At 70.2% G+C, this 54,468-nt stretch carries 56 protein-coding genes and 1 pseudogene (2 of these 57 only partly in view); 25 read left to right on the forward strand and 32 right to left on the reverse strand.

Translation table 11 applies throughout. The annotated features are described in order from the left end of the window. The 6 genes from resB to hemL form a co-directional block, all read right to left on the reverse strand. A protein-coding gene (gene resB / locus ACWDEW_RS26940) for a cytochrome c biogenesis protein ResB (RefSeq protein WP_450515737.1) crosses the window boundary here: on the reverse strand, window positions 1-854 show its 5' end (the start). Its footprint begins 883 nt before the window's first position; only the first 854 of its 1,737 coding nucleotides appear in the window; its start codon is at window positions 852-854; its stop codon lies off the left edge, out of view. A 3-nt stretch (window positions 855-857) separates the two neighbouring features. Continuing rightward, window positions 858-1,619, reverse strand: a complete 762-nt coding sequence (locus tag ACWDEW_RS26945) for a cytochrome c biogenesis CcdA family protein (protein WP_362972949.1) — start codon at window positions 1,617-1,619, stop codon at window positions 858-860. A gap of 6 nt (window positions 1,620-1,625) precedes the next feature. Further along, entirely contained in the window at window positions 1,626-2,228 is a 603-nt protein-coding gene (locus ACWDEW_RS26950; protein WP_450515739.1) for a TlpA family protein disulfide reductase, read from the reverse strand. 77 nt (window positions 2,229-2,305) lie between these two features. Next, window positions 2,306-3,601 (reverse strand): hypothetical protein, encoded by a 1,296-nt coding sequence (locus ACWDEW_RS26955; protein ID WP_450515741.1) that lies wholly within the window; start codon window positions 3,599-3,601, stop codon window positions 2,306-2,308. A gap of 165 nt (window positions 3,602-3,766) precedes the next feature. Then, the gene (locus tag ACWDEW_RS26960) at window positions 3,767-4,465 is read right to left on the reverse strand and encodes a histidine phosphatase family protein (protein WP_450515742.1); all 699 of its coding nucleotides are present in this window, start codon (window positions 4,463-4,465) and stop codon (window positions 3,767-3,769) included. Continuing rightward, the gene (gene hemL, locus ACWDEW_RS26965) at window positions 4,462-5,772 is read right to left on the reverse strand and encodes a glutamate-1-semialdehyde 2,1-aminomutase (protein ID WP_450515848.1); all 1,311 of its coding nucleotides are present in this window, start codon (window positions 5,770-5,772) and stop codon (window positions 4,462-4,464) included. The genes ACWDEW_RS26960 and hemL overlap by 4 nt, the downstream gene beginning before the upstream one ends. Window positions 5,773-6,124: 352 nt before the next feature. Here hemL and ACWDEW_RS26970 point away from each other — a divergent pair, with 352 nt between their 5' ends. After that, on the forward strand, window positions 6,125-6,796 hold the full coding sequence (locus tag ACWDEW_RS26970) for a hypothetical protein (RefSeq protein WP_399118711.1): 672 nt from the start codon (window positions 6,125-6,127) through the stop codon (window positions 6,794-6,796). Window positions 6,797-6,929: 133 nt separating this feature from the next. Here ACWDEW_RS26970 and ACWDEW_RS26975 read toward each other — a convergent pair whose 3' ends face one another. The 4 genes from ACWDEW_RS26975 to ACWDEW_RS26990 form a co-directional block, all read right to left on the reverse strand. Next, window positions 6,930-7,781: an SCO6745 family protein gene (locus ACWDEW_RS26975; protein ID WP_450515744.1), complete on the reverse strand. Its 852-nt coding sequence runs from the start codon at window positions 7,779-7,781 to the stop codon at window positions 6,930-6,932. A 54-nt stretch (window positions 7,782-7,835) separates the two neighbouring features. Beyond that, window positions 7,836-8,009, reverse strand: a complete 174-nt coding sequence (locus tag ACWDEW_RS26980) for a hypothetical protein (RefSeq protein ID WP_450515746.1) — start codon at window positions 8,007-8,009, stop codon at window positions 7,836-7,838. A gap of 77 nt (window positions 8,010-8,086) precedes the next feature. Further along, on the reverse strand, window positions 8,087-8,641 hold the full coding sequence (locus tag ACWDEW_RS26985) for an SWIM zinc finger family protein (protein WP_450515748.1): 555 nt from the start codon (window positions 8,639-8,641) through the stop codon (window positions 8,087-8,089). A 2-nt stretch (window positions 8,642-8,643) separates the two neighbouring features. Continuing rightward, entirely contained in the window at window positions 8,644-10,467 is a 1,824-nt protein-coding gene (locus ACWDEW_RS26990) for a DEAD/DEAH box helicase (RefSeq protein ID WP_450515750.1), read from the reverse strand. Window positions 10,468-10,782: 315 nt separating this feature from the next. On the opposite strand from ACWDEW_RS26990, the gene ACWDEW_RS26995 reads away from it, so the two are divergent. Then, the gene (locus ACWDEW_RS26995) at window positions 10,783-11,601 is read left to right on the forward strand and encodes an SAM-dependent methyltransferase (protein ID WP_450515752.1); all 819 of its coding nucleotides are present in this window, start codon (window positions 10,783-10,785) and stop codon (window positions 11,599-11,601) included. Here the strand turns inward: ACWDEW_RS26995 and ACWDEW_RS27000 are convergent. After that, complete coding sequence (locus ACWDEW_RS27000; protein WP_450515754.1) at window positions 11,598-12,314, reverse strand: GPP34 family phosphoprotein; 717 nt, start codon at window positions 12,312-12,314, stop codon at window positions 11,598-11,600. The genes ACWDEW_RS26995 and ACWDEW_RS27000 overlap by 4 nt on opposite strands. A 120-nt stretch (window positions 12,315-12,434) precedes the next feature. Here ACWDEW_RS27000 and ACWDEW_RS27005 point away from each other — a divergent pair, with 120 nt between their 5' ends. Next, entirely contained in the window at window positions 12,435-13,805 is a 1,371-nt protein-coding gene (locus ACWDEW_RS27005) for a histidine-type phosphatase (protein ID WP_450515755.1), read from the forward strand. Window positions 13,806-13,879: 74 nt separating this feature from the next. On the opposite strand, the gene ACWDEW_RS27010 is transcribed toward ACWDEW_RS27005, so the two are convergent. From ACWDEW_RS27010 to ACWDEW_RS27025, 4 genes are all read right to left on the reverse strand, one after another. Further along, on the reverse strand, window positions 13,880-15,325 hold the full coding sequence (locus ACWDEW_RS27010; protein ID WP_450515757.1) for a HAMP domain-containing sensor histidine kinase: 1,446 nt from the start codon (window positions 15,323-15,325) through the stop codon (window positions 13,880-13,882). Further along, window positions 15,326-16,090: a response regulator transcription factor gene (locus ACWDEW_RS27015; protein ID WP_450515759.1), complete on the reverse strand. Its 765-nt coding sequence runs from the start codon at window positions 16,088-16,090 to the stop codon at window positions 15,326-15,328. Window positions 16,091-16,390: 300 nt separating this feature from the next. Then, the gene (locus ACWDEW_RS27020) at window positions 16,391-16,984 is read right to left on the reverse strand and encodes an FMN reductase (protein ID WP_450515761.1); all 594 of its coding nucleotides are present in this window, start codon (window positions 16,982-16,984) and stop codon (window positions 16,391-16,393) included. After that, window positions 16,981-18,081, reverse strand: coding sequence for an LLM class flavin-dependent oxidoreductase (locus ACWDEW_RS27025; protein WP_450515763.1), 1,101 nt, complete (start codon window positions 18,079-18,081; stop codon window positions 16,981-16,983). The genes ACWDEW_RS27020 and ACWDEW_RS27025 overlap by 4 nt, the downstream gene beginning before the upstream one ends. 104 nt (window positions 18,082-18,185) lie before the next feature. Here ACWDEW_RS27025 and ACWDEW_RS27030 point away from each other — a divergent pair, with 104 nt between their 5' ends. The 3 genes from ACWDEW_RS27030 (at window position 18,186) to ACWDEW_RS27040 (ending at window position 20,946) form a co-directional block, all read left to right on the forward strand. Continuing rightward, the gene (locus tag ACWDEW_RS27030; protein ID WP_450515765.1) at window positions 18,186-19,007 is read left to right on the forward strand and encodes an AraC family transcriptional regulator; all 822 of its coding nucleotides are present in this window, start codon (window positions 18,186-18,188) and stop codon (window positions 19,005-19,007) included. 77 nt (window positions 19,008-19,084) lie between these two features. Continuing rightward, a complete protein-coding gene (locus ACWDEW_RS27035) occupies window positions 19,085-20,251 on the forward strand; it encodes a sensor histidine kinase (RefSeq protein WP_450515767.1) in 1,167 nt (388 codons plus the stop codon). Next, on the forward strand, window positions 20,248-20,946 hold the full coding sequence (locus ACWDEW_RS27040) for a response regulator transcription factor (protein ID WP_450515769.1): 699 nt from the start codon (window positions 20,248-20,250) through the stop codon (window positions 20,944-20,946). Before ACWDEW_RS27035 ends, ACWDEW_RS27040 begins: the two co-directional genes overlap by 4 nt. Here ACWDEW_RS27040 and ACWDEW_RS27045 read toward each other — a convergent pair. Both ACWDEW_RS27045 and ACWDEW_RS27050 read right to left on the reverse strand, forming a co-directional pair. Beyond that, window positions 20,915-21,511 (reverse strand): hypothetical protein, encoded by a 597-nt coding sequence (locus tag ACWDEW_RS27045; RefSeq protein ID WP_450515770.1) that lies wholly within the window; start codon window positions 21,509-21,511, stop codon window positions 20,915-20,917. The genes ACWDEW_RS27040 and ACWDEW_RS27045 overlap by 32 nt on opposite strands. A 190-nt stretch (window positions 21,512-21,701) precedes the next feature. Next, window positions 21,702-22,592: an NADP-dependent oxidoreductase gene (locus ACWDEW_RS27050; protein WP_450515772.1), complete on the reverse strand. Its 891-nt coding sequence runs from the start codon at window positions 22,590-22,592 to the stop codon at window positions 21,702-21,704. A gap of 148 nt (window positions 22,593-22,740) precedes the next feature. Between ACWDEW_RS27050 and ACWDEW_RS27055 the strand changes: the two genes are divergently transcribed. Then, the gene (locus ACWDEW_RS27055; RefSeq protein WP_450515774.1) at window positions 22,741-23,151 is read left to right on the forward strand and encodes a winged helix-turn-helix transcriptional regulator; all 411 of its coding nucleotides are present in this window, start codon (window positions 22,741-22,743) and stop codon (window positions 23,149-23,151) included. A gap of 19 nt (window positions 23,152-23,170) precedes the next feature. Here ACWDEW_RS27055 and ACWDEW_RS27060 read toward each other — a convergent pair whose 3' ends face one another. Together ACWDEW_RS27060 and ACWDEW_RS27065 are read right to left on the reverse strand one after the other, a co-directional pair. Then, window positions 23,171-23,644 (reverse strand): MarR family winged helix-turn-helix transcriptional regulator, encoded by a 474-nt coding sequence (locus tag ACWDEW_RS27060; protein ID WP_450515776.1) that lies wholly within the window; start codon window positions 23,642-23,644, stop codon window positions 23,171-23,173. Window positions 23,645-23,731: 87 nt separating this feature from the next. Next, complete coding sequence (locus tag ACWDEW_RS27065; RefSeq protein WP_450515778.1) at window positions 23,732-24,211, reverse strand: hypothetical protein; 480 nt, start codon at window positions 24,209-24,211, stop codon at window positions 23,732-23,734. 141 nt (window positions 24,212-24,352) lie between these two features. On the opposite strand from ACWDEW_RS27065, the gene ACWDEW_RS27070 reads away from it, so the two are divergent. The 3 genes from ACWDEW_RS27070 to ACWDEW_RS27080 all read left to right on the forward strand — a co-directional run bounded on the left by ACWDEW_RS27070 (window position 24,353) and on the right by ACWDEW_RS27080 (window position 25,714). Beyond that, complete coding sequence (locus ACWDEW_RS27070) at window positions 24,353-24,688, forward strand: YnfA family protein (protein WP_450515779.1); 336 nt, start codon at window positions 24,353-24,355, stop codon at window positions 24,686-24,688. Between the two features lie 73 nt (window positions 24,689-24,761). Further along, the gene (locus ACWDEW_RS27075) at window positions 24,762-25,538 is read left to right on the forward strand and encodes an SDR family NAD(P)-dependent oxidoreductase (protein WP_450515781.1); all 777 of its coding nucleotides are present in this window, start codon (window positions 24,762-24,764) and stop codon (window positions 25,536-25,538) included. Beyond that, entirely contained in the window at window positions 25,538-25,714 is a 177-nt protein-coding gene (locus ACWDEW_RS27080) for a hypothetical protein (RefSeq protein WP_450515783.1), read from the forward strand. The genes ACWDEW_RS27075 and ACWDEW_RS27080 overlap by 1 nt, the downstream gene beginning before the upstream one ends. Before the next feature lie 18 nt (window positions 25,715-25,732). Here ACWDEW_RS27080 and ACWDEW_RS27085 read toward each other — a convergent pair whose 3' ends face one another. After that, window positions 25,733-26,167: a MarR family winged helix-turn-helix transcriptional regulator gene (locus ACWDEW_RS27085; RefSeq protein WP_450515784.1), complete on the reverse strand. Its 435-nt coding sequence runs from the start codon at window positions 26,165-26,167 to the stop codon at window positions 25,733-25,735. 93 nt (window positions 26,168-26,260) lie between these two features. Here ACWDEW_RS27085 and ACWDEW_RS27090 point away from each other — a divergent pair, with 93 nt between their 5' ends. Next, window positions 26,261-27,136: an NAD(P)H-binding protein gene (locus tag ACWDEW_RS27090; RefSeq protein ID WP_450515786.1), complete on the forward strand. Its 876-nt coding sequence runs from the start codon at window positions 26,261-26,263 to the stop codon at window positions 27,134-27,136. Window positions 27,137-27,166: 30 nt separating this feature from the next. Further along, window positions 27,167-28,435 carry a GNAT family N-acetyltransferase gene (locus ACWDEW_RS27095; protein ID WP_450515788.1) on the forward strand — a complete coding sequence of 423 codons (1,269 nt, stop codon included), beginning with the start codon at window positions 27,167-27,169 and terminating at the stop codon, window positions 28,433-28,435. A 22-nt stretch (window positions 28,436-28,457) separates the two neighbouring features. Here the strand turns inward: ACWDEW_RS27095 and ACWDEW_RS27100 are convergent, their stop codons facing one another. Next, the gene (locus tag ACWDEW_RS27100) at window positions 28,458-29,138 is read right to left on the reverse strand and encodes a carboxylesterase family protein (RefSeq protein WP_450515790.1); all 681 of its coding nucleotides are present in this window, start codon (window positions 29,136-29,138) and stop codon (window positions 28,458-28,460) included. A gap of 460 nt (window positions 29,139-29,598) precedes the next feature. Beyond that, window positions 29,599-30,792 carry an RtcB family protein gene (locus ACWDEW_RS27105; RefSeq protein ID WP_450515792.1) on the reverse strand — a complete coding sequence of 398 codons (1,194 nt, stop codon included), beginning with the start codon at window positions 30,790-30,792 and terminating at the stop codon, window positions 29,599-29,601. 219 nt (window positions 30,793-31,011) lie between these two features. Here ACWDEW_RS27105 and ACWDEW_RS27110 point away from each other — a divergent pair, with 219 nt between their 5' ends. From ACWDEW_RS27110 to ACWDEW_RS27120, 3 genes are all read left to right on the forward strand, one after another. Beyond that, window positions 31,012-31,845 (forward strand): DUF3558 domain-containing protein, encoded by an 834-nt coding sequence (locus tag ACWDEW_RS27110; protein WP_450515794.1) that lies wholly within the window; start codon window positions 31,012-31,014, stop codon window positions 31,843-31,845. Window positions 31,846-31,963: 118 nt separating this feature from the next. Further along, the gene (locus ACWDEW_RS27115; RefSeq protein ID WP_450515796.1) at window positions 31,964-32,857 is read left to right on the forward strand and encodes a DUF3558 family protein; all 894 of its coding nucleotides are present in this window, start codon (window positions 31,964-31,966) and stop codon (window positions 32,855-32,857) included. A 194-nt stretch (window positions 32,858-33,051) separates the two neighbouring features. Then, entirely contained in the window at window positions 33,052-34,401 is a 1,350-nt protein-coding gene (locus ACWDEW_RS27120) for a DUF2637 domain-containing protein (protein WP_450515849.1), read from the forward strand. 71 nt (window positions 34,402-34,472) lie between these two features. Here the strand turns inward: ACWDEW_RS27120 and lysS are convergent, their stop codons facing one another. Beyond that, a complete protein-coding gene (gene lysS / locus ACWDEW_RS27125) occupies window positions 34,473-36,215 on the reverse strand; it encodes a lysine--tRNA ligase (RefSeq protein WP_450515798.1) in 1,743 nt (580 codons plus the stop codon). A gap of 411 nt (window positions 36,216-36,626) precedes the next feature. On the opposite strand from lysS, the gene argS reads away from it, so the two are divergent. Further along, window positions 36,627-38,393, forward strand: a complete 1,767-nt coding sequence (gene argS, locus ACWDEW_RS27130) for an arginine--tRNA ligase (protein ID WP_450515800.1) — start codon at window positions 36,627-36,629, stop codon at window positions 38,391-38,393. A gap of 138 nt (window positions 38,394-38,531) precedes the next feature. On the opposite strand, the gene ACWDEW_RS27135 is transcribed toward argS, so the two are convergent. Beyond that, on the reverse strand, window positions 38,532-38,969 hold the full coding sequence (locus ACWDEW_RS27135) for a peptidoglycan-binding domain-containing protein (RefSeq protein WP_450515802.1): 438 nt from the start codon (window positions 38,967-38,969) through the stop codon (window positions 38,532-38,534). 294 nt (window positions 38,970-39,263) lie between these two features. On the opposite strand from ACWDEW_RS27135, the gene ACWDEW_RS27140 reads away from it, so the two are divergent. Genes ACWDEW_RS27140 through ACWDEW_RS27150 form a run of 3 tightly spaced genes read left to right on the forward strand, consistent with a single transcriptional unit; the run spans window position 39,264 to window position 42,858 of the window. Next, complete coding sequence (locus ACWDEW_RS27140) at window positions 39,264-40,049, forward strand: peptidoglycan-binding protein (RefSeq protein ID WP_450515804.1); 786 nt, start codon at window positions 39,264-39,266, stop codon at window positions 40,047-40,049. Continuing rightward, the gene (locus ACWDEW_RS27145; protein WP_450515806.1) at window positions 40,046-40,906 is read left to right on the forward strand and encodes a helix-turn-helix domain-containing protein; all 861 of its coding nucleotides are present in this window, start codon (window positions 40,046-40,048) and stop codon (window positions 40,904-40,906) included. Before ACWDEW_RS27140 ends, ACWDEW_RS27145 begins: the two co-directional genes overlap by 4 nt. 17 nt (window positions 40,907-40,923) lie before the next feature. Then, complete coding sequence (locus tag ACWDEW_RS27150; RefSeq protein WP_450515808.1) at window positions 40,924-42,858, forward strand: glycosyltransferase family 2 protein; 1,935 nt, start codon at window positions 40,924-40,926, stop codon at window positions 42,856-42,858. 98 nt (window positions 42,859-42,956) lie between these two features. Here ACWDEW_RS27150 and ACWDEW_RS27155 read toward each other — a convergent pair whose 3' ends face one another. Next, on the reverse strand, window positions 42,957-43,442 hold the full coding sequence (locus tag ACWDEW_RS27155) for an ATP-binding protein (protein ID WP_450515809.1): 486 nt from the start codon (window positions 43,440-43,442) through the stop codon (window positions 42,957-42,959). A gap of 122 nt (window positions 43,443-43,564) precedes the next feature. Here ACWDEW_RS27155 and ACWDEW_RS27160 point away from each other — a divergent pair. Continuing rightward, window positions 43,565-44,377 (forward strand): annotated as a pseudogene (locus ACWDEW_RS27160) (helix-turn-helix domain-containing protein). Next, the gene (locus ACWDEW_RS27165; RefSeq protein WP_450515811.1) at window positions 44,374-44,622 is read left to right on the forward strand and encodes a DUF397 domain-containing protein; all 249 of its coding nucleotides are present in this window, start codon (window positions 44,374-44,376) and stop codon (window positions 44,620-44,622) included. Before ACWDEW_RS27160 ends, ACWDEW_RS27165 begins: the two are co-directional and overlap by 4 nt. On the opposite strand, the gene ACWDEW_RS27170 is transcribed toward ACWDEW_RS27165, so the two are convergent. Then, a complete protein-coding gene (locus ACWDEW_RS27170; RefSeq protein ID WP_450515813.1) occupies window positions 44,619-45,458 on the reverse strand; it encodes a helix-turn-helix domain-containing protein in 840 nt (279 codons plus the stop codon). The genes ACWDEW_RS27165 and ACWDEW_RS27170 overlap by 4 nt on opposite strands. Window positions 45,459-45,571: 113 nt before the next feature. On the opposite strand from ACWDEW_RS27170, the gene ACWDEW_RS27175 reads away from it, so the two are divergent. From ACWDEW_RS27175 to ACWDEW_RS27185, 3 genes are all read left to right on the forward strand, one after another. Further along, window positions 45,572-46,186, forward strand: coding sequence for an NADPH-dependent FMN reductase (locus ACWDEW_RS27175; protein WP_450515815.1), 615 nt, complete (start codon window positions 45,572-45,574; stop codon window positions 46,184-46,186). Window positions 46,187-46,239: 53 nt separating this feature from the next. Next, window positions 46,240-47,007, forward strand: a complete 768-nt coding sequence (locus ACWDEW_RS27180; protein WP_450515816.1) for a DUF4253 domain-containing protein — start codon at window positions 46,240-46,242, stop codon at window positions 47,005-47,007. A 91-nt stretch (window positions 47,008-47,098) separates the two neighbouring features. Then, on the forward strand, window positions 47,099-47,848 hold the full coding sequence (locus ACWDEW_RS27185) for an SDR family oxidoreductase (RefSeq protein ID WP_450515818.1): 750 nt from the start codon (window positions 47,099-47,101) through the stop codon (window positions 47,846-47,848). Window positions 47,849-47,855: 7 nt separating this feature from the next. On the opposite strand, the gene ACWDEW_RS27190 is transcribed toward ACWDEW_RS27185, so the two are convergent. From ACWDEW_RS27190 to ACWDEW_RS27200, 3 genes are all read right to left on the reverse strand, one after another. Further along, a complete protein-coding gene (locus ACWDEW_RS27190) occupies window positions 47,856-49,757 on the reverse strand; it encodes an FHA domain-containing protein (RefSeq protein WP_450515820.1) in 1,902 nt (633 codons plus the stop codon). Window positions 49,758-49,891: 134 nt separating this feature from the next. Then, entirely contained in the window at window positions 49,892-51,109 is a 1,218-nt protein-coding gene (locus tag ACWDEW_RS27195) for an aminotransferase-like domain-containing protein (protein ID WP_450515821.1), read from the reverse strand. Window positions 51,110-51,191: 82 nt separating this feature from the next. Beyond that, window positions 51,192-52,094, reverse strand: coding sequence for an SAM-dependent methyltransferase (locus ACWDEW_RS27200; RefSeq protein ID WP_450515823.1), 903 nt, complete (start codon window positions 52,092-52,094; stop codon window positions 51,192-51,194). A gap of 282 nt (window positions 52,095-52,376) precedes the next feature. On the opposite strand from ACWDEW_RS27200, the gene ACWDEW_RS27205 reads away from it, so the two are divergent. Next, window positions 52,377-52,529: a hypothetical protein gene (locus tag ACWDEW_RS27205; RefSeq protein WP_362973083.1), complete on the forward strand. Its 153-nt coding sequence runs from the start codon at window positions 52,377-52,379 to the stop codon at window positions 52,527-52,529. An 8-nt stretch (window positions 52,530-52,537) separates the two neighbouring features. On the opposite strand, the gene ACWDEW_RS27210 is transcribed toward ACWDEW_RS27205, so the two are convergent. From ACWDEW_RS27210 to ACWDEW_RS27220, 3 genes are all read right to left on the reverse strand, one after another. Then, a complete protein-coding gene (locus tag ACWDEW_RS27210) occupies window positions 52,538-52,903 on the reverse strand; it encodes a DUF805 domain-containing protein (protein ID WP_450515825.1) in 366 nt (121 codons plus the stop codon). Between the two features lie 44 nt (window positions 52,904-52,947). Next, complete coding sequence (hemB, locus tag ACWDEW_RS27215) at window positions 52,948-53,943, reverse strand: porphobilinogen synthase (RefSeq protein ID WP_406458673.1); 996 nt, start codon at window positions 53,941-53,943, stop codon at window positions 52,948-52,950. A 250-nt stretch (window positions 53,944-54,193) separates the two neighbouring features. Then, a protein-coding gene (locus ACWDEW_RS27220; protein WP_359609112.1) for a bifunctional uroporphyrinogen-III C-methyltransferase/uroporphyrinogen-III synthase crosses the window boundary here: on the reverse strand, window positions 54,194-54,468 show its end. 1,432 nt of this gene lie beyond the right edge of the window; only the last 275 of its 1,707 coding nucleotides appear in the window; the start codon falls outside the window, past its right edge — the gene reads right to left on this strand; the stop codon is at window positions 54,194-54,196.

Below are 54,468 nucleotides of genomic sequence, written 5' to 3' on the forward strand. Positions count from 1 at the left end.
TAGGTGCCGACGAAGTTCTTCAGGTTGAAGCTGAAGGGGACGAGGTCGTCGTCGCTGAAGAGGTTGCCGGACTTGAAGTCGTCGTACTGGGTGAGGGTGTTGGAGAAGCCGTCGCCCTCGACGATCAGTTTGTCGCCCTCGGACTTGAAGAGCTGGCCCCAGGCGAAGGCGATCAGCATCACGATCAGCGCGAGGTGGAAGAGCAGGTTGCCGGTCTCCCGCAGATAGCCCTTCTCGGCGGCCACGGCGTCCCCGGCGACGTGGGCGCGGAAGCGGCGCTTCTTCAACACGGCGAGGGCGACTTCGCGGACCTGGTCCGGTTCGGCGGCGGTGCGCCAGGTGGTGTAGGCGGGAAGGCGGTTGAGGCGTTTGGGGGCGCCCGGCGGACGGCCGCGGAGCTGGCCGACGAACTGCCAGGTGCGCGGGATGATGCAGCCGATGAGGGAGACGAACAGGAGGATGTAGATCGCGCCGAACCAGGCGGAGCCGTAGACGTGGAAGAGGCCGAGTTTCTGGTAGATCGGGCCGAGCGTCTTGTGCGCGGCCTGGAACTCGGACACCTTCAGCGCGTCGGTGCCGGACTGCGGGATCAGCGAGCCGGGGACCGCGCCGAGCGACAGCAGGAACAGCAGCATCAGCGCGACCCGCATCGAGGTCAGCTGCCGCCACATCCAGCGGGCCCAGCCGAGCGCCTCACGGCCGGTCCAGGCGAGCCAGCCGGTCAGGCCGGGCTTCCGGTTGCCGCCGAAGGAACCGGGCATGGCGGTCTCGACGGGGGCGGTGGAGAGCTGGGAGCCGGCGGCGCCGAGGTCCTGCTCCTCGGCGGCGGACGAGTCGGTGGTCGTCTTGCTCATCGATCAGATCCCTACAGTGAAGCCGTCGGACCAGCTCTGCATGTCCTGCACCAGCACGTCCCACGCGCCGGTGAGCAGCAGCACGCCGGTCACGATCATCATGGTGCCGCCGACGCGCATCACCCAGACGTAGTGGCGCTTGACCCAGCCGAAGGCACCGAGGGCCTTGCGGAACGCGACCGCGGTGAGGACGAAGGGGACACCCAGGCCGAGACAGTACGCGACGGTCAGTATGGCGCCGCGACCGGCACTCGACTGGTCCATCGAGAGGGCCTGCACGGACGCCAGGGTCGGTCCGATGCACGGGGTCCAGCCGATGCCGAACAGGGCTCCCAGCAGCGGAGCCCCTATCAACCCGGTCGTCGGCCGCTTGTGGAAGCGGAACTCGCGCTGGGTGAGCCAGGGCATCATCCCCATGAAGAACACGCCCATGAGGATCATGAGCACGCCGAGGATCTTGCTGAGGACGTCCTTGTTCTCCTGGAGCGTCTGCCCGAAGAAGCCGAACAGGGCCCCGCCGGACACGAACACGACGGTGAAGCCGAGGACGAAGAGAGAGGCACCCGCGACCATCCGCCCGCGCCGGGCGTCACCGAGGTCGGTGCCGGTGACTCCCGTGACGTAGGAGAGGTAGCCGGGGACGAGCGGCAGGACGCACGGCGAGAAGAAGGAGACGAGTCCGCCGAGGACGGCGATCGGCAGCGCGAGCAGCAAGGCCCCGTGGCTGACCGTGGTGTTGGGCTCGGTAACGGCGGCGAGCAGCACGTCGGCTCACTTCTCCGCGATGACCGGGTCGAGCATCTCGCGCAGCTTCTCCTCGCTGAGCGCCTGGAGTGCGCGCGCCGCGATCTTCCCGTCCCGGTCGATGACGATCGTGGAGGGGATGGCCTGCGGGTTGAGGGTGCCCTTCTTGAACCGGAGCATCAGCTTGCCCGTCGGGTCGTACAGGCTGGGGTAGGGGACCGCGTACTTCTTCTCGAAGGCCACGGCCGGTTCGGTGCTGGTGTCGCGGGTGTTGAGGCCGACGAACTGGACGCCCTTGCCCGCGGTGGCCTTGGCGACCTGGACGAGGTTGTCCGCCTCGGCGCGGCACGGGGAGCACCAGGAGCCCCACACGTTGACGACGACGACCTTGCCCTTGTAGGCGGCGGTGTCGAGCGTCTTGCCGTCGATGGTCTTGCCGGACAGGTCGGGGGCGGCCTGGCGGTCGCCCTTCTTGACGGTCGCGATGCCGTCGGAGCCGGTGATGAAGTTGGTGTTGCCGGAGCCTCCGGAGGTTCCTCCGGAGCTGCACGCGGAAAGCACCAACGCGGCGACGGCTACGCCGGCGGTCGACAGGACGGCGCGGCTACGGGCGCGACTGGCGGCACTCATGTGAAAAGTTTCGCATGCCCGTTCTGGGGATCTTGCGCGCCCCCCTCAAGGGCGCCCGGCGGGCGGAAAACCGCATTTCAGGCGGCGTCTCCGGTGGCCGTGGAAGAGGCGGTGGGGCTCGCCGCCAGGTAGGACTTCCAGCCGCCGGCCGGTGCCTGGCCGACGTCGAGGCCGCGCAGCTTGGCGAGCACCTCGGGCTTCTGCACGTCGATCCAGTCGGTGAACTGCTTGAAGGAGACCATGCGGACGTCGGCGCCCTTCTCCTTCTCCGCGGCGATGTGCTTGAAGGCCTGCTCGACGGCGTCCATGTAGATGCCGCCGTTCCAGTGCTCGAAGTGGTTGCCGATGAAGAAGGGGGCGCGGTTGGTCTCGTAGGCGCGCTGGAAGCCGGAGATGTAGGCCTGTGCGGCCTGGGTACGCCAGCCCGGGTAGTTGTAGGCGGGCGCCTTGGTGGTGTTGACCGACTGGTTGGCCAGCATGTTGTAGTCCATCGAGAGGACCTCGAAGCTGTGCCCGGGGAAGGGGACGGCCTGGAGGGGGTAGTCCCACACGCCGTTCTTCTTGTCGGGCCAGACCTGCCGGCCGCCGGGCGAGGAGGCGTCGTAGCGCCAGCCGAGCGAACGGGCGGTGGGCAGCAGCTGGTTCTGGCCCAGGAGACAGGGCGTACGGCCGCCGACGAGCTCCTTGTCGTAGTCGAAGGGCAGCGACGGCAGGTCGTGCCAGCCGGTGTTGGTGCGCCACTCCTTGACGAAGGACTTGGCCTGGTCGATCTCGCTGCGCCACTGCTGGGGCGTCCAGTTGGCGACGGTGCCGTAGCCGGAGCAGAAGTGGCCGTTGAAGTGGGTGCCTATCTCGTGGCCTTCGAGCCACGCGCGCCGGACGTTGGTGAGGGTCGCCTTGACGTGTTCGTCGGTGAGGTAGCCGATGTCGGAGGCGCCGCGCGGGTTGTTCGGCGGGTTGTACAGGCGCTTCTTCGACTCGGGCAGCAGATAGAGGCCGGAGAGGAAGAAGGTCATGCTCGCGCCGTGCTGCTTGGCGAGGTCGAGGAAGCGCGGGAACAGTCCGTTGCCGACCTCGCCCGCGCCGTCCCAGGAGAAGATCACGAACTGCGGCGGGGTCTGCCCTGCCTCCAGCGGGACGGGCTTCGCGGGCTGCTTGGGCTGGGTGCCGGTGAAGGACGTGGAGCCGTCACCGATGGGCTTCGCGCGGGGCTCCATGGACTTGGTGGGGCCGCCGGAGTGGCCGCCCTTCCCGGAGTTGCCGGAGGAGCCGGACCCGCCGCCCGAGCCGAGCGTGCCGCACCCCGCGAGCCCTACCGCTGCTGCGGCGCCGGCACCGGCTCCGAGCACTCCTCGTCGCGTGAGACTCCGCATTGCTTCCCCATCCGTCGCATCCTCTGTGGTCTACCTGTGAGAGGACGCGACGGACGGGAAAGTTCGCCGGGAACCATGTGGGTTCCGAAACAAATGTCACAGGCCTGTCTCGACAACTGGCCCTGACGGGTGACCGGATCGCGATATCCGCGACATCCGCGCCACTCAGGCGCCGAACGCCTTGGACTTCCCCTTCACCGGCTTCGCGCCCGCGAGGAGATGCGCCGGGACGAGATCACGGGCCGGCTCGGTGTAGCCGACGGACACGATCTTGTCGCCGCGGTAGGTGAAGCTCGTCAGGGACGCGAGCGTGCACTGCCGCTTGCGCGGGTCGTGCCACAGCCGCCGCCGCTCGACGTAGGACCGCACGATCCAGATCGGCAGCTGATGGCTGACCAGCACGGCTTCGTGCCCGCGCGCCACGTCCTTGGCGGCGTCCAGCGCGGCCACCATCCGTACCACCTGGTCGACGTAGGGCTCGCCCCAGGACGGCTTGAACGGATTGACGAGGTACTTCCAGTTCCCCGGCTTCTTCAGCGCGCCGTCGCCGACCCCGAAGGTCTTGCCCTGGAAGACGTTGTCGGCCTCGATGAGCCGCCCGTCGGTCGCGAGGTCGAGCCCGTGCGCCTTGGCGATCGGCGTGGCGGTCTCCTGCGCCCGCTCCAGCGGGGAGGCGACGACATGCGTGACATCGCGGGAGGAGAGGTGTTCGGCGACCCGGTCGGCCATCTGCCGCCCCAGCTCGGAGAGGTGGTAGCCGGGCAGCCGCCCGTACAACACCCCGTCGGGATTGGCGACTTCGCCGTGCCGCATCACATGCACGACGGTGATGTCACCGGTGTTGTCAGTGGGGTTGTCGCTCATGCTGCTGTGGCCTCCGCCGCCGCTCTGGCCGCCGCCGGAAGGGCGTCGGCGATCCGCTGGATGGCCCGTTCGTCGTGGGCCGTGGACACGAACCAGGACTCGAAGGACGAGGGCGGCAGATAGACACCCTGCGCCAGCATCGAGTGGAAGAAGGCGGTGAAGCGGTACGACTCCTGCGCCTTGGCGTCCTCGTAGTTGCGCACGCTCCGGTCGGTGAAGAACACGGAGAACATGTTGGAGGCGTTCTGCAGCCGGTGCGCGACACCCTCCTTGCTGAGCGCCTCGGTGACGAGCGCCTGGATCTGCGCGGACACGGCGTCGACCGTCTCGTAGGCCGCGTCGTCGAGGAGTCGCAGCTGGGCGAGGCCGGCGGCGGTGGCGACGGGGTTACCGGAGAGGGTGCCGGCCTGGTAGACGGGCCCGGCGGGAGCGAGGTGCCCCATGATGTCGGCGCGCCCGCCGAACGCGGCGGCGGGGAAACCGCCGCCCATCACCTTCCCGAAGGTCATGAGGTCGGGCGTGACGCCATCGATCCCGAACCACCCGGCCCGGCTGGTCCGGAACCCGGTCATGACCTCGTCGGAGATGAAGAGGGCACCGTTCTTCGAGCAGGCGTCCTTGAGCCCCTGGTTGAACCCGGGGGCGGGCGGCACGACGCCCATGTTCCCCGGCGAGGCCTCCGTAATGACGCACGCGATCTCACCGGGGTGCCGGTGGAAGGCCTCGTTCACGGCTTCGAGGTCGTTGTACGGCAGGACGATCGTGTCGCCGGCCTGGGCGCCGGTGACACCGGGGGTGTCGGGCAGCGCGAAGGTGGCGACGCCACTGCCCGCGGCGGCGAGGAGCGCGTCGACGTGACCGTGGTAACACCCGGCGAACTTGATGACCTTGGGCCGCCCGGTGAACCCGCGGGCGAGCCGGATCGCGGACATGGTCGCCTCGGTCCCGCTGCTGACGAGCCGCACCTGCTGCACGGGGCCGACCCGGGCGACGATCTCCTCGGCGAGCGCGACCTCGCCCTCACCGGGGGTCCCGAAGGAGGTCCCGCGCGAGACGGCGTCCTGGACGGCGGCGATCACGTCGGGCTGGGAGTGCCCGAGGATCATCGGCCCCCAGGAACAGACGAGGTCGACGTACTCGCGCCCGTCCGCGTCCGTCAGATAGGGACCGTTGCCGGACACCATGAACCGGGGCGTGCCGCCGACCGCGCGGAAGGCGCGCACCGGGGAGTTCACGCCGCCCGGTGTGACGACCGACGCACGGTCGAAAAGAGCCTGCGAGACGGGTGCTTCGTAGGGATAGGGCAGTGCGCCGGGCAGTACACCTGCCGGTTCGCTTGCCGGTTCGCTGGGCGTTTCGCTTGGCGTTTGGCTCATGACCTGCGACTTCTCCGACTTCTCGGACTCCGGGACCTCAGTTACCTCCTCAGGGTAGGCGGCGGGAGCGCGGGCACGGGCCCCCACCCATCTGCGAGACTGGGAGGTGATACACACAGATACACACAGCTCATGCGGGCGCCGGTGTACAGGGCTTGCGCAGATCCTGCGGACAGGTGTTTCAGCGCACGTTTCGGCGGGCGGCCGTGGGGGAGGTCACTGACACGATGATCGGGTTGCGCGGCTGGGGCCACGCGTCCTAGAAAAGCAGTCGGGTGGAGATATGCATCGCGGTGGCGGACTGGGCGAGGGGACTGACGATCTGGGTCCTCGGCGTGCCCGGCGGGGGAAGCACCGACGCGACGCGGAGGAGGCCGCCGAGGCGGCACGGCAGAGCGGTCCCGGATCCAGCGGATCCGCTGGATCCGGTGTGGGTTCGAATGAGTCGGATCGCGACGAACGACGTATCGAACGTCGGATCGATCAGTTGCGGGCGGGGAGCAGGAATGGTGGTCGGGTGGGGGTGACGTACAAATACTTCGGCGCGCCCGACGGCGCGACCGCGGCCCGCGTCCCGATCTCGATGCGCCCCGAGGAACTCGGCGGCGACGAGCTCGGGATGAACGGCATGTTCACCAAGATCAAGCCGGAGACGATGGCCGCGATGGTCCTCACCGGCATCGAGGGCGTCCCCCTCAACAAGGTGCCCCCGCTGGAACTGGTCGTCCTCCACCCCGACTACGCCGTCGTCAAACTCCCGATGACGGTCGTCGACCCGCTCCGCGGAATCGGCGAGGAGGCGGTGGGCGCGGCAGCGTTCATCTGGTCGACGGTCCCGGACCGGGGCGGACCTCGGGACGCGTTCAATGTGTACCAACTCCTGCACGAATGGCAGGACTTCAGCCACCGGTTGCACGAGGCGGGGCATCAGCCCTATTGCCTTGTCTGGCCTTGAGTGGACTGAGGGTTCGTGGGTGAGGGGCGGGGTCTTCGGACCTCGCCTTTTGCTTGTTGATGAGACGGCTGTCGAAACCGGCGCCCAGGAGGCGCCGGTAGGCGCCGTCCTGCGCTGGGCGACCAGTTCTGTGTCACTGCGAGCCGGTGGCCACCAGGGTCGCGGTGATGGGTTCGAGCTCGGTGATCAGTTCGTCGAGCTCGGCGGGGGACAGGGCGTCGTAGGGCGGAGCGGCGAGTTCGTCGGTGAGGGTTTCGATGTGTTGTTTCGTCGCGCGGCCGGTGTCGGTGAAGTGGCCGTCGGCGTCGACGAGTCCGCGTTCGCGCAGACCGTCCATGATCGCGGCGAGGTGCTCCTTGGGCAGGTGATGGATGCGTCCGAAGGACTCCGGAGGGTGGATGCCCATGTCCAGCGCGCTGAGCACGTGGGCTTCCGTGCCGCCGATGCGCGCTCCGACGAGCGCGGCGATGTGACCGTCGCCGCGGTGCTCGCGCAGCATGGTCGCGGAATGCCACAGTCGGGCGACGGGGTCGCCGGGTACCTCAAGGGTGCGCATGCCGGCGTACATCACCCGGCCTTCGGTGGGGGCGCTCGTCGCGGCCTTGGTGGTCAGGTCCGCGGCGCGCACCAGGCCCGGGGAGTCGGCCAGTTCGTCGCCGAGGATGCGCCGCAGGGAGGCCGCACTGCCCCGCTCCCGCGCGGCGACGGAGGCCTCGGGCGGGATCGTCTCCCAGGCACTGGGGATGTGCCGTGCGGCTTCCCCGTCGGCGAAGTTGTAGAAGGCCGCGTGCACGACGTGAGCCGGCACCCGTCCCAGTGGCGCGGCGCGGCTGGCGAAGTAGCCGTCCCAGTAGGTGCGGTGGCCGAGTGCGGCGAGTTCCTCGTTGCACTCGTCGGCGAAGAAGGTGACCAGGCAGATCGGCTCCAGGAGCTCGAACATGCGGCGGGCGAGGTGAGTTGTCGGCTGCGAGCGCGTCGTGTCCATCGGGTTCTCCCTTGTGTCAGGTGTGCAGACTTTGACCGCTCGGCCCACCGAAACTCATCGGCGGCCAGGAGGAAGCAGTGGAGACTCAAACGTCTCGCACACCTGCCGCATGGCCCGCTCCAGCCGGGAGAAAGCCTGCTCGTCCCAGCGCTGGTCACGGATCACGATCGTGAGAAACGCGTCGTCGTCCTCCGAGAACTCACGACGCAGCGAAGCGAGATCATCCACCGCTTCATCATCGCGGTTCCCACTGACAATCACTCGGCCAACCACTCGGCGTTCACGGATGACATCAGCCGTCGGCCTCAGAAGTAGTCGTCCGGTTCAAGGGCGTTGAGCGCGACCCACCGCTGCGGTGTCGCGGCGGCGGCCGTGTCCGCGTCCGCCCCGTGCGACGACGCGCGGAAGTAGTCCTGCGCGTCGAGGGCGACCCGCGGATCGTCGTCGACGCGGCGGGCCATCTCGTAGTAGACGGCCAGGACGTGGACGCATCGGAGAGAGTCGGCCGGGCAGGTGCAGGCGATGGCGGCGACGTGCGGTGCGGGCCGGTGGCCGTCGGCGGTCAGGGTGCGGTACAGGTCGTCGGTGAGGACGGGGCGGGCGCCGGACAGGCGGCGGGAGACGGCGGCCAGCACCTCCGGGGGCATCGCCGCGAGCTCGATGGTCACCGCGTGGGAGTCGCGGCCGTGATGGACGACGGCCCGTACGGTCCGGCCGTCGATCGTGATCTCGACCTTGCCGTCGCGGGCGAGTCTGCGGGCGCGCGGGAGTTGTGGGTCGGGGCGGGTCTGGCGCAGTGGCTCGGCGAGGCGGACCCAGTCCTTGCCCCACGCCGTGTAGCCGAAATCGCTGTCGGGCATGGTCAGTTGGCCCGCTTCCGGCGCAGGACCTCGATGAGGCGGGCGTCGTCAAGGAGCGCCAGTTGCGCGACGCCGGACATGTCGGCGGTGTCGGCAGTGTTGGTTATGCCGGTCAGTGTGGACTTACGTGCGTGCATGGCCGCGATGTGCTCCTCGACCGTCGTCCCGGTGGTGAGTGTGGTGATCGTGACGGTGCGGGTCTGCCCGATCCGGTGGACCCGGTCGGAGGCCTGTGCCTCGACGGCCGGGTTCCACCAGCGGTCGAAGTGGATGACGTCGGCCGCGCGAGTGAGCGTGAGCCCGGTGCCGCCGGCCTTCAGGCTGAGCACCATCACCTGCGGGCCGTCGGGGGACTGGAAGCGGCGGACGAGGTCGGAGCGCTGGTCCTGTCGCAAACCGCCGTGGAACAACGGCACTTCGATCCCGAACTGTTCCGCGCAGTGCCGTACCAGCAGTTCACCGGTCCGCACGTACTGCGTGAAGATCAGGGTGGGCGAGCCGGTTTCGAGGTTGTTGGCCACGATGTCGGTGCAGAGGTCGAGCTTTCCCGACCTGCCCGCCAGTTCGCCCCGACCGACCCGACCGTCCAAGCCGTCCAAGCCGTCCAAGCCGTCCAAGCCGTCGGTGAGCAACGCCGGATGGTTGCAGACCTGTTTGAGCGCGGTGAGGGCCGCCAGCACCTTGGTGCGGCGCCCCGGCCCGCTGCCGAAGCCGTCGTCGACGGCCTGGTCCAGGACGCGGTCGTACGACCGCTGCTGTTCCTCGGTGAGGTCGCAGATCAGGTCGGCGTGGATCTTGGCCGGGAGCGAGCCGGCGACCTGGGTCTTCTTCCGTGCCAGGACGACCGGTTCGGTCACCCCGCGCAGCCGGGCCGCGGCGGCGACGGAGCCTTCCGCGATCGGCCGGACGAAACGGCGGCGGAATTGCGTCCTGTTCCCGAACTGGTGCGGTGCGACCAGGTTGAGCAGTGCCCAGAGTTCTTCGAGGTGGTTTTCCACGGGTGTTCCGGTCAGGGCGATCCGGGTGTCGGCGGCAAGGGTCCGCGCGGCTTTCGACACCTGCGTGCGGGGGTTCTTCAGGACCTGCGCCTCGTCGAATACGGCGGTGATCCACCGCTGTTCCGCCAGGGCGGGGCCGTGGAGGCGGAGGGTCGGATAGCCGGTGAGGACGACCGTGCCGGCGTCCACCGTCTCCAGCGGGCCGCCGCGCCAGGTCGTCGTCCGGAGGGCGGGGGCGAACCGCTCGATCTCGTGGGCCCAGTTCCCTACCAACGACGTGGGACACACGACCAGTTGGGGGCCTTCCGCGGCCCGTCCGGTGAGGTAGCCGATCGCCTGCAGCGTCTTGCCGAGCCCCATCTCGTCGGCGAGGACCGCGCCGCCGTGCGCGTCGGCGGTCTCCCGCAGCCAGCTCACCCCGCGCACCTGGTACGGCCGCAGCGCGGCGGTGAGCGCGGCGCGCAGTTCGCTGGCGACTGCGCGGGTGTGGCGGAAGACGGCCACGGCGTGGGCCGCGGACGTGACGGCGACACCGGTGGCGTCGGGGACTGCGTGTGCCGCGATCGGGAGGGCCGCGTCGCCGCCCGCGAGCAGATGCCGCCAGGCGGCCACCGAACGGCCGGGGGCGTCGAGGGGCACGTCGGCGAGCCGGTCCGGTTCGATGAGCGCGCAGTCGACGTCGGCGACCTCGAACCCGCCGAGATCCGAGGTCGGGACGACCAGGGCGATGGCCTCGACGGCATCGGCGGGCGGGGCGGCGGACGCGGTCCGCCCCGGCCAGTTCCACAGGGCGAACATGTGCCGGTCGGGCAGATAAGTGGCCTGCACGAAGAAACAACCTCGGGTGCGCTCGAATATAGAACTGACGCCTGGAAGGTAGGGAACGAAAAGCCCCCTGTCAATTCCCTCTCCTCTCCATGAACCAGCGCATTCTCAGAAGGAGTTGCCGGAGTTCCCTGGGACACATCAATCCCTCCCCTGTCAACTGATTCAAGAGAAATAACAGCCGGTTCCAGAAATGCACCGAGGACATGTCCCAAGCCGTTTTGTCAATTCCCGATCCGGTGGAGTCGTCTCCCGGACGACAGCGGGCGTGTCAGGATGATGATCTGACAGCCACTCACCAAGACGGAGCCTGGCCTCATGACCTCTCCCAGCGGGGACGGCAGTGGCGCCCAGCCACTGATCATCGACACAAGCAAGCCCCACCCGGCGCGGATGTACGACTACTTCCTCGGGGGGAAGGACAACTACCCGGTCGACCGGGACGCCGCCGAGCAGTTCATCAAGGCCGCGCCCGAGGTGCGGGAGGGCGTGCGGGCCAACCGGCGCTTCATGCACCGGGCCGTCCGGCATGTGGTGGAGGAAGGCGGGGTGCGGCAGATCCTCGACATCGGGACCGGGCTGCCGACCGAACCCAACGTGCATCAGATCGCGCACGCCATCGCCCCGGAGACCCGGATCGTCTACGTCGACAACGACCCGATCGTCAGCACCCACTCGATGGCCCTGATGGAGGGCACCGACACCTCCGCCATCCTGGCCGACCTGCGCGATCCCCGTGCCGTCCTCGACCACCCCGAGGTCCGCAAGGCGATCGACTTCGACCAGCCGGTGGCCGTACTGCTGGTGGCGGTCGTGCACTTCCTCGCCGACGACGGGGACCCGTACGACATCGTCGCGACCCTGCGCGACGCGCTGCCGGCCGGTTCCTATCTCGTCCTCTCCCACGCGACCGGTGACGTACACAAGGACCAGCGCGAGGAGGCGGCGTCCGTCTACAACCGCGCCACCGCCACCCTGAACCTCCGCACCCACGCCCAAGTCCTGGACTTCTTCGGCGACTTCACCCTCGTGGACCCGGGCCTGGTCCGCGTCACCCACTGGCGCCCGGAGCAGACACCGGACCCGGACGCGCCGCCGATCGGCATCTACGGCGGGGTGGCCCGCAAGGACGGTTAGTCGCCGACCGTGATCGTCCGGCCCTCCCGGGCCGGCAGTGAGAAGCCCAGCACGGTGCTCGTGTCGCGCAGGGTTTCCGGGAGGGCTCCGGCCGCGCCGGTGCCCCGGGCGCGTTCGAGACGTTGGGGTCGGGTCATGGTGAGGCCGAAGTCCTTCGTCAGGTCGGCGCCGTCCAGCAAGTCGCAGAGGAACAGCATGTGTTCGTCCAGCGGCACCTGCTCGGCGCGGACGGCGCGGACGCCGTCGATCAGGGCGGTACGGAGGACCGTGTCCGGGTGGTGGCGTGTTCTGGTGAGGAGGGTGCCGGGCCGGTGGCGTAGTACGCCTCGCTCGACGAGTGCGCTCGTGTGCAGCGCGAGTGCCTCCCGGCCGCGTTCCCTGAGCCAACGGCTCACCGTGAGGGGGCGAGGGGTGAGGGCGGTGGTACGGGCCCACAGGGCGGACAGCAGGTCGTCCGCCCACGTCAGGCCCGTGTGGGGCGTGTTGGGGGACAGTTCGATCTCGCCGCGGAGTCGGTAGATCTCGACGCCCAGTTTCCTGGTCTTCCTCGGCCTGACCAGCAGCCTTCTCCGCAGGGCCAGTTCACCGAGTTCCGCCGCCGCGCAACCGGCCGCGGTCTGACGGGAGTTGGGCACCCTGCCGTTCTCCCCGTACGACAGCAGGGCGAACTCCTCGGGCAGAGACAGGCGTTGGAGCGGCGCGGGTCCGAACATGCGGTGCATTCTGCACGGCGAGGCGTCCGTGCGCGTGGTCCTTCTCCTCTCCCGCGGGCGTGACGGTGGAGCCACCTCCAGTGCACCCGGCGTTCACGTCCCCCGCGAAACATGCGGCTCATGAGACGTGTCACCCTCGCCGCGGTGCTCGGCACGGCCGCGCTGCTGGCCACCCCGTTCGCCGCTCAGGCCGCTCCCGGCGGCAGCTCCCACACCGACAGTTACGGCACGAAGGCCGTGTACGCGCCGGAGCAGAACTCCCGCTCGTACCAGAAGGCCCCGGCCGGCTTCACCCCCGTCTTCACCGAGAACGTGTCCCGGCACGGCTCGCGCTCCGCGACCGACAGCTCGGACGGCGATCTGATCCTCGCGCTCTGGAACAAGGCCGAGGCGGAGGGACAACTCACCGCGAAGGGGCGGGAGTTCGGGCCGAAGACGCAGGCTCTCGAAGCCGCGATGAGCTCGATCGGCTACGGCAACCTCAGCGCGCGCGGCAAGGCGGAGATCCAGGCCACCGCGACCCGCATGGCAAAGCGGCTGCCGACCCTCTTCGCCTCGATCGCGAAGAACAAGGAGCCCATCGACGTCGTCAGTTCGGGCCAGGGGCGCGCCGTCGACAGCGCCAACCTCTACGGCGCCGCCCTCGCCCAGACCGACCCCGGCCTCATCTCCCTCATCGGCGCGACCCGTACCGACAAGGACCTCCTCTACTTCCACAAGGCCGCGGGCGGTGCCGCCTACCGCGACTACATCGCCAACGACCAGCGGCTGGCCACCACCCTGACCGCCGTCACGGACCAGCCGAAGACCCACCGTGCCGCCCGTGGCGTACTGAGGAAGCTGTTCAAGCCCGCGTTCGTGGACCGGATCACGGCGGGCGAGTTCGCGTCGATCGGCACGGACGTCGAGGCGGCCACCGCCGTCTACAACCTCTACGCCATCGCCCCCGCGATGAGCGGGGAGAGCCCGGGCGGCAAGGGCTGGGGCATGGACCGGTACATCTCGGCGCGCGACGCCGACTGGTTCGGGTACCTCTCCGACGCCGAGGACTTCTACGAGAAGGGGCCGGGCTTCGCGGACAGCGACATCACGTACAAGATGGCCGGCGTCCTGCTCGACGACTTCTTCGAGAAGGCCGAGGCCAAGCGCGACGGCACGAGCGTCCTGGGCGCCGAGCTCCGGTTCACCCACGCCGAGGAGATCATCCCGCTGGCCGCGCTGATGGGCCTGCCGGGGAGTACGAAGGCCGTCACGGTCGAGCAGCCGTACACCTATGCCGGCAACCCCTGGCGGGGCGCCGCCGTGGCATCCCTCGGCTCGAACATCCAGTGGGACGTCTACCGCAAGGGCAGCACCTACCTCGTGCGCATGCTCTACAACGAGAAGGAGACCGCGTTCAGGGCGGGCTGCCGTCCCGTCTCGAAGGGCAGCAAGTTCTACGACCTGAACGAGCTGGAGCGCTGCTTCGGGCGTACGAACTCGGCGGGCTGAGCTGCCGTACGCGGCACGGACGGATGCCCCTTCGCCGGCCCCGGCCCCGGGACCCTCTCGCCGCCGTGAGCCCGTCAGCCCCGGCCGCGTGGCCCGGTTCCGGGAACGGTTACCCCGCCCACCGTGAAGCCGATCACCGACCCGCCGCCCTCCCGCCGTAGCGCGAACGGCGCTCCCCCGTGCGCCAGGGCCACCTCGCGGACGATGGAGAGGCCGAGGCCGGAGCCGGGGAGGGAGCGGGCGTCGGCGGCGCGGTAGAAGCGGTCGAAGATGCGGAAGAGGTCGGTTTCGGAGACTCCGGGGCCTCGGTCGAGGACTTCGACGCGGACCGTGCCCGGGCGGGCGGGGCCGGAGACCGCGATCTCGATCGGGGTCCGGCCCGCGCGGTCGAACTTGGCCGCGTTCTCGACCAGGTTGGAGATCGCGCGCTGGAGCATGCCGGGGCGGCCGTCGGTCGTCGTGTCGCCGCTCGCGCGGACGGTGATGTCGCGGCCGGTGCGGCGGCGGGCCAGGACCGCGACGTCCTCGGCGATGTCGGCGAGGTCGACCTGCTGGGGCGGTTCGGTGTCGGACTGGCCGGCCGCGAGGTCCACCAACTCGTTGACCAGGTCGGTGAGTTCGCGGGCCTCCTGGGAGAGGTCCGCGACCAGTTCCTCGCGGGTGTCGGGCGGCAGTTCGTCCATGCGGCGGAGCAGGGAGATGTTCGTGCGCAGGGACGTGAGGGGGGTGCGGAGTTCGTGGCCCGCGTCCTGGATCAGGCGGCGCTGGTCCTCCTCCGACTGCGCGAGCCGGCCGAGCATCCGGTCGAAGGCGCGGCCGAGGCGGCCGACCTCGTCGTAGCCGGTGACGGGGACCTGCACGCCGAGGCGGCGGGTGCGGGCCACGTCCTCGGCCGCCGCGGTCAGGATGATCAGCCGCCGGGTGATGCGCCGGGCCAGCCACCAGCCGCACAGCCCGGCCAGCACCACGACCACCGCCATCAGCACGAACGTCCGCTGCTGCAACGCCCGCAGCAGATCCTCGGTGTCGCTGAACTCCTGCGCCACCTGCACCGCGCCCTGCCCGCGGCCGAGCGAGACGGTCGCGATGCGGTACACGTCCTCGGCGACGGCGACGTCCTTGTGCTCGACCGTCTTCCCGGCCACCTTCTCGCCCGCGACCTCCCGGTCGTCACCGGTGACGGGCAGCGCCGGGCTGCCGCTGTCGAGGACGCCGCCGGCCGGCCCCAGCACCTGCACATCCGTACGGGCCGGGCGCACGATGTCGTGGCCGGGCGCGGAGGAGGAGAAGTCGTCTGGCGTCATCTGGTGCGTGCGCACCTCGTCCTGCAGATCCTGGACGACCTGGTCGAACACGGACTCCTGGTCGACCCGGACCAGCCGGGCCGCCGCGCTGTAGGAGAGCACGCCGACGAGGAGGGTGACGGCGGCGGTCACCGCCGCGAAGGACAGCACGAAGGTCGTACGGAGCGAGACAAGTCTCGGCCGCCGGGCAGCGACCAGCCGCCGCAGGCGGCCCACTCAGTCCTCCCGCAGCACGTAACCCACGCCACGCACCGTGTGGATCAGCTGCGGTGCGCCGGGCTCGTCGAGCTTGCGGCGCAGATAGCCGACGTAGACGGCGAGGTTCTTGGAGCCGGGGCCGAAGTCGTAGCCCCAGATGCGGTCGTAGATGGTGGAGTGGTCGAGGACGATGCCCGCGTTGCGGACCAGCAGTTCGAGGAGTTCGAACTCGGTCCGGGTCAGCTCCAGTTCGCGGGTTCCGCGCCAGACGCGGCGGGCCTGGAGGTCCATGCGCAGACCGGCCGCCGAGATCTGCTTGTCGGAGGAGGAGGCGGAGGAGTACGGCGACGACTGCGACTGCGGCTCGTCCCGCAGTGCGTCGGCGGAGGTGCCGGGGACACCGTTCGCCGGAACGGGGCTGGTGCGGCGGAGCAGGGCGCGCAGCCTGGCGAAGACCTCCTCGACGTCGAAGGGCTTCACCACGTAGTCGTCGGCGCCCGCGTCCAGGCCCGCGATGCGGTCGGCGGTCTCCACGAGGGCGGTCAGCATGAGGATCGGGGTGCGGTCGCCCTCGGCGCGCAGCACCCGGCAGACCTGGAGCCCGTCGATGCCGGGCATCATCACGTCGAGAAGCAGCACGTCCGGTGGCGTGCGGTGGGCCTGCGCGAGCGCCTCGACACCGTCGGCGACCGCGGTCACCTGGTAGCCCTCCAGGGTCAGGGCCCGCTCCAGGGCATGACGGATGGCGCGGTCGTCTTCGGCGAGCAGCACAGTCTGGGGCACGTCCCCCAGTGTGCCAAGGCCTCCGGCGGTAGGGCGGTGGGGGCAGGTCTACGATCACCCTTTTTACCTGCCTCTCACCGTGGTGGACGCAACCCGGGCCGACCTCCTACCGTCTTCTCACGGTCGGCTGGACCTGACCGCCGTCCCTGGGCTCTGTCCCTGGGGGCTGCGCCCCCAGACCCCCGTCGGCCCTGAAGGGGCCTCGTCCTCAGACGCCGGACGGGCTGGATCTTGCTGGCCGGAGTTGAGAAGCGCGCCCCCACCGGGTGAGTGGGGGTTCGGGACGGTGGAGTCTCGGCCTCACGCGCCCGGCGAGACCGACAGCGCCGCCAGCTGTTCCGCGAACGGTACGACCGTCGGCTTCTTCTCCGGGCGGGTTGTCGACAGGCCCGTCATCAGGGCGCCCAGCTCCCCCGCCGCCCGGTCGATCCGCTCCGGCAGGCCCTCCGCGCCCCAGTCCTCGGAGGCGGCGTAGACACCGGTCGGGACGACCACGGCCCGGAGGTGGGCGAAGAGCGGGCGGAGGGCGTGTTCCAGCACGAGCGAGTGGCGCGCGCTGCCGCCCGTCGCCGCGATCAGCACCGGCTTTCCGGTCAGCGCGTCCTTGTCCAGGACGTCGAAGAAGGACTTGAACAGTCCGCTGTACGACGCCGAGAACACCGGGGTGACGACGATCAGCCCGTCCGCCTCCGTCACCGCGTCCAGCGCGGCGGAGAGGGAACGGCCGGGGAAGCCGTTGGTGAAGTTGTGCGCTATCTCCACGGCGAGGTCGCGCAGCTCCACGACCTGGATGTCGACGGGGGTACGGCGGTCCACCGCCGCTGCCAGCCGGTCGGCCAGCAGACGGGTGGACGAGGGCACGCTCAGCCCCGCCGAGACGACTACGAGCTTCATGCGACGGTCACCCCTTCCGATGCGGCGGCCTTGGCGGACTTCAGGGACTCGTGGGTCGGTGCCTCCGGCACGTCCGCCGGGCGGTTCGCCGCGAACTCCTTGCGCAGGACGGGAACGACCTCCTCGCCCAGCAGGTCGAGCTGCTCCAGGACGGTCTTCAGCGGCAGGCCCGCGTGGTCGAGCAGGAACAGCTGGCGCTGGTAGTCACCGGCGTAGTCGCGGAAGGCGAGGGTCTTCTCGATGACCTCCTGCGGGGAGCCGACGGTCAGCGGGGTCTGGTCGGTGAAGTCCTCCAGGGAGGGGCCGTGGCCGTAGACCGGGGCGTTGTCGAAGTACGGGCGGAACTCGTTCACCGCGTCCTGCGAGTTCTTCCGCATGAAGACCTGGCCGCCGAGGCCGACGATCGCCTGCTCGGGCGTGCCGTGGCCGTAGTGCGCGTACCGCTCCCGGTACAGCTCGACCATCCGCTTGGTGTGGTCGGCGGGCCAGAAGATGTTGTTGTGGAAGAAGCCGTCGCCGTAGAAGGCGGCCTGCTCGGCGATCTCGGGGCTGCGGATCGAGCCGTGCCAGACGAACGGCGGTACGTCGTCCAGCGGGCGGGGCGTGGAGGTGAAGCCCTGGAGCGGGGAGCGGAACTTGCCCTCCCAGTTCACGACGTCCTCGCGCCACAGGCGGCGCAGCAGCGCGTAGTTCTCGATGGCGAGGTTGATGCCCTGCCGGATGTCCTGCCCGAACCAGGGGTAGACCGGGCCGGTGTTGCCGCGGCCCATCATCAGGTCGACCCGGCCGTCGGCCAGGTGCTGGAGCATCGCGAAGTCCTCCGCGATCTTCACCGGGTCGTTGGTGGTGATGAGGGTGGTGGAGGTGGAGAGGATCAGCTTCTCGGTCTGCGCGGCGATGAAACCGAGCATCGTCGTCGGGGACGAGGGCACGAACGGCGGGTTGTGGTGCTCGCCGGTCGCGAAGACGTCGAGCCCGACCTCCTCGGCCTTCAGCGCGATGGCGACCATGGCCTTGATGCGCTCACGCTCGGTCGGCGTCCGTCCGGTGGTCGGGTCCGGTGTGACGTCGCCGACGCTGAAGATCCCGAACTGCATGGTCGTTCACCCTCCAGGTTGTTGATTATTCAACTATACCCCCCAACGGTCACCCCGCCGCACATATTCCGGCCACTGTCAGTGCCTCGTCCTACGATCCCGACATGGCCGCCGCACGCCGTGACACCCGAGGAATCGTCGACCCCGCCGAACTCCTCGCCCGCGTCCACTTCCGCCGCCCCGAACCGGCCCCGCCCCTGCGCCCGTACATCGAGCACTACTGGCTGATCGACTGGGACCTCACCGAGCCCTACGTCTCCCATGTCGTCCCGCACCCGGCCGTGCACATCGTCTTCCAGCGGCTGGCCGGCGAGGACGCCTTCGTCGAGGTCGCGGGCATCCCGCACGGCCTCTTCGCCCAGAAACTGGAGGGGCGGGGGCGGGTGTGCGGGATCAAGTTCCGGCCGGGTGCCTTCCGGACCGTCGCCCCGGACCGCCCGGTGTCCGAGTGGACGGCAGCGCGGGTGCGGCAGCCCGAGGTGTTCCCGGACACCGACCCGGCCGTCGTCCTCGACCCGGCCGACGAGAACGACCGCGTCGCCGCCCTCGACGCCTTCCTGCTGGCCCTCGACCCGCGCCCGGACCCACAGGCCGAACTCGCCACCGCCCTCGTCGACCGCATCCGCACCGACCGCACGATCCGCCGCGTCACCGACTTCGCCCACGCCGAAGGCCTGTCCGTACGACTGCTGCAGCGCCTCTTCGCCGCGTACGTCGGCGTCGGCCCCAAGTGGGTCATCCTCCGCTACCGCATCCACGAGGCCCTGGAGCGCGCCGGCGCCGGCGAACCCGTGGACTGGGCGGGCCTCGCCGCCGACCTGGGCTACGCCGACCAGGCCCATCTGGTCCGGGACTTCACGACCACGGTCGGGGTCTCCCCCACGGCGTACACGCAGAGCGCACAGGCTGCGCCGGGCGGGCGCTGACCGACACCTGCGGGACCGGGTCCACCGCACGCTGATAGTTTTCGCAGCGGTCGGACAACAGCGGGGAGGGAGACCTGATGAACCGAGCTCAGGCCCTGGTCCGCTGGTCCACCGTGGACAACAACCCCATCCAGATCTTCGGCACCGCGGTCGCCGTCGCCATCGGCGCGGTCACCGTACGCCCGACCGGGACGTCCGGTACCGGGCTCGCCGTGCTGTGTCTGCTCGTCCTGGTGTCGCTGCTGCTGTGCACCCGGCTCGTCCCCGAAGACCACTTCTCGCCGGGTGGGCAGCTCGCGGTGCTGTGCGCCTGGTCGGCGGGGGCCGCCGCGCTGATGAGCCTGGACCGCTCCGGGGCCTCGGCCCTCTTCGCGTACTTCGCCACCGGCCACGCCGGATACCGCCTCGACAGCCGCCGCTCACTGCCCTTCGCGGCGGCCACCAGCGCCCTGTGCGCGGGTGCGCTGCTGGCGCCGTGGGGCGGCCACGGCGCCTCGTGGATCGTGGGCGCCTTCACCGGTGTCAGTGTGCTGGTCGGTATCTCCAACCGGGCCCACACCGCCGCGCTGCGCTCCGCGCGGGCCGCCGCCGAGCAGGCCGAGCTGGCCGCGCGGGCCGTGGCGCGAGCGGAGGCGCTGGCCGAGCGGGCCCGGATCGCCCGGGACGTGCACGACGTACTGGCCCACTCGCTGGCCGGGGTGAACATGCAACTGGAGGTCACGGACGCCCTGTTGGAGTCCGGTGACATCGACCGGGCCCGGCAGGCGGCCCAGCGGGCGCAGAGCCTGGTGCGCTCGGGGCTGACCGAGGTGCAGCGCACGGTCGGGGACCTGCGGGAGGACGCGCTGCCGCTGGTGGAGACGCTGCGCTCGCTGCTCGCGTCCGCCTCCGACGCCGGTACGCTGACCGTCGACGGGCCGCAGCGTGAACTGCCCGTCCGCCTCGCCCAGGTGATCGTGCGCTGCGCCCAGGAGGCGCTGACCAACGCGCACAAGTACGCGCCCGGCGCCCCGGTCCGCATGCGCCTGGAGTACGCGGGACAGCCGGCCGAGGCGACCGTCTTCGAGGTGGTGAACTCCGCGCCGCCGGAGGGCTCGCGGCCGTTGGCCGGTGCGGGGAGCGGGATGGGTCTTGTCGGGATGCGTGAGCGGCTCGACCTGGTGGGCGGCACGGTCACGGCCGGGCCGATCGTGGACGGCGACGACGCAGGAGGCTGGCAGGTGCGCGTGGTGATCCCGGGATGAGCGACGAGCGGCAGGGGCCGGGCGAACATCCGCCTGTTGTCAGGGTGGTTGTGGCCGACGACCAGACCGCGGTGCGCGAGGCGCTGGCGACCGTACTGGATCTGCAGTCCGGTGTGGAGGTCGTGGCGACCGCGAAGGACGGCGGGGAGGCCGTGCGGGCGGCGGAGGAGCACGCGCCCGATGTGATCCTGATGGATCTCAACATGCCCCGGGTGGACGGGGTGGAGGCCACCCGGCTGATCGGCGAACGCTTCCCCGGGGTCGCCGTCGTGGTGCTCACCACCTTCGCCGACGAGGAGTACATCCTCGCCGCGCTCGGCGCCGGCGCCCGCGGCTACCTGACCAAGGAGTCCGGCCGGGAGGACATCACCCGCGCGGTGCGGGCAGCGGCTGCCGGCCAGTCCGTGCTCGACCCCGCCGTACGGGACCGGCTCGTCGCCGCCGCCGCGCGGGGCGGCGCCCCCGTCCAGCGGCCGGGCACCGGACTCGCCCCGGACCTCACCCCGCGGGAGGTGGAGGTGCTCACGCTGATCGGCGAGGGGCTCACCAACCGGGGCATCGCCGAGCGGCTGGTGGTGAGCGAGGCCACGGTGAAGACCCATATCAACAACCTCTTCTCCAAGGCCCATCTGCGGGACCGGGCGCATGCCGTGCAGTACGCGTTCATCCACGGACTGGTGAAGACTCCCGGGTGAGGGCCTGCCCCTGGACCCCGGCCGGCGCCAGGAGGCGCACGCGGGCCAGCAGCAGGAACACCCTGGTGAGGACCATGGCCAGCGCCATGATGACGAAGAACGGTGCGATGGCGTCCTCGACTATGTGGTGCTGCGCCATGAACGTGCCGAGGTGGTCGCGGAACCAGGTGTTGTGCTCGGCGAGGTAGATGAACGCGATGCGCAGCCCGACCACCGCCGTCCAGATCGCCACGAAGCCGGCGCCGCAGCGGGTGTGGACCTTGCCCGAGGCCGGGTCGCGCTCCAACCCGGTGGTGAGGGTGGCGACGACACCGCAGGCCAGCCCGATCGCGGCGCCCACCAGATAGACCACGATGTCGACGGTCTGGGTGGGCGTCCCCTTCAAGTAGAAGTAGGCCACCGCGGACACCGTGCCGATCGGCATCAGCACCTTGTGCAGGTCGTACTTCCGGCGTCCGTACTGCGTCAGCATCATCACCGCGAAGATGCCGCCGCTGATCGTCAGCGCCTGCTCCATGTCCGTCATGACGTCCCACTCCTCGGTCTCCGGCGGTCGTCCCGCCACGCGTTTTCCTGAGATCGACTCTCCCGCCGATACCGGAAAAGCTCCCGGACCCACGGGTGGAAATCCGGGTGGAGACGCAGGGTGGAGCCCTCCCCCAGGGGCGGCTCGGGGGTGGGTGCGGAGGGGGCTGGGTGCGGAGGGGAGCGAATGCTCAGGCGACCGCGGGGCCGGGGCAAGGGGACCGAATCCCCTACGGCACCAGCACCAGTCGCCCCCGCACCCCGCCCTCCGCGAGTCGCGCGTGCGCTGCGGTCGCGTCCGCCAGGGGGTACGTGTCCGCCACCCGCAGCGTCAGTACGCCCTTCTCCACCAGGGCGACCAGTTCGGCGAGCCGGGCGCCGTCCGGGCTCACCTCCACCGCCCCGGTCCGCACCCCGCGCTCCGGGGCCGGCGCGGCCTGTGGAATCACCCCGGTGAACGCGCCCCCGTCCCGCACCCACGCCAGCGCCCGCTCCCCGAGGACCGCCGCGTCCAGCACCGCGTCGACGCTCCCCGCCGGCACCCCCTCGCTCGTGAACTCGGCGGCGCCCAGGGCCCGTACGAACTCCTCGTCGCCGGCGCGGGCGAGCCCGGTCACCAACACTCCGTGCTGCGCGGCGAGTTGGACGGCGAAGCCGCCTACGGCCCCTGCCGCGCCCGTCACCAACAGCGTCTGACCCGACGTCAACTCCAGGAGATCCAGGGCCTGTACGGCGGTCAGCGCGTTCAGCGGCAGGGTGCCGGCGTCCACCGCGTCCACGCCCTCCGGTGCCTTCGCGACCGCGTCCGCGTCGACGACGACGTACTCGGCGTGCGTGCCCAGCGGCTTGACCGCGCCGTAGTGCAGGGCGACCACCTCGTCGCCGACCTGCCACGCCGTCGCGACGCCGGTCGCGTCCACCGTCCCGGCTACGTCCCAGCCGAGGCCGAGCCGCTTGCCCGCGCCCCCGAACGCTCCCGCGCGCACTCCGGCGTCCACCGGGTTCAGCGAGGCCGCCGCGACCTTGATCCGCACCTGCCGGGCGCCCGGCTCGGGAATTTCCGTCTCCACGACCCGAACCGCCTCGGGCCCGCCGAACGTCGTCACCACTGCAGCACGCATGCCGGACAGCTCCTCGTATGGGGTGTTCGCTTCGGTATCTCCTCAGCTGTCGGCAACCCTAGGAAGAGCTACTATCCATCGGGAAGTAGTTACCCGAAGGTGCGTACCTACCCCGCAAGTGAGTGGAAGTGAACGGAGGCCACGGCCCATGGCGACCATGACAGCGGCCCAGAAGCGCGAACAGGCACGTGTCGAGTACGACGCGTTCATCCGCGAGTGCCCCACCAACCAGCTCCTCGACCGCATCAGCGACAAGTGGGTCAGCCTCGTCGTCGCCGCCCTGTCCCGCGGCCCGATGCGCTACAGCGACCTCGCCCGCAAGATCGCCGGCGTCAGCCCCAAGATGCTGACGCAGACGCTCCGTTCACTGGAACGCGACGGCATCCTCTCCCGCACGGTCACCCCGTCCGTCCCGGTCCGCGTCGACTACGAACTCACCCCGCTCGGCGCCAGTCTGAGCATGCTGCTGCTCGCCGTGAAGGACTGGGCGGAGACCCACATCGAGGAAGTCCACGAGGCACGGGGGCGCTACGACGGGGACGACGGGACGCCCTCCTAGCCGTCCCCTGGGCCCCCGCTCAGACCTCCCCCGCCCGCAACCGCGCGATCTGCCGCCCGCTGAACTCCACCGTCCGCCTCATGTGCCCGACGATCACGGCGAGTTCGGCGTCGGCGAGGTCGTCGAAGAGGGTGAACCAGCCGCCGCCCAGCCGGTTCCACATCCGGCCGAACTCGGTGATCTTCTCCGGGACCGTCGCCACCAGCACCCGCCGCCGGTCCTCCGCGTCCCGCTCCCGGACGACGTACCCCGCCCGCTCCAGCCGGTCCACGAGCCGTGTCGCCGACCCGGTCGTCAGCCCGGTCAGCTCGGCGATCCGGCCCGTGGTCACCGGCCCCGCCTCCGGCGTGAGCAGGTTCAGGCACTGCAGATCGGTGGGGTGCAGCCCGAGGCGGTCGGCGACGGCCTGGTTGAACAGGGCGTACGACGCCATGTACCGGCGCGAGACGGTGGACAACTCGTCCAGCAGCCGCGCCCGCGCGTTCCCGGACATGTCGTACCCCTCGTCGCCTGTGCCGTGCGGAGATCGAGATCGTACGACGTGGTCGGCGGCGTGGCTCAGGGGTACTACGGGCGTGGCTCAGAAGTAGTAGGTGTCACCGGTGTCGAGGACGAGCACCCGCTGCTGGTCGTTGGCCCGGTTCCCGTCCACCGCGCCGCCGCCCCACACCGTGTCGAGCTCCAGCAGCACCTCGGAGGACGCGTCCCGCAGCCGTACCCGCAGCTCGATCCGCTCGCCCACCTCGTCCGCCGCGAGCGCCCCCGTCCGGCACACCACCGCCCGCTCCCCCGACCGGGCACACCCCTCGGGCAGCGTCTGCCGGTCCGCGAGCGGCTTCGACCAGCGCAGCCGTACGGTCGCGTCGGGGACGGCGGAGGGGCCGTGGTTGCGCGGGGTGAACCGCACGTCGATCCGGCCCTCGGTCATGGCGACGGAGCCGTGATAGGAGAGGTCCGCCTCAGGAGCCGGCACACCGGGGGCCGCTCCCATCACCGCGAACGCGGCACCCACTACGGCACCGACCCGCAGTACCCGCAGCACTCGTACGACTTCCCGCATGCCATCCACTCCTCAGTACGTCCGCACATCCGCAGGCCATCGTGGTCGTACGGATGTATCCCACGCGGAGCGCCCGACAGGCGCCGTCCATCAGGTGACACCCGGGTGATCGGGTGACACCCGTGTGATGGGGTGGCGGTCATGCTCGTACTTCGTTCCGCGGCCCTTTTCGTCCTCGCCGCCGTCTTCGAGATCGGCGGCGCCTGGCTGGTCTGGCAGGGGGTGCGCGAACACCGCGGCTGGCTCTGGATCGGCGGCGGGGTGATGGCCCTCGGCGTGTACGGCTTCGTCGCCACCTTCCAGCCCGACGCCCACTTCGGCCGCATCCTCGCGGCGTACGGCGGGATCTTCGTCGCCGGTTCGCTGGCCTGGGGCGCGGTCGCGGACGGCTACCGGCCCGACCGCTGGGACCTCACCGGCGCCCTGATCTGCCTGGCCGGAATGGCCGTGATCATGTGGGCGCCGCGCGGAAACTGAGCCGCCGCCGGGCCCGCCTATCCTGGACGCAGTCGTACGCACGAACCAGTGGATCCCTCCCGAGGAGCAGCCCATGGCCACCGCCGCACCGTCCGCCGCCTCCCGTATCGCGGTCGTCACCGGGGCGAGCGGCGGAATCGGCGCCGCCACGGCCCGCCGGCTCGCCGCGGCCGGCTACCGCGTCGTCCTCACCGCCCGCCGCAAGGACCGCATCGAGGCGCTGGCCGAGGAGATCAACAAGGCGGGCCACAAGGCGACGGCGTACGAGCTCGACGTCACCGACCGGGCCGCGGTCGACGAGTTCGCGACCGCCTTCAAGACGATCGGCGTGCTGATCAACAACGCGGGCGGCGCGCTCGGCGCCGACCCGGTCGCGACCGGCGACCCCGCCGACTGGCGCACGATGTACGAGACCAACGTCCTCGGCACGCTGAACGTCACCCAGGCCCTGCTGCCCGCCCTCACCGCGAGCGGCGACGGCACGGTCGTGGTCGTCTCCTCCACTGCGGGCCACGGCACGTACGAGGGCGGCGCGGGCTATGTCGCCGCCAAGCACGGCGCCCATGTCCTCGCCGAGACGCTGCGGCTGGAGATCGTCGGCACCCCGGTCCGGGTCATCGAGATCGCGCCCGGCATGGTCAAGACGGACGAGTTCGCGCTGACCCGGTTCGGCGGGGACACGGAGAAGGCGGCGAAGGTCTACGCGGGCGTCGCCGAGCCGCTCACGGCGGACGACGTGGCCGACACGATCTCCTGGGCGGTCACCCGCCCCAGCCACGTCAACATCGACCTCCTCGTCGTCCGCCCGCGCGCCCAGGCCTCGAACACCAAGGTCCACCGGGAGCTGTGATGCCGGACGAGGAGGGACGCCCCGACAACTCCCAAGAGGCCATGGACAAGCGCCGACTGGCCGAGGAGACCAGGAACGAGCGCAAGGTCTGGTACTTCCTCGCCTATTTCCTCTTCGGCATCCACATCGTCGCCTTCGTGATGATCTACGCGGTGACGCACGCGCCGAACAAGTGAGGAAGCGGCGAGCGACGGTCAGGCCTGATCGCCGTTCAGGATATCGCTCGCCGAGCGGTGGACCTTCCTCAAGGCGCTGAGCAGAGCCGCGCGTTCGGCCTCGGTGAGGTCCGCGGTGACCCGCTCCTCGATCAACCGCCGTTCCGCCTCGACCGGTTCGCGCAGCGCGCGCCCCGCGTCGGTGAGCCAGAGCCGGACGAGCCGGTTGTCCCGGTCGTCGCGGCGCCGGGTGAGCAGCCCGGACGCGGTCATCCGGTCGGCCATCTTGACGACGGTGGGCGTAGTGACGTGCAGCGCGGCGGCGACCTCGCCGGGTGTGGCGCCGTCGTGTTCCCAGAGCACGGCGAGCAGGTGGTTCTGGCCGACGTGCAGCCCGTGGCGCCGCATGGCCGCGTCGGCCAGGGAGCGGAGCACCTTCGACGTCCTGCCGTGCAGGTCCAGGAACTCGGACATGGCGGCCTTTCGAGCAAGTCGATTGACGGCTAATCATTCACCGGCTAGCGTTCTCGCGAACTCATTAGACGGCAAACGACTTTGGGAGCCGCAATGATACTGGTCACCGGCGCCACCGGAAACATCGGCCGGGCCCTCGCCCGCGAACTCGACGACAGGGGCGAGAAGTCACGGCTCCTCGTCCGCGACCCCGCCCGAGCCCGAGCCACCGGACTGCCCCCGTCCGACCACGCCGAACTCGTCGTAGGAGACCTCGGAGACCCGGACACACTCGCCCCCGCCCTCACCGGCGTGGACAGACTGTTCCTGCTCACCCAGGGCATCGGCACAGACCACACCACCACGGCGGTGGCCGCCGCCCGCGCGGCCGGAGTGCGCCACCTCGTGCACCTGTCCTCCGCCCACGTCCTGCTCGACCCGGTCCCCGCCATGGGTCGCTGGCACCACGAGCGCGAGCGGATCATCCGCGCCTCCGGCATCCCCGCCACCTTCCTCCGGCCCGGCGGCTTCATGACCAACGCCCTCGACTGGCTGCCCACCATCCACGACGGCGGCTACGTCCTCGACCCGGTCGGCCCCGGCCGCTACGCGCCGATCGACCCCGCCGACATCGCCGCGGTCGCCGCCCACGTCCTGACCGGCCACGAGGAGGAGGGCGAGGAGTACGCCCTCACCGGCGACGAGACGTTCACCGTCGCCGAGCAGGTCCGGATCATCTCCGAGACCGTCGGCCGCACCATCGAGGTCAGGGCCACCACCACACCGGACGAGATCGTACGGTTCCGCTTCCCCCACGGCGCGCCCCCGGCGCTCGCCGCCGCCGTCACCGAGGGCTTCGCACTCATGCGCGCCGACACCGTCGGCTTCCGGACGGACACCGTGGAGCGCCTGCTCGGCCGCAGGCCTCGCACGTTCGCCGACTGGTGCGCCCGCCATGCCGACGCGTTCCGCCGACCGGCCACCGTATGAAGTCCCGGCCACCGCATAAAGTCACCGCCCGTGGACAGACACCTCCCCTTCGACGATCTCCCCAACTTCCGTGACCTGGGCGGCTACCCGACCCCGGACGGCCGCCGCGTCCGCCCCGGACTCCTCTACCGGGCCGACTCCCTGGGCAAGTTGAGGGAGAACACGGACGACTGGACCCGCTTCCTCGGCCTCGGCATCGGTACGGTGATCGACCTCCGCTACCCCTGGGAGATCGAGCGCAGGGGCCGTGTCCCGGAGCACGCGTCGTTCACCTACCACAACCTCAGTATCGAGCACCGCCCTTACGACCAGGCGGTGTTGACCCCCGACACCGACCCGGGACCGTACCTGGCGGAGCGGTACGCGGAGGTCGCCGAGGACGGCACCGAGGAGATCGGGCAGGCGCTGGAACTGATCGCGGCGGCGGCCGGGACGGGCACCCCCCTCGTCTTCCACTGCGCCTCCGGCAAGGACCGCACCGGCCTGCTCGCGGCACTGGTCCTCGGCCTGCTCGGCGTCCCCGAGGAGACGGTCGTCGAGGACTTCACCCTCACCGAACTGGCCACCCCCGCCCTCCTGTCGGCCTGGCAGGCCCGCAACGGCGGCCGCGCCCCGGCCTGGCCGGCCTGGGGCCACGCCCCGGCAGCGGTCATGCGCCTGTTCCTTGCCGGACTGACCAGCCGCTACGGCTCGGTCGAGGGCTATGTGACCAAGGCCCTGTCCCTGGACGCGACGGCTCTCTCAACCACCCTGCGCGACAGGCTGCTTGAGGAACAGCCCACCGCCTGGCCCGAGTTGACCTACCGCAGAGCCGCCGAAGCGGACGCCGTCGTACTCGTCCGCCTCCGGGACAGCGCGGCCCTGTGGCAACTCGCCCGGGGCATCGACCAGTGGAAGCCGGGCGAGAAGGACGAGGACCACTTCCTGCGGCGCGTGCGGGAGGGCGAGGTGTGGCTGGCGTACGACGGCCAGAGCCTGGCCGGCGCCTGCGAACTCTGGTGGGACGACCCGGCGGCCTGGGGACCGCGCCCGCCCGACGCGGGCTACGTCCACCGCCTGATGACGACCCCGCACACCGCCCCGCCGGGCACGGGACGCCGGCTGCTCGCGCAGGCGGAATCCCGTATCACCGCGACCGGCCGCCCGTACGCCCGCCTGGACTGCCTCTCCGCCAACCCCCGCCTGCGCGCCTACTACGAGTCGGCGGGCTACACGGTCGTAGGCGAACAGCGGGCGAAGGACGGCGGGTTGGGGAGCCCGTACGCGGTGACGCTGATGGAGAAGCGCCTCGGCGGCTGAGCCGAAACCCGGCCGATGGGGCCTACTTCCGCTGCTGGAAGATCCACTCCCGGATGCCTTCGATGGTGTAGGCGATCGGCCAGGTGGAGTTGTGCTCGACGCCGTGCGCGTCGGCCAGGCCTCCAGCCAGGGTCGAACCCTTCTTGAACGTCGCGCAGTTGACCGTGGTGCCCTTGGCCGTCATGGCCTTGACGTCCGCGGCGGACTCCGCCGCCGTGGACTGGCCGTCCCAGACCGCACGGCCGGCCTTCGTCCCGGCCTTCTCGACGACGGCCATGATGGCGTTCTCCCCGGGACAGGCCTTGGTGTCGCCCTGCGAGACCGTGACCCAGAGGTTCTTCTTCGCCAGCGGTGCGGCCCGGGCGGCGGGCCACTGGCCGGCGACGACCCACGACGCCGCGAACAGGTCGGGGTACTTGATGTTCAGGCCGAGGGTCATCATCGCCCCCATGGACTGGCAGGTGGAGTACAGCCGGTCGGTGTCGATGCTGTACGTGCCGGTCAGCTCCCGGGCCAGGTCGGCGGTGGTGTCGAAGAGCGACGTCGGCTTGTAGTCGTCGCCGACGACCACCTCCGGGTACTGCGGCGCCAGCACGAACGCCGGCCGCTTGTCCTGCTTCTCGGGAGCGGCCCAGCACACCGCGCCCAACCCCTGCACCAGCGTCGCCCGCACGGTCGTGGTGATCAGGCTCGCGTCGTGCATGAAGAGGACCAGCGGATAGGACTTGGTCTTGTCGCAGCCCTTCGGGACGTAGAGGTTGTACGGCAGTGACCTGCCCGTCTTCGGGTCCTTGTACGTGAACTGCCGGCCGTCGCACCGGCCGCGGTGCCGGTGGCGGCCCGGGCGGAGGTGGCACCGCCGACCACGGTCGCCGCGAGCGCGGTCGCCGCACCGGCGGCCACGACGGCCCGCCGGCTCAACTCGCTCTGATTCTGGTACCGCTCGGACATGTGCTGACCTCCGTGACGCCGCGGGCGGGTTTGGCGAAACACCCAGGCAGCATCACAGCGATATTCGAGGCCAGCAATAAGGAACGCGCGCAATCAATGCTTTCACAAACGGCACACCAATTGAAATGCGCCAGCCGCCGGAATTCACAGGAATAGGGCGTGAATTCACAGAGATCCCAGAAGGACCTCGGAGCGACCGGCGCATTGACTTCTCAGCCCTTCACGCAGACGACCTGCTTCAGCTTCGCCACGACCTCCACAAGGTCCCGCTGCTGATCGATGACCTGCTCGATCGGCTTGTACGCCCCCGGGATCTCGTCCACGACACCGGAGTCCTTGCGGCACTCCACACCCCGCGTCTGCTCCTCCAGGTCCTTGGTCGAGAAGCGGCGCTTGGCCGCGTTGCGGCTCATGCGCCGGCCCGCGCCGTGCGAGGCCGAGTTGAAGGCCTTCTCGTTGCCGAGGCCCTTCACGATGTACGAACCCGTGCCCATCGAGCCCGGGATGATCCCGTACTCCCCGGAGCCGGCACGGATCGCTCCCTTACGGGTGACGAGCAGGTCCACGCCCTCGTACCGCTCCTCGCTCACGTAGTTGTGGTGGCACGAGATCTCCGGCTCGAAGGCCGGCTTCGCCTTCTTGAACTCCTTGCGGATCACGTCCTTCAGGAGCGCCATCATGATGGTGCGGTTGTACTTCGCGTACTCCTGCGCCCAGAAGAGGTCGTTGCGGTACGCCGCCATCTGCGGGGTGTCCGCGATGAAGACGGCGAGGTCACGGTCGACCAGCCCCTGGTTGTGCGGGAGCTTCTGCGCCGTGCCGATGTGGTGCTCGGCCAGTTCCTTGCCGATGTTGCGGGATCCGGAGTGGAGCATGAGCCACACCGAACCGGACACATCAACACAAACTTCACAAAAGTGATTTCCGCCGCCGAGCGTCCCCATCTGCTTCGCAGCCCGCTCCTCCCGGAACCTCACCGCATCCGCAACCCCCTCGAACCGCCCCCAGAAGTCGTCCCACCCCGCGGTCGCGAACCCGTGCATGCGCCCGGGATCGACCGGACTGTCATGCATCCCCCGCCCCACCGGAATCGCCTGCTCGATCTTCGAGCGCAGGCGGGACAGGTCGCCGGGGAGGTCGTTGGCCGTGAGGGAGGTCTTGACCGCGGACATTCCGCAGCCGATGTCGACGCCGACCGCGGCCGGGCAGACCGCGCCCCGCATGGCGATGACGGAACCGACCGTCGCGCCCTTGCCGTAGTGGACGTCGGGCATGACGGCGAGACCCTTGATCCAGGGGAGGGTGGCGACGTTGCGGAGCTGCTGGAGTGCACCCTCCTCGACCGACGCCGGGTCGGTCCACATGCGGATCGGGACCTTCGCGCCCGGTATCTCTACATACGACATTTCATCCTCATTCCCCCGAAAAACAACAGAAGTCTAAAATCGCAAAACCGGCGCCAAGGTCAACGAAAGGGACACCGGACCGGCGTTCACGGCTGTGCGTGCGATACACATTGTCTCCAGGGGGTCCCCCGGTGCGGCAAGCGATTAACCAGCGGGGACACTGGCAGGACCCTTGATCATCGTCCAGAGCCCTTGATCGTCGTCGAGAGGAGCCCGACCGTGCAGCGGAAGGCATACGTACCGGGCGCCGCCGCGCTCCTCGTGGCGCTGCTGGCCGGCTGTACGAGCGGTTCGGGCACCGGGGGTACCACGGACGACGCCAACCCGGGCGACGCCGGTACCGCGACCGCGGCGGCCCAGCCGGGCAAGTACCGCACGCTTCCGGAGCCCTGCGGAGCCGTCGGCCAGAGCACGCTGGACTCCCTGCTGCCGGGCATCAAGCAGATCACCGACGCGGACCAGCGCGCGGCCGCCTACGCGGGCGAGGCGACGCTGACGTACGACACGGACCGCAAGGTGGGCTGCCGTTGGAAGGTGGAGTCCACGGACGCGACCGACCATCTGCTGGTCGACTTCGAGCGGGTGGTGTCCTACGACAACGCGGTGAGCGACGACAGCCAGGCGAAGACGATCTTCGCGACGAAGGAGACTGCGGCGGATCTCCCGGAGCCCGCCGCGAGCACCGGCGCCGCGTCGGACTCGGCGACCCCTTCGGCCTCCGGCTCCGCGACTCCCTCGGCCACCCCCACCGCTTCCTCCTCCGCGTCCGCGTCCTCGTCCGTCTCCCCCTCCGACTCCACCACGCCGTCCGCCCTCCAGCCCCGCACGCTCTCCGATCTCGGTGACGAGGCGTTCCTCGACGACGCGTTGAGCAGCTCCGGTTCGACGGCCAAGCAGCGGACGGTGACTGTGGTGTTTCGCACGTCCAACGTCATTGTGACCATCGAGTACGAGGAGCAGCCGGCGACGGTCGGTGTGATCCCGGACAGCCAGAAGATGCAGGACAGGGCGCGGAAACTGGCCGCACAGCTGGCCGACTCGCTCAACGGTTAGCGGCTCGTACGGCCGCTTCCAAGCCCCCGTTCAAAGCCCGTGAACGGAGACCGCACAGCCGACTCACCGCGTACCGTGGCCCCTCGGACCCGATCCGACGGCAGGAACCACGAGCGTCATGAGTGAAGGAACCATGCATCAACCAGCACAGCGTGACCAGCGGACCCACCAGCGAGCGAAGCGTCTTCACCGCGTCCTTGTCTGCGCGGCAGCGGTCCCGGTGATGCTGATCGCGGCCGGCTGCTCCTCGGACTCCGGCTCCGGCGACAACGCGGGCAAGGACACCACGGGCGTCGGTGCGACGACCTCCGCCAACGCCACGGCCGCTCCGCCGGTGCGGGCGGCGGCGTACAAGAAGTTGCCGGAGCCGTGCGCGGTGCTGTCGAAGAAGACGTTGACCGACCTGGTCCCGGAGGGGGCCAAGTCGGGCAAGGAGGGGACGTCGACCGACACGGCGTCGCGTGGCAGCTGCTCCTGGACGAGCCTGGACAACAACGGGGTCAAGGGTTCGCAGTTCCGCTGGCTGAACGTGTCGTTGCTGCGGTTCGACTCCTCGCAGACGCAGGGCGAGGGCGACAAGCTGGCGGCGTCGTACTACGCCAAACAGGTGCAGGGGGCGCAGGCGGTCACCGGGGCGAAGAACGTCAAGTCGGAGCCGGTCGCGGGCGCGGGCGACGAGGCCACGGCGGTGCGCTACGACCTGAAGAAGAAGGAAGGCGCCTTCAAGCAGCAGACGGTGGTGGCGCGGGTCGAGAACGTGGTCGTCACGGTCGACTACAACGGCGCGGGTCTGGCGGGCGACAAGACGCCGAGCGCGGACACGTTGACGAAGGCGGCGGAGAAGGCCGTGAAGGAGGCCGTGGCGGCGGTCACGACGGCCAACGGCAGCGGGGGCGGCAGCAGCACCGGCTCGCCCTCCGCGGCCCCCTCCAAGACCGCGTCCCCCTCCGCCTCGCCCTCCAAGTCGGCGTCGAAGGCCTCTCCTTCCGCCTCCGCGAGCAAGAAGAGCTGACCGTCACATCCACACCGTTTTCCACCCTCAACTCGCAGGTCAGCCAAGCCTTTTGACGGAGCCCGGCACCTCCTCGGCGCCGGGCTCCTGTCGGCCGGGCGCCCAGGACGCCGCACACATGTGCCACCCTGTTCCGCGCAAGACCATGCAAGGGGAGGGGAGTACGGGTGTCCGCGCCCATTCAGCTCACACGTATGCACCGGGTGCTCATCGGCGTGGTGGTCTCCGGTGCGATGGTCATCGCCGGTATCGGCTTCGCCGGTTCGTACGCCGCCGTACGCGAACTCGCCCTGAAGAAGGGCTTCGGCAACTTCGCGTACGTGTTCCCGGTCGGTATCGACGCGGGGATCTGCGTCCTGCTCGCCCTGGACCTGCTCCTGACCTGGATCAGGATTCCCTTCCCGCTGCTGCGCCAGACGGCGTGGCTGCTGACGGTCGCGACGATCGCGTTCAACGGCGCGGCGGCCTGGCCCGACCCGCTCGGTGTCGGTATGCACGCGGTGATCCCGATCCTGTTCGTGGTCTCCGTGGAGGCGGCCCGGCACGCGATCGGCCGGATCGCCGACATCACGGCCGACAAGCACATGGAGGGCGTCCGCCTCACCCGCTGGCTGCTCTCCCCGCTCCCGACGTTCCTTCTCTGGCGCCGGATGAAGCTGTGGGAGCTGCGTTCCTACGAGCAGGTCATCAAGCTGGAGCAGGATCGTCTCGTCTACCAGGCGCGGCTCCACTCCCGCTTCGGCCGCGCGTGGCGCCGCAAGGCCCCGGTGGAGTCCCTGATGCCCCTGCGCCTGGCGCGCTACGGCGTCCCGCTCGCGGAGACGGCTCCCTCGGGTCTGGCGGCGGCGGGTATCGAGCCCGTACTGCTGCCTCCCGCCCCGCAGTTGGAGCCGGCCCGCGAGCCGGAGCAGGCACCGGCCGCCGTGCAGAACAACCCGGCTCCGGTCCGGGAGCAGTTGCCGCCCGCCGCGGCGAACGAGCAGCGGCAACAGCAGACGCAGCAGGAGCAGGAGTACGCCGAGCTGCAGAGCCAGTGGCTCCAGGCGCGCGACCCCCAGTCCGTGGCGTACCAGGGCGGCTACGACCCGACGTACGACCCGGATGCCGCGTATCAGGAGTGGTACGCGGAGCAGCAGCAGGCGGAGCAGTTCCAGCAGTACGAGGAGGAGCAGCAGCAGTTCGAGCGGCAACGGCGGTTCGAGCAGCAGCAGTTCCCGCAGCAACAGCAGCCGTTCCCGCAGCAGCAGTACGAGGAGCAGCCGGAGCCCGAGCCCTCGCCCGAGGACACCGGTACGTTCCCGATCCCGGCGGGGCCGGGCCGTACCCGTGAACTGGGTGCGGGCGGCGGCACCGAGCCGTCCGAGGACGACTACTACCTCATCTTCAAGAAGTCGATAGACGGCAGCTACCCGACCGGGGGCCAGTTCCGGGGTGACGTGGAGGCCACATACGGCATCACGCTCCCGCAGCGCGAGGCCGACCGCATGGTCAACCGTTTCACCAACCGTCACACGGCGGAACTCCAGGAAGACCACATCGCGTAGGCGCTTCTCGTACGACGACGGGGGCGCCCGGTGCTCGATGGCACCGGGCGCCCCCGTCGTCGTGGAACGGTCTACTCGCCGAGCAGACTCCGCACCCGCTCCTGTCCCACCGCCAGCAGCAGCGTGGGCAGGCGCGGGCCGGTGTCACGGCTGACGAGCAGGTGGTAGAGGAGGGCGAAGAAAGTCCGCTGGGCGGTCTTGATCTCCGGCGGGAGTTCCTTCGCGGTCGCGTCGGCGGAGAAGCCGGCCTGGACCTTCGGGACGCCGTAGACGAGGTGGCTCAGGCCGTCCAGGGACCAGTGGTCGGCGAGTCCGTCGGTGAGCAGGCGCAGGGACTGCCGGGCCGGCTCGTCGAGGGACTTGAGGAGGTCGATGTCGGGTTCGTCGCGCACGATGGTCCGCTGGTCGGCGGGGACGTGCGTGTTGATCCAGGCCTCGGCCTTGTCGAGCCGGGGGCGGACCTCGTCGAGGGTGGAGAGGGGGTTGGCGGGGTCGAGTTCGCCGAGGATGCGCAGCGTCTGGTCCTCGGCCCCGGCGGTGATGTCGGCGACGGACGCGAGGGTCCGGTACGGCAACGGGCGGGGTGTGCGCGGGAGTTCACCGGCGGCGGTGCGTACGGCACGGGAGTGCGCGGCGACGTCGGCGGGCAGGGCGGAACCGTCCGCGACCTTCCCGTCCAGCTTGTCCCACTCGTCGTAGAGCCGCTGGATCTCCTGGTCGAAGGCGATCTTGAAGGACTGGTTGGGGCGGCGGCGGGCGTAGAGCCAGCGCAGGAGCTGCGGTTCCATGATCTGGAGCGCGTCGGCCGGGGTGGGGACCCCGCCCTTGCTGCTGGACATCTTGGCCATGCCGCTGATGCCGACGAAGGCGTACATCGGCCCGATGGGCCGCTCCCCGCCGAAAATCCCGACGATCTGCCCGCCGACCTGGAAGGAGGACCCCGGAGACGAGTGATCGACACCGCTCGGCTCGAAAATGACCCCCTCGTAGGCCCAGCGCATCGGCCAGTCGACCTTCCAGACCAGCTTGCCGCGGTTGAACTCACTCAGCAGGACGGTCTCGGTGAAGCCGTCCTCGGTGCAGACGTAGGTCAGCTCGGTGGTGTCGTCGTCGTAGGCCGTGACAGTGGTGAGGTCCTTGCCGCAGCTGCCGCAGAAGGGCTTGTACGGGAAGTACCCGGCGGACCCGGAGCTGCCGTCGTCCTCCTCGGCGGCCCCCGACCCCTCCTCGGCCTCCAGCTCGGCGGCGTCGACGGCCTTCTGCTGCTGCTTCTTGGCCGGGGCCTTCTTGGTGCGGTACTGCTCCAGGATGGCGTCGATGTCACCGCGGTGCTTCATGGCGTGCAGGATCTGCTCGCGGTACACGCCGGAGGTGTACTGCGCGGTCTGGCTGATCCCGTCGAACTCCACGCCCAGCTCGGCGAGCGAGGCGACCATGGCGGCCTTGAAGTGCTCGGCCCAGTTGGGATACGCCGACCCGGCCGGGGCAGGCACGGAGGTCAACGGCTTGCCGATGTGCTCGGCCCAGCTGCCGTCGATCCCCTCGACCCCGTTCGGCACCTTGCGGTAGCGGTCGTAGTCGTCCCAGGAGATGAGGTGCCGGACCTCGTGGCCCCGGCGGCGGATCTCGTCGGCGACGAGGTGCGGGGTCATGACCTCGCGCAGATTGCCGAGGTGGATGGGCCCTGACGGGGACAGCCCGGACGCGACGACGACCGGTTTGCCCGGGGCCCGACGCTCCGACTCCTCGATGACCTCATCCGCGAAACGGGAGACCCAGTCGGTGGTCTCGGTGCTCTGAGCCACGATCGGCACGTCCTTCTTTCTGGCACGGGGCAGCCGGTACGGTCGCACGACTGACCCTGCCATTGTCCCAGGCGACCCGACATCCACGAAAACGGCTTTTCCAAGGCCGTGACTCTGAAGCGGGCGCTGGGGGGTGGCGGGTTTTTGCCTGCGGGCCCGGTGGGGGCTGGTCGCGCAGTTCCCCGCGCCCCTGAGAGGCGGCTGCGCCGCCATCCAGGCCTCACCCACCTCCCACGGCCGTGGGAGGTGGGTGAGGCCCAACAACAGGGGCTGAGCCTTGGACGGCGGCGCAGCCGCCTTCAAGGGGCGCGGGGAACTGCGCGACCAGCCCCCACCGGGCCCGCGGCCAAAAAATCGCTTCACCCCCCGTGGGATACTGACCGTGTCTACCAAACCCACGAGGAGAACGGCTCCCACCCCATGGCTCCGGTCACGTCGCTCACCGACCTAGTCCACCAGCGCCTCGCGAACGCCCTCTCGGCCACCCTGCCGGAGGCGGACGCGGACCCGTTGCTGCGACGTAGTGACCGGGCCGACTTCCAGGCGAACGGCATCCTCGCCCTCGCCAAGAAGGCCAAGGCCAACCCCCGGGAGCTGGCGACGCAGGTCGTCGCGCGGATCACGACCGGTGAGGTGATCCAGGACGTCGAGGTCTCCGGCCCCGGCTTCCTGAACATCACGATCACCGACAGGGCGATCACCGAGAACCTGGCCGCGCGCTACGCGGACGAGGCCCGCCTCGGCGTGCCCGTGGCCGAGCACCCGGGCACCACCGTCATCGACTACGCCCAGCCGAACGTGGCGAAGGAGATGCACGTCGGCCACCTCCGCTCCGCGGTGATCGGTGACGCGCTGGTCCAACTCCTGGAGTTCACCGGCGAGTCGGTGGTCCGGCGGCACCACATCGGCGACTGGGGCACCCAGTTCGGCATGCTGATCCAGTATCTGGACGAGCACCCGGGCGAGTTGGACCACGGCGACGCGCAGGTGACCGGCGAGGAGGCGATGTCGAACCTCGACCGGCTCTACAAGGCGGCCCGCAAACTCTTCGACTCCGACGAGGAGTTCAAGACGCGGGCCCGGCGCCGGGTGGTGGATCTCCAGGCGGGCGAGCCGAAGACGCTGGCCGCGTGGCAGAAGTTCGTCGACGAGTCGAAGATCTACTTCTTCTCCGTCTTCGAGAAGCTGGACATGGAGATCCGGGACCCGGACATCGTCGGCGAGTCGGGCTACAACGACATGCTGGACGAGACCTGCCGGCTCCTTGAGGAGTCCGGGGTCGCGGAGATCTCGGACGGCGCGCTGTGCGTGTTCTTCGACGACATCAAGGGCCCGGACGGCAACCGGACCCCGCTGATCGTCCGCAAGTCCGACGGCGGCTACGGCTACGCGGCCACCGACCTGTCCGCGATCAGGGACCGTGTCTTCAACCTGAAGGCGAACTCGCTCCTGTACGTGGTCGACGTCCGGCAGTCCCTGCACTTCAAGATGGTCTTCGAGACCGCGCGGCGGGCCGGCTGGCTGAACGACGACGTCACGGCGTTCCAGCTGGCCTTCGGCACGATCCTCGGCAAGGACGGCAAGCCGTTCAAGACGCGTGCGGGTGTGTCGGTGAAGCTGGAGGACCTCCTCGACGAGGCGGTGCAGCGGGCGACCGCGGTCGTCCGGGAGAAGGCCGAGAAGGTGGGCCTGACGGAGGAGGAGATCGTCGAGAACGGGCGGTACGTCGGGATCGGCGCCGTGAAGTACGCCGACCTGTCGACGTCCGCCGTGCGGGACTACAAGTTCGACCTGGACCAGATGGTGTCGCTGAGCGGTGACACGTCGGTGTACCTGCAGTACGCGTACGCCCGTATCCAGTCGATCCTGCGCAAGGCGGGCGAGGCCCGGCCGCTGGCTCACCCGGAGCTCGAACTGGCCCCGGCGGAGCGGGCGTTGGGCCTGCACCTGGACCAGTTCAGCGAGGTGGTCACGGACGCGGCGAAGGAGTACGCCCCGCACAAGCTCACGGCGTACCTGTACCAACTGGCGTCCGTGCTCACGACGTTCTACGACCAGTGCCATGTGCTGTCGCCGGACAACGCGCCGGAGGTCGTGGAGAACCGCCTGTTCCTGGTGGACTTGACGGCCCGCACCCTGCACCGGGGCATGGCGCTGCTGGGCATCAGGACGCCCGAGAAGCTCTAGGGCCTGTCCGGCGGATCATGCCGCAGACGCGGGGTCTGGCACGCCCACCTGCGGCGTTGTCGTCGGTCGCCGACGCTCCGCGCCGCGGCCCGTCCTCTCCTGCGAGAGGACGGGCCGCGGTCGTAGACGCCGGTGACCTCAGCCGTTGGCGAAGCGCTTGAACGCGGCCCTGGTGCCCGAGCCCGCGTCGCCGTCGATCGCACCGGTGTAGCCCCAGCTGTTGGCCAGCAGCCGCTGGAGCGCCTTGATGGTGTTGACGCCGGGGTCGCCGTCGATGGCGCCGGTGTAACCCCAGTAGGTCGCCAGGCAGCGCTGGAAGGCCTTCCAGCTGTTCGGGCCGAGCTGCCCGTCGATCGAGTCGGTGTAACCCCAGTACGTCTTCAGCCAGTTCTGCACCTTCTCCGCCTCGGCGGTGGTGAGGCCGAAGTTCTGGACCGCCTGGATCGAGACGGACGAGGCCTGTACGGAGGCGGCCGGCGCGGCGAAGCTGGGGGCGGCGAACGCGACGCCTCCGACCGCGATACCGGCGACGGCGGTGAGGCTGACGAGGGTCCTGGCCACGACATTCGGTCGCATGGGTTCCTCTTTCGGGTAGTCGGTCGTCGTGCTGGAACGAGATTGCGGGCCGCGCCGGGCAGCTCGCCACGGCCTGGGCCCAAGTGACGTCCACATGGGACGGCACCCCGTCTGACCTGCGGGGACGATGACAGCGGGGACGGTGGGGCGGGACGCCCGGCGGACCGTTGTGGACCTTGGCCGATTCCCTTCGCGCTGCGGAACCGAATAGCCGTGCGAGGAGTGATCCGTGATGCAGAATGCGACGCGGCAGGGACCGCTGACCCCGGTCCCCGAACGCGAACTGGGGGGCACATGTCGCGTTGGAAGGCGCTGCCTGCGGAACTGGACCCGCGGGTCCGGCAGTTGGTGGTGCGGCTTCGTCGGCTGAAGGACCACAGCGGGCTGAGCGTGCGGCAGTTGGCGGTGCGCACGGAGTACAGCCCGAAGTCCTGGGAGCGGTATTTCGGCGCCCGTGCCCTGCCTCCCGTAGCGGCCGTGGCGGCGCTGGCCCGGGTCTGCGGCGAGGACCCGACCCGGCTGCTGGCGCTGCGCGAGGTGGCGGCCGAGGCGTGGCCCGCGGCCGTACCGGGCCCGGAGTCGGCGACGACCCCGGAGCCGGAGACGGAGCCGGAGATCGTGCTGACGGCTCGGCCCCCGCTCTCGCCCGAGCGGCGGGTGCTGCGTATCGCGCTGGTGGCGGGTTCGGTGACTCTGGTGCTGGCGGTGGCGTCGGCGGTGCTGGTGACCGTGCGGCTGATGGACGACGGCGGTGGCGGTACGGCACGGTCGTCGACGGCGCCGCTGGCCGCGCCCGCGCCGGCCTCGCCGTCGCCGTACGCCTGCCGGATGGAGCGGGCCGGCGGGCACTGGTACGCGGGCAACAGCCGTACCCAGCAGGAGAATCTGGCCGTGGGGAGCAATGGTCCCGCGGTGGCCGAGGCGCAGTGTCTGCTGCGGCGGGCGGGGATCTCGCCAGGCGGTATCGACGGGATGTTCGGTCCGCTGACGGAGCACGCGGTGAAGGCGTTCCAGAAGCAGGCCGGGCTCGCCGTGGACGGCATGGTCGGACCGCACACCTGGAAGGCGCTGCGCGGATGAGTCAACTGGCCGCCGCACTGCGGGAGTTGCGGGCCGCGACCGGACTGAGTATGGCGGGGCTCGCCGCGAAGACGACGTACAGCAAGTCGTCGTGGGAGAGATATCTCAACGGCAGAACGCTGCCACCGCGCGAGGCGGTCGAGGACCTGTGCCGCCTGGCCGGGGAACCGATGGGCCGGTGCCTGGCCCTGTGGGAGATCGCGGAGTCGGAGGCGAGCGGACGGACGGCGTCGGTACAGGTGCCAGTGCCAGTGCCAGTGCCGGCACCGGTGCCGGCGCCTGTGCCCGATGGGCCCGCTGCTGCTCCGCCGGCCACCGCCCCTCACTCCGCCCCCGAGCAGCGCGGTATCGCCGCGCTGGCCGTGCTTGCCTCCGTGTGTGCGGTGGCCGTGAGTGCCGTGGTGCTCGCGCTGGTGCTGCTTCCGGGGCCCTCCAAGTCGACTCCGCTGTCGCCGACCGCCGCGAGCAGTACGGCGACGGTGGTGTCCGGGCCGGGCTGTCGGGGCGCGGACTGCGAGGGCCGCAGCCCGCTGGCGATGCGCTGTGCGCCGCAGCCGGACACCATCACCCAGCGCGAGACGGCCACCGGCGCGTGGGTGGAGCTGCGGCACAGCAGGATCTGCGGGACGACCTGGGCGCGGATGTGGGGCGGCCGGATCGGCGACCGGATCGAGTTCGTCGTGCCCGGCCGGGCGGAATCCGGGCACGCGGCCGAGGTGGGCAACGCGGTGGAGGCGGACACGTACGTGTACACGCTGATGGCGATGACCACGCCGGGAACCGTGGTGCGGGCCTGCTTCCTGCCCGCGGGGACTGATACGGGGAAAAGGGAGTGCTTTGACGGACGTGTGACTTAGCTGTGTAGTGTCCGGGGATGCCCAGAGTCAAGGTCAGTGTGATCGTTCCCGTCTACAACACCGGGAAGTACGTCGACGAGTGCGCCCCCTCGCTGCTGGGGCAGAGTCTGCCCGCCGACGAGTACGAGATCGTCTACGTCGACGACGGCTCGACCGACGACACCCTGAGCCGCCTGGAGAAGATCGCCGCCGGGCACCCCAACGTCCAGGTGCACACGCAGCCGAACTCGGGCTGGCCGGGCGCCCCGCGCAACCTCGGCATGCGGCACGCGAAGGGCGAGTACATCCAGTTCGTCGACCACGACGACAAGCTGGGGCCCGAGGCGCTGGAGCGGCTGTACGAGCACGCGAAGCGCAATGAGGCGGACGTCGTCCTCGGCAAGATGTCCAGCACGATGGTGCGGCCGAGGCGGCTGTTCCGGCACACGGTGGACGCCTGCACGATCGAGAACGACGAGCTGATGCAGAGCATGTCGCCGCACAAGATGTTCCGGCGGGCGTTCGTCGAGGAGCACGGGCTGCGCTTCCCCGAGGGCCCGTGGATCCTGGAGGACCTGGCGTTCGTCAGCGCCGCGTACCTCAAGGCGGAGCGGATCGCGATCCTCGCCGACTATCCCGTCTACTACTGGATGAAGCGCGACGACGGCGGCAACAACACCCAGCACCGTTTCGACCCCCGGCACGGTTTCTGGGCCAACACCCGCACGATCGCCCGCCAGATCAAGGACGGCACCCCCGCCTCCGACGACATCGACGCCCTCCAGAACCGCCTCCTCCACCGCCTCTACCACGTCGAGGTCCTCTCCCGGACCCGTGAGCCCGAGATCCTGCGCGAGGACCCGGCCGAGCAGCGCCGGCGGTTCGAGGCGGCACGGGAAGTGGCGGTGGAGGAGTTCCCGGCGGCGGTCCGCGAGGGCCTGCCCGCCGTGTCCCGGCTGCGCGCCACCCTCCTGGAGGCGGGTGACTTCGACGGCGCGACGGCGCTCGCCGAGCGCGTCCGCGAGATCAAGCCCCGCACCACGGTGGGCGAACCCCGCTGGGAGAACGGCCACTTGGTCGCCGACATCACGCTGGAACTCCTGCGCGGCGACGGCGAACCGCTGACCCTGGTCGAGCGGGACGGCAAGCGGTGGCTGGACCCCGACCTCCTGGACGGCGTTGCGGGCACGGCCGACGGCTGGGAGGTCCCGGACCCCTTCCGCCTGGCGTACGCGGAGTTGATCGTCAAGGACCGCGACCGCGAGGACTGGTGGTACCCCGAGGGCGACCTCGACCTTCGCCTACGACCGCTCGGCGAGGGCCGCTCCCAGGTGGTCGCCTCCGGCCGGCTGTCCCTCGACCCGGAGCGCCTGGCGGGCGGGCGCCCGCTGGAGCGCGGGGTGCACGACGTGTGGGCCTACGTCCAACTCCTGGGCGTGGACCGGATGGTTCGCGTGACGGGCGACGCCACACCGGGCACCCCGGCGGCGGACCCGGCGCTGACCGGCGGCCGGCTGTCCCTCCCGTACTGGACCGGCAGCGGCCAGCTCGCCCTCGACGTGGACCAGCGCCAGCGCAAGCTGAACCAGGACACGTCGACGGTGGCGGCGACCAACGCCGGCCGGGGCGAGGGCAGTTCACTCCAGCTCCCGTACGTCGCGGCGGCGCAAGACAGCGCCCCCGCCCGCCTGAAGGTCACCGTGGGCACGCTGGGAGTACAGGCGGAACTCCTCCCGGCCCCCGGCACGGAAACGGCCCAACTCCGCCTCCCCGCCCGCCTGAAGCTCCCCGCCGGCCGCCACCCGGTCAACCTCCCCAAGACGGCCAAGCCCCTCGCGTACGCGGTCGTCCGCGACGGCACGGTGCTGCGCGTGGAGGGCCCGGCGTACGAGTCCGGGGGCGGGCGCCGCTTCCTCGACGCGGTGGCGGACAACCGTCAAGTACGCCGCGTGCGGCGGCTGTTGGGGCGCTAGCTAGGCCTTGTCCGGGTCATCCAGGACATCCCGGTCATCCAGGTACGGGGCGAACTGCTCGGCCACAGCGGCCGCGTCGAGCGTGCCGTCGACCTCGATCACGCGGATGCCGAGGCGGCGGGCTGCGGTGCAGGCTGCCGTGCGGATCCCAGATGCGGGGTGGTGTGCCGCTGGGGGTCAACGTCGTCCTCCAGGTGCTGTCCGGTGGCGAACTCGGCCCACACCACCTTGCCCAAGTCCCTTTCCCCCACGCCCCACTTGTCGGCGAGGGCGGCGACCAGCAGCAGTCCGCGCCCGCCCTCGTCGCCGTCGCCGGCCTCGTCCACGTGCGGTACGCCGCCCCCGCTGTCGTGCACCTCGACCCGCACCGCGTGACCGTCGTAGCGCAGGAACACCCGGAACTGGCGTCCCGGCGGCACCCCGTGCACCAGCGCGTTGGTCGCCAACTCGCTCACACACAGCAGCACATCGCCGCCGCGCTCGGCCTCCGCGAGTCCCCACTCGGCGAGGAACGCGTGCGCGAAGCGCCTGGCAGCGGGCACGGACCGGCGTTCCCGCCGGAAGAACTTCTCACTCGGGTTCACGGGACAAGAGTTGCTGAGCGTCACTACTGTTGACAGGGCGTGAGGCCTGGATCCGTTTTTGTACGGGCGGAGTACGGGTCCGTGCGGGGTCCGTAACGGGTGGATGTGGGGAGCACCACAGCATGAACTCGAAGAAGAACCGCTCGACGATGCGGCTGCTGGGCTCACAGGTCAAAGCGGCCCGCATGGCCGCCGGACTGACGCAACGTCAGCTCGCCGAACGGGCCATGGTCGACGAGGAGACCATCGCGTCGATCGAACAGGGCAGGCGGCGGCTGATGCTGTCGCTCGCCAAGACGTTGGATCTGATCCTCGACACGAAGGGGACGTTGGCGGCGGGGGTCGACAACCTGCCGGAGATCGACCAATTCCCGCTCTATGCCGAGGAGTACATGCTGCACGAGGGCGAGGCCATCGCTCTGTCGTGGTAGGACAACGCCGTCATCCCCGGTCTGCTCCAGACCACCGAGTACGCCCGCGCGGTCCTGGCGGAACGCATTCCGGCGTACGACGAGGACGAGATCGCGGCGAAGCTCGCGGGACGTATCGAGCGGCAGGAGATCCTGCAGCGCAAGAACCCGCCGACGATGAGCTTCGTGATCTGGGAGCCGGTGCTGCATCTCGGCATCGGGACACCGAAGGCCCGTCGCGAGCAACTCCGTTTCCTGCGCGAGTGTGCCGAACTCCCGGGCCTCTCACTCCAGTTCCTGCCGATGAACACGTCTGCACACGCAGGATTGGACGGCCCGTTCATCCTCCTTGAGACACCAGACCACCAGCACCTCGCCTATGCCGAAGGTCAGCGCGGCAGCCAGTGGGTTTCCGACCCGGACGAAGTGTCCGTCATGGCACGCAAATATGCGATGCTGCGGTCACAGGCCTTGTCTCCACAGGAGCCAAGGGACCTGCTCGACCGTCTGCCAGGAGATCAATGAGCACCGCACTTGAGTGGTTCAAGTCGAGCTACAGCGGCAGCGAAGGCGGCGCCTGCCTCGAAGTCGCCTACGCCTGGCGGAAGTCCAGCTACAGCAGTGAGGAGGGCGGCCAGTGCGTCGAGGTCGCCACCTGCCCCCACACCATCCACATCCGCGACTCCAAGAACCCGGCGGACAGCGGCCCCACCCTCACCGTCTCCCCCATCGCCTGGACCGCGTTCACGACCCACTCGGCCGCCCGCTAGCCGATCGCGCGGAGGGCGCCGCCAGGCCTGCGGCGGAGGCGCTCCAAGGCCTGGGCCGTCGTCTCGTCGGCGGGCAGGAGGACGACCAGTTCCTGCGCGTCCGTGCGCGGCAGCTCCAACCGCTCGCGCTGCCAGCGCAGTTCGTGCTCGGTGGGGTGGTTGAGGCGGAGCGGGACCTGTGGCGGTGGCAGGTGTCGGTTGAGGCGCCGGGTGAACTCCTGGCCTGCCAGCGGAGCGAGGTCGGCCGTGAACCACTCCGAGGTCTCCAGGGACGGTCCGAGCCACAGGTCGAAGGCCTGCTCGTCGGCGACTTGGTCCCAGTCGGGGAAGAACGTCCGGGCGCGTGGATCGGTGAACACATAGCGCGTCAGGTTCGGTTCCCGCGTGTCCAGCAGCCCGCTGCCGCGCATCACCAACTCGAACCCCGTGGTGTGCGCGAGCACGTCGCCCAGGCGGTTGGTGACGAACGCGGGTGAGGTATCGAGGAGTTGGAGGGTCGCCAGCACGGTCGGGCGGACCTCACGGCTGGGCGGCGCGGGCCGCCGGTGCGTGGGGCAGGCTCCGCCGGTGATCTTGGTGAGGTAACGCAGGTGCTCACGTTCGGCGGCGTCCAGGCTCAGGGCATCGGCGATGGCATTGACCACGGCGGGGGACGGATTGCGGTCCCGGCCCTGCTCGATGCGGGTGAGGTACTCGACGCTGATCCCGGCGCGGGCGGCGAGGTCTGAGCGTCGTAGGCCCGGGGAGCGGCGGCGGCCCCGGTCGGGGATCCCGAACGACTCGGGCTGGATGCTGTCGCGCTTGGCTCGGACGAAGTCCCCCAATGGCGTGCCCATGACTCGGAGTTTAGTGGCGGGGCCGGTTCGCCCGGCTGCCTCAGCGTGGCCCTGCGGGGGCCAGCCTGCGCCCGGTCTGGTTGCCGCACCGGACACGATGGACCGTGGATCGCATGAGCGAGAACGAGCAGCAGAAGCAGAGGAACCACAAGCTGGTCATCGTCGTCGGAAGCGTGCGGGAAGGACGGTTCGGGCCCGTCGTCGCCTCCTGGGTCGCCGAACAGGCGCGCGTGCACGGCGGGTTCGACGTCGAGGTCGTCGACCTGGCCGACGTGGAGATCCCGTTGTCGTTGCCCGCGGAGTCACCGAAGTACGCGGGCGACTCCTACTCGCGCCCCGAAGGGATGGCGCCCCTGACGTCCAGTCTGGCGGGGGCGGAGGCGTTCGTCCTGGTCACGCCCGAGTACAACCACAGCTACCCCGCCGCCCTGAAGGCCGCCATCGACTGGCACTTCACCCAGTGGACGGCCAAGCCCGTGGCCTTCGTCAGCTACGGCGGCGCGGCCGGCGGCCGTCATGCCGTCCTCCACCTGGAGAACGTCCTCACCGAACTGCACGCGGTGACCATCCGCGACGGTCTGGCGTTTCCGAACTACTTCACCGCGTGGGAGGACGGGCAGCCGCTGGACCCCCAGGCGCCCGGATACGCCAAGACCCTGCTCGATCAACTGGCCTGGTGGGCCGCCGCCTTGAGTGCGGCACGCGAGGCGAGCCCGTACCCGGCCTGACCGGAGTCCTCGCCCATCGCCGCCTGTCAGTGGCCGCCTCTACAGTCTCTGACATGGCGACTCTTCCCAATCCGCTGCCGAAGCTGGCGGCCGACCCGAGCGGCAGCTCGCTCGGGCTTGAGCTCCCTCCCGGGAGACTGATCGACATGACGGCCGAGGGCCCGTCGGACGAACCGTTGTTGTGGTGCGCGGACGGACCGGCGGGGCCCGGTGACTACGACGGCCTGCGGTCCGCGCGCACCGCCGGGCTCCTCCCGCTGCTCATGGACGTGAACGGCGGCCAAGGCGGCCCGGAGGAATGGGAGTTGAGCCCCGACGAGATGTCGTATCCCGGGGACCACGACGCCGACGAGGTGCTGGAGGAGTTCTGGCAGGAGTACACGGACGAGGGCGACGAGTGGCCAGGCCTCGCCGAACCGCTCACCCTGGTCGCCGATCCCGACGAGCGGGCTGCCGAGGTCGCCGACTCCCTGGCGGGCGGCGGCCCGGGGTTCAAGGCACCGCACCTCGCCCTGGTGCCGGCTCGCCGCAGCGCGGACATCCCGGCGGCGATCGGCTGGATGGGCCCCGCCAACCAGGAGAACGACACGGCTCGCCTCTGCGCGGTCCTCCGTTCCTGGGAGGACCGCTTCGGCATACGGGTCGTGGGCCTCGGCTTCGACCGGCTGACCGTGTCCGTGGCGGCCCCGCCCGCCGACCTCGACGAGGCCGAGGAAGTGGCCGCCGAGCACTTCGCCTTCTGCCCGGACGACATCGGCGACCTGGAGACGTACGCCCAGAAGCTGATCGACCAACCAACTTGGTCCTTCTGGTGGGACTGACCTGAGCCGTCGCCGCACTCCGGTGGTGGGCCCCGGCGGCCCGGGTTACGTTCGGGAGGCCCGTCCCCTGTGTCGCCCACCGGAGGCTGTGATGAGCGGAAGTGACCCGGCCCGGCCGCAGGAGCTGGCCGGTCAGACCGTCGTCGTGATCGGCGCCAGCTCGGGGATCGGGCTCGAAACCGCGCGCCAGGTCCGCGCCGCCGGGGGCCAGGTCGTCATGGCTGCGCGCGATCCGCAGCGGCTGGAGCGAGCCGCCGCGGAGGTCGGGCCGCTGAGCACCGCGATCGTCGACGCCTTCGACACTGACCAGCTCCGGGAGTTCTTCGCCGACCTGCCCGCCCAGGTCGACCACGTCCTGTCGACCGTCGGCGGCCCCTTGTACGGGCCGCTGGCCGACCTGGACCTGGCGGAGACGGGCCGGTACTTCGGCGAGCGCCTGGCCATGGTGCTCGGGGTCGCCAAGTACGGCCGGGAGCGCGTCCGGGCGGGCGGCACACTGCTGTTCATCGGCGGCACGGGCGGTCGCCGCCCCGGCGTCGGCATGTCCGTCATCGCCGCGATGACCGCCGCGCTCCCCGCCCTCACCGCGAACCTGGCCCTCGAACTGGCCCCGGTCCGGGTCAACGTCATCGCCCCCGGCTTCGTCGACACCCCGCTCTCGGCCGCACTTCTGGGCGACCGGCTCGAAGCCCGCCGGGAACAGCTCCGCGCCTCGCTCCCCATCCGCCGGGTCGTCGGCCCGGCGGACGTCGCCGCCCTGGCCGTACACCTCATGCGCAACGAGGCCCTGACGGGCGCGGCCTACGACATCGACGGCGGCCAGCAGCTGCTGCCCCAGTGACCACGGCTCACTGCTGCGTGGCCGGCTCCAGCGCCTCCACCGCCGCCGCGGCGGCCGAGGAGTCGGGGCCGTAGAAGATGTCGATGTCGACCTCCTCGCCGCCCATGGTCAGGGTGTCCCACGCGCCGCTGAGGACCAGCATGCGCAGGGTGCGGTCCTCCAGGGTGCCGAGGCGTTCGAGGATCGCCTCGTCGTCCGGCATGCCGGGCAGGCGCGGGGCGAGCCGGTCGCGGATGGCGGCCATGCGGGCCAGCAGCGTGGCAGTGTCCGCCTCGCGGTCGGGTTCCTCGGTGATGCCGTCGATGCCGTGGTCGATGATGTCCTTGATGGCCCAGGTGACGCCCTGGTCGTCGGTGGTGACCATGGCCTTCCAGGCGCGGCTCTTGTGCCGGTACTGGAGCATCGACATGGCGGCCTCGTGCCGCAGGAAGTCGGCGTCCCGGAAGGGCCGGCCGTTCCAGGCGCTGTTGAGCGAGCGGGCCAGTGAAATCGCGGACGCCAGACCGCTGTTGAGGCCTCGGCCGGGCCAGAAGTGGATGGAGTTGGCCGCGTCGCCGAGCAGGAAGCCGTAGGTGCCGGGGGTGTTGACGGTCGGGGGCAGCAACTCGGCGGAGAAGCGCGGGCGTTGGACCATGTCGAGGCGGAAGCTGGTGACCGCGGACAGGTCCTGGGACTTGACGTCGAAGAGCCGCAGCCCCTCGTGCACCCGCTTCCACAGGGGCGAGCCCTTGATGAGGGCGGGGAGGAACAGCGTGCCGTGGGTGGCGCACTGGAAGTCGCCGTGCTCGTCGCGGTTCATCAGGCACGGGCGGGAGGCGATGCACTCCTCGAAGACCCGGCGGACCGGGTCGATGCCGATGACCTCCGCCAACTCGGCGTCGGTGAGCCGCATGTTGAGGAAGCCCTCGCCGCGCAGGGAGTTGAGCAGGAACCGGTTCTGAGCGACCGTCAGGAGGATCGCCATCGGGTCCGGCAGCTCCGACTTGACGCGCAACCCGAGGACGACGTCCCGCAAGTGGACGCCGTCGAGGGAGTAGATCGACTCGTCGGCCTTGCCGAACCGGCCGGCGAAGTGCTCCCGGGTGCGCGACCGGCCGCCGTCGCAGATCGCCAGCACGTGCTGCGAGGCGAGTTCGTCCCGCTGTTCCGCCGCGTCGAACTTGGCGGGGATCAGCCGTATGCGGTCCCGCTTCTCGTTCGCCAGCTCCAGCAACTGGTCCTCGATGTAGGCGATCCGCATGTTGCGCGGGTGGTGGTCGCCGATCGAGTCCGGCCCGGACGGCCACATCTCGGTGTAGTTCTCGGGGTCGAAGAGCCGGTCCTGCACGTACTGCGGCCAGGCGAGGTACTGCCGGCTCTGCACGGTCACCACCTGCTGGCGCCGTACGTTGCCCTCGTCCGCGCCCTTCCAGACGACGGTACGGCCCTGCCTGCGCCAGCGGCCCTCGTAGACGGTGATCTTGACCTGGGCGCCGAGGAAGTGCTCCAGCAGCAGGGCCGTGGAGAGGCCGACCGGGCCGCCGCCGACGACGGTGACCCGCAGCACCGAGCCGTCGCTCTCCTCCGGGTGGGTCACCGAGCGGGGCAGGTTGAGCGCCATGAGGGTCTGCATGGCGTCCGCGACCTCGAAGCGGAACTCCTGGTCGCCGATGGTGATTTCATCGCCTGCCTGGAGCAGCCGCGACTCGATCTCCTCGCCGTTGACCTGGGTGCCGTTGCTGCTGCCGCAGTCGCTCAGGACGTAACCCTGGTCCTGGTCGAAGACGATCTCCGCGTGGAAGCGGGAGACGCTCGGACTGGCGATGACGACCGTGTTCCCCGCGTTGCGTCCGAAGGTGACGCGGGTGTCGACGATCGGGATGCGCTCTCCCGCGAGCAGGCCTTCGCGTCCGACGAGCACCGGTGCCATGGCACTTCCTTCCAGGACTTCCCGGACCACCAGGATTTTCAGGGGTGATGACATCAGCAGCGCTGTGACACATCGACTCTATGCTTGCGTGATCAAGTATTCCAGAGGCCAACTCGACCCGCTACCAAGGGGATTCAGGCACTGGCCCTCAATCCCTCCCCCAGCCTCCTGAGCCCCTCCCGGATCTCCCCCGGCGTCTGCGTCACGAAGCACAGCCGCATCGTCGACCGCTCGGGCTCCCCGGCGCAGAAGGGCGCGCCCGGCACATAGGCCACGTCCTGCCGCACCACCCGCGCCAGCAGCTCCGTCGTGTCGTACGCCTCCGGAAGCCGCGCCCACAGGAACATGCCGCCCTCGGGCCGCCCCCAACTCGACCCCTCGGGGAGCGAGTCGGCAAGGCCCCCGAGCATCGCGTCCCGCCGCTCCCGGTACACGGCGGCCACCTTCGCGACATGCGCGTCGAGGTCGTTGTCCGCCAAGTACCGTGCCGCGGCAAGCTGGTTGACGGTCGGGGTGTGCAGGTCGGCGGCCTGCTTGGCGACGACACAGGCCCGCAGCAGGGCGGCCGGCGCCCGCAGCCACCCCAGCCGCAGCCCGGGTGCCATCACCTTGGAGAAAGAGCCGAGCAGGACGGTACGGTCCACCGCGTCCTCGTGGGCCGCGATCCACGGCAACCGCTCGCCCTCGAAGCGGAGTTCGCCGTAGGGATCGTCCTCCACGATCCACAGCCCGCGCCGCGCGGCGACGGCGGCGACCGCGGCCCGGCGGGCGGCGGGCAGGGTGCGGCCGGTGGGGTTCTGGAAGGTCGGCACGGTGTAGAGCAGCTTGGGCCGCTCCCGCACGACGAGTTCGTCGAGCGCCTCGGGGTCGATACCGTCCTCGTCCCCGGGCACGCCGACGACCCGCGCACCGGCGAACGCGAAGACCTGAAGTGCCGCCAGATAACAGGGACTTTCGACCAGGACGACGTCCCCCGGCTCCAGCAGCGCGGTCGCCAGCAGCGACAGCGCCTGCTGCGAACCGGTGGTGACGAGCAGGTCGTCGGCGTCGGTGGGCAGCCCGCGGACGGAGGTCCGCTCGGCGAGTGCGGCCCGCAGCACGGGCTCGCCCTCGGTCGTCGCGTACTGCAGCGCCCGCGCGGGCGTCTCGGTGAGCACCGCCTGATAGGCCGCCGCGATACCGGTGGCGTCGAAGAGTTCGGGGGCCGGGAGCCCGCCAGCGAAGTTGATCACCTCGGGGCGGGCGGTGACGGCGAGGATGTCCCGCACGGGCGAACCGCCGATCGCACGGGCCCGGGCGGCGAGCGGCGGAAGCGGGGCGAGGGGGGCGAGGACTGACTCGGTGATGGCCATGACCGGCAGCGTAGGAAAGTACCTGCCGTCTACAAGCAGGTTTCCGCGATCCGGACGCCCTCGGTGTTCCGGGCCGGCCCGATCAGGCCTTCGTGCCGGTCGCCCCGTACACGTTGATGTCGTCGTCCGTCACATCGTTGATGTCCCGGTAGGTGATCTTCTCGATGTCGTCGAGACCGTCGAAGTACGCCTGCTCCACCACCGGCGGGGCCGGAGCCGGACCGGGGTGCCACTGGTGGGCGGGGACCACACCGGGCTCGTCCAGGGTGATGCCCGGGGTCTCGGTGAAGAACCGCTCGACCTCCGCCTTCGTACGGAACACGAAGGTGAACCCCCGCTCCGTGTACGTTCGTTGGACCGCGCGGGTCGGGATCGGGTGCATCTCGTCGGTGAGATGGCTGAGCACGACATGACTGCCGGAGGGCAGCACGTCCACCAGCTCGCGCACCAGCGGGTACGCCTCCTCGTCCTCGACGAAGTGCAGGATCGCCACCAGCAGCAGCGCGACCGGCTCGTTGAAGTCGAGGGTCTTGGCGGCCTGTTCGAGGATGTCGTCCGGGCGCCGCAGATCGGCGTCGATGTAGTCGGTACGGCCCTCGTCCGTGCTGGTGAGCAGTGCGCGGGCGTGCGCCAGGACCACCGGGTCGTTGTCGACGTACACGATCCGCGACTCGGGGGCGATGCCCTGGGCGATCTGGTGCACGTTCTCCGCGGTGGGCAGCCCGGTGCCGATGTCGAGGAACTGGCGGACCCCGTGCTCCTGCGACAGCCGGGTCACCGCGCGGCGCATGAAGTCCCGGTTGTGCCGGACGTCGAGATAACCGCGCGGGTTGGCGGCGAGCGCGGCGGCTGCGGCCTCACGGTCGACCGGGTAGTTGTCCTTGCCGCCGAGGAAGACGTCGTAGACACGGGCCGGGTGCGCCTTGGTGGTGTCGATCCTCCTTCTCAGCTCGGCGGGATCTTGACTGAGGGCGTCGCCGGGCATGCGTGTCTCCCAGGAGAGTGGGTCATGGGCCAACCGGTGCAGTGGTCAACAACCTAACTCCCGGCGGGACTTGATGGTGCCCAAGTGGGAGGAAGGGTCCCGGCGTCCCGTACCGCGCCCGAGAGGGACGGCATCCCCGCAGGTCAGCGCAGGCGGGACGATCCGGTCGTCCCGAATCCCGCAGCAGCCGTAGCGCGCGCGGGGCCCGACCGCCCAAGCTGCACCCGACGACGCTCCGCTCCGACAGTTCTGACACTTCTCATAGTTCCGACAGGGGGACCCATGCCCGTCCGCACCACCCGCGTCCGCCTTCTGGCCACCGCGACGGCGGCCGTGCTCGCCGCGCTGCTGCTCACTGGCTGCAAGGACGGCATGGGCGTACGCGACGAGGGCCCGTCGGGCACGACCCCCGCACCGACCGCGACCGCTCGCTGACCGGGAGGTCAGGCGTGCGCCGGGATCCGCTTCGGGCACGGACCGAACCGGTTCTCGCCCGGCTCGCTCTCCGTCAGCGTGAAGATCAGCATGACGACGGTCCCGACGAACGGCACGAGCCCGACGAGAACCCACCACCCCGAGTGGTCCGTGTCGTGCAGCCGCCGGACGGTCACGGAGAGGCCGGGCAGCAGGAGCATCACGCTGAACACGAACGCGGCGACGACGAGCGCCGGCGACCACCCCGAGGCGCCGAAGCCGACCAGCAGGACATAGCCGACGTCGACGACCGCCACGAACGTCCAGTACTCCAGGCGCCGCGCGCGCCCGCCGAAGTCGGCGTACTTCCGCATCGCCTCAACGAACCAGTGCACAGCCGCCCCCTGCCTGCCCGGGTGATCCCGCCCTCGCCATTCCCTCAGTCGCGCAGCTTGAGTGCTGCCTCGACCGCCCAGTAGGTCAGGATGTTCCGCGCCCCGGCCCGCTTGATCCCGGTCAGTGTCTCGAAGATCGCCCGGTCCCGGTCCAGCCAGCCCTTCTCGGCGGCGGCCTCGACCATCGAGTACTCGCCGGAGATCTGATAGGCGGCGACGGGAACGTCCGAGACCTCGGCGACCTTGGCCAGGATGTCGAGATACGGCCCCGCAGGCTTCACCATCACCATGTCGGCGCCCTCTTCGAGATCGAGCGCCAACTCCCGCATCGCGTCACGGGCGTTGGCCGGGTCCTGCTGATACGTCTTGCGGTCCCCCTTGAGCGAGGAACCGACGGCCTCGCGGAACGGCCCGTAGAACGCGGACGAGTACTTGGCGGTGTACGCGAGGATCGCGACGTCCTCCCGCCCGATCTGGTCGAGCGCGTCCCGGACGACCCCGATCTGCCCGTCCATCATCCCGCTCGGCCCCACGACATGAGCGCCCGCGTCGGCCTGCACCTGGGCCATCTCGGCGTACCGCTCAAGGGTGGCGTCGTTGTCGACGCGCCCCTGCTCGTCGAGCACCCCGCAGTGCCCATGGTCAGTGGTCTCGTCGAGGCAAAGGTCGGACATGACGAGCAGCTCGTCCCCGACCTCGGCCCGCACGTCCCGCAGCGCGACCTGGAGAATCCCGTCCGGATCCGTCCCCGGCGTCCCGAGCGCGTCCTTCTTGCTCTCCTCCGGCACCCCGAACAGCATGATCCCGGAGATCCCGGCGGCCACGGCCTCGGCGGCGGCCTTCTTCAGACTGTCCCGCGTGTGCTGCACGACCCCGGGCATGGCCTCGATCGGCACCGGCTCACCGATGCCCTCCCGCACGAACGCCGGGAGGATGAAGTCGGCCGGGTGCAACCGGGTCTCGGCAACCATCCGCCGCATGACGGGGGTGGTCCGCAGCCGCCGGGGGCGCGAGCCGGGGAAGGATCCGTACGTCGTCATGCCATCTACGCTACGCCCGCCCCAGGGGCACCTTTGCCGACGGTCAGTCGGTGCACATTTCGGCGCACTGTCGTCCACTTTTCAGCCGAGGCCGGCACCATCCTGCCCGTCCGGCGCCGTCTCAAGGCAGGCCCGCAAAATCAGCCCGTCCGGCGTTTGAGGACGAGGCCCCTTCAGGGCCGAAGCGGGGTGTGGGGGCGCAGCCCCCACGGACGCCCGCCCCCACTCACCGCAACCTCAAAACTCAACCTCAGGTCGTCCGTCGCCGCCGAGCGCCCGGCCGACGCTCACTCGGCCGAGTAACCGGATCCCCGGCCTCCTCCGCCGCCGCGCGCCGCCGCAACCCGAAGTTCGCCAACGCCTCGGCCAGCTTGTGCACGGACGGCTCCGGCGCCATCACATCCACCCGCAGCCCGTGCTCCTCGGCCGTCTTCGCCGTGGCGGGACCGATGCACGCGATCACCGTCACGTTGTGCGGCTTCCCCGCGATACCGACCAGGTTCCGCACGGTCGACGACGAGGTGA

The sequence above is a fragment of the Streptomyces sp. NPDC001100 genome (genome assembly GCF_053598575.1).

What these genes read in the sequence shown, in the direction of transcription:
- ACWDEW_RS26950 (WP_450515739.1), bottom strand. Translation starts at nt 2,228, where the DNA reads ATGAGTGCCGCCAGTCGCGCCCGTAGCCGCGCCGTCCTGTCGACCGCC.
- ACWDEW_RS26955 (WP_450515741.1), bottom strand. Translation starts at nt 3,601, where the DNA reads ATGCGGAGTCTCACGCGACGAGGAGTGCTCGGAGCCGGTGCCGGCGCC.
- ACWDEW_RS26960 (WP_450515742.1), bottom strand. Translation starts at nt 4,465, where the DNA reads ATGAGCGACAACCCCACTGACAACACCGGTGACATCACCGTCGTGCAT.
- ACWDEW_RS26970 (WP_399118711.1), top strand. Translation starts at nt 6,125, where the DNA reads ATGCATCGCGGTGGCGGACTGGGCGAGGGGACTGACGATCTGGGTCCT.
- ACWDEW_RS26975 (WP_450515744.1), bottom strand. Translation starts at nt 7,781, where the DNA reads ATGGACACGACGCGCTCGCAGCCGACAACTCACCTCGCCCGCCGCATG.
- ACWDEW_RS26985 (WP_450515748.1), bottom strand. Translation starts at nt 8,641, where the DNA reads ATGCCCGACAGCGATTTCGGCTACACGGCGTGGGGCAAGGACTGGGTC.
- ACWDEW_RS26995 (WP_450515752.1), top strand. Translation starts at nt 10,783, where the DNA reads ATGACCTCTCCCAGCGGGGACGGCAGTGGCGCCCAGCCACTGATCATC.
- ACWDEW_RS27000 (WP_450515754.1), bottom strand. Translation starts at nt 12,314, where the DNA reads ATGTTCGGACCCGCGCCGCTCCAACGCCTGTCTCTGCCCGAGGAGTTC.
- ACWDEW_RS27005 (WP_450515755.1), top strand. Translation starts at nt 12,435, where the DNA reads ATGAGACGTGTCACCCTCGCCGCGGTGCTCGGCACGGCCGCGCTGCTG.
- ACWDEW_RS27020 (WP_450515761.1), bottom strand. Translation starts at nt 16,984, where the DNA reads ATGAAGCTCGTAGTCGTCTCGGCGGGGCTGAGCGTGCCCTCGTCCACC.
- ACWDEW_RS27025 (WP_450515763.1), bottom strand. Translation starts at nt 18,081, where the DNA reads ATGCAGTTCGGGATCTTCAGCGTCGGCGACGTCACACCGGACCCGACC.
- ACWDEW_RS27030 (WP_450515765.1), top strand. Translation starts at nt 18,186, where the DNA reads ATGGCCGCCGCACGCCGTGACACCCGAGGAATCGTCGACCCCGCCGAA.
- ACWDEW_RS27035 (WP_450515767.1), top strand. Translation starts at nt 19,085, where the DNA reads ATGAACCGAGCTCAGGCCCTGGTCCGCTGGTCCACCGTGGACAACAAC.
- ACWDEW_RS27040 (WP_450515769.1), top strand. Translation starts at nt 20,248, where the DNA reads ATGAGCGACGAGCGGCAGGGGCCGGGCGAACATCCGCCTGTTGTCAGG.
- ACWDEW_RS27050 (WP_450515772.1), bottom strand. Translation starts at nt 22,592, where the DNA reads ATGCGTGCTGCAGTGGTGACGACGTTCGGCGGGCCCGAGGCGGTTCGG.
- ACWDEW_RS27055 (WP_450515774.1), top strand. Translation starts at nt 22,741, where the DNA reads ATGGCGACCATGACAGCGGCCCAGAAGCGCGAACAGGCACGTGTCGAG.
- ACWDEW_RS27060 (WP_450515776.1), bottom strand. Translation starts at nt 23,644, where the DNA reads ATGTCCGGGAACGCGCGGGCGCGGCTGCTGGACGAGTTGTCCACCGTC.
- ACWDEW_RS27065 (WP_450515778.1), bottom strand. Translation starts at nt 24,211, where the DNA reads ATGCGGGAAGTCGTACGAGTGCTGCGGGTACTGCGGGTCGGTGCCGTA.
- ACWDEW_RS27070 (WP_450515779.1), top strand. Translation starts at nt 24,353, where the DNA reads ATGCTCGTACTTCGTTCCGCGGCCCTTTTCGTCCTCGCCGCCGTCTTC.
- ACWDEW_RS27075 (WP_450515781.1), top strand. Translation starts at nt 24,762, where the DNA reads ATGGCCACCGCCGCACCGTCCGCCGCCTCCCGTATCGCGGTCGTCACC.
- ACWDEW_RS27080 (WP_450515783.1), top strand. Translation starts at nt 25,538, where the DNA reads ATGCCGGACGAGGAGGGACGCCCCGACAACTCCCAAGAGGCCATGGAC.
- ACWDEW_RS27085 (WP_450515784.1), bottom strand. Translation starts at nt 26,167, where the DNA reads ATGTCCGAGTTCCTGGACCTGCACGGCAGGACGTCGAAGGTGCTCCGC.
- ACWDEW_RS27090 (WP_450515786.1), top strand. Translation starts at nt 26,261, where the DNA reads ATGATACTGGTCACCGGCGCCACCGGAAACATCGGCCGGGCCCTCGCC.
- ACWDEW_RS27100 (WP_450515790.1), bottom strand. Translation starts at nt 29,138, where the DNA reads ATGCACGACGCGAGCCTGATCACCACGACCGTGCGGGCGACGCTGGTG.
- ACWDEW_RS27105 (WP_450515792.1), bottom strand. Translation starts at nt 30,792, where the DNA reads ATGTCGTATGTAGAGATACCGGGCGCGAAGGTCCCGATCCGCATGTGG.
- ACWDEW_RS27115 (WP_450515796.1), top strand. Translation starts at nt 31,964, where the DNA reads ATGAGTGAAGGAACCATGCATCAACCAGCACAGCGTGACCAGCGGACC.
- ACWDEW_RS27120 (WP_450515849.1), top strand. Translation starts at nt 33,052, where the DNA reads ATGCACCGGGTGCTCATCGGCGTGGTGGTCTCCGGTGCGATGGTCATC.
- argS (WP_450515800.1), top strand. Translation starts at nt 36,627, where the DNA reads ATGGCTCCGGTCACGTCGCTCACCGACCTAGTCCACCAGCGCCTCGCG.
- ACWDEW_RS27135 (WP_450515802.1), bottom strand. Translation starts at nt 38,969, where the DNA reads ATGCGACCGAATGTCGTGGCCAGGACCCTCGTCAGCCTCACCGCCGTC.
- ACWDEW_RS27140 (WP_450515804.1), top strand. Translation starts at nt 39,264, where the DNA reads ATGTCGCGTTGGAAGGCGCTGCCTGCGGAACTGGACCCGCGGGTCCGG.
- ACWDEW_RS27145 (WP_450515806.1), top strand. Translation starts at nt 40,046, where the DNA reads ATGAGTCAACTGGCCGCCGCACTGCGGGAGTTGCGGGCCGCGACCGGA.
- ACWDEW_RS27150 (WP_450515808.1), top strand. Translation starts at nt 40,924, where the DNA reads ATGCCCAGAGTCAAGGTCAGTGTGATCGTTCCCGTCTACAACACCGGG.
- ACWDEW_RS27165 (WP_450515811.1), top strand. Translation starts at nt 44,374, where the DNA reads ATGAGCACCGCACTTGAGTGGTTCAAGTCGAGCTACAGCGGCAGCGAA.
- ACWDEW_RS27170 (WP_450515813.1), bottom strand. Translation starts at nt 45,458, where the DNA reads ATGGGCACGCCATTGGGGGACTTCGTCCGAGCCAAGCGCGACAGCATC.
- ACWDEW_RS27175 (WP_450515815.1), top strand. Translation starts at nt 45,572, where the DNA reads ATGAGCGAGAACGAGCAGCAGAAGCAGAGGAACCACAAGCTGGTCATC.
- ACWDEW_RS27180 (WP_450515816.1), top strand. Translation starts at nt 46,240, where the DNA reads ATGGCGACTCTTCCCAATCCGCTGCCGAAGCTGGCGGCCGACCCGAGC.
- ACWDEW_RS27185 (WP_450515818.1), top strand. Translation starts at nt 47,099, where the DNA reads ATGAGCGGAAGTGACCCGGCCCGGCCGCAGGAGCTGGCCGGTCAGACC.
- ACWDEW_RS27190 (WP_450515820.1), bottom strand. Translation starts at nt 49,757, where the DNA reads ATGGCACCGGTGCTCGTCGGACGCGAAGGCCTGCTCGCGGGAGAGCGC.
- ACWDEW_RS27195 (WP_450515821.1), bottom strand. Translation starts at nt 51,109, where the DNA reads ATGGCCATCACCGAGTCAGTCCTCGCCCCCCTCGCCCCGCTTCCGCCG.
- ACWDEW_RS27200 (WP_450515823.1), bottom strand. Translation starts at nt 52,094, where the DNA reads ATGCCCGGCGACGCCCTCAGTCAAGATCCCGCCGAGCTGAGAAGGAGG.
- ACWDEW_RS27205 (WP_362973083.1), top strand. Translation starts at nt 52,377, where the DNA reads ATGCCCGTCCGCACCACCCGCGTCCGCCTTCTGGCCACCGCGACGGCG.
- hemB (WP_406458673.1), bottom strand. Translation starts at nt 53,943, where the DNA reads ATGACGACGTACGGATCCTTCCCCGGCTCGCGCCCCCGGCGGCTGCGG.